The sequence below is a fragment of the Marinimicrobium locisalis genome, assembly GCF_039822625.1.
Lineage (GTDB): Bacteria > Pseudomonadota > Gammaproteobacteria > Pseudomonadales > Cellvibrionaceae > Marinimicrobium > Marinimicrobium locisalis.
Genome location: NZ_JBDLLG010000001.1, coordinates 1 through 57,671, shown reverse-complemented (window position 1 = coordinate 57,671; position 57,671 = coordinate 1). Strand labels below are relative to the sequence as shown.

Genomic DNA, 57,671 nt, shown 5'->3' with positions numbered 1-57,671 from the left:
GGGCTCATGATGTGGATTTCCAGGCCGCTTGTGTCGTGATCTTTCAGGTATTGCTCCACCTTCTTGGTGACCTGAGCGTCGTGAGCGCGCTTAGAGTCCAGCCAGAAAACCGCCGGGGCACCGCTTTCGCGAGCGCGGTTGACCGCCAACTTGACCCAGTCGCGAATCGGCGCGTCTTTCACTTGGCACATGCGGAAGACATCGCCCTCTTCCACTGACTGCTCGATCAGAACCTCGCCGTTGGTATCCACCACCTGCACCTTGCCAGCAGCCGGAACTTCAAAGGTTTTATCGTGAGAACCATACTCTTCGGCTTTTTGAGCCATCAAACCGACGTTGGGTACGCTGCCCATGGTGGTCGGATCAAACGCGCCATTGGCTTTACAGTCGTCAATGACGGCCTGGTAAATGGTGGCGTAGCAACGATCGGGAATGACCGCCTTGGCGTCGTGGCGAGCATCGTCGGCGCCCCACATTTTGCCGGAGTCACGCAGCATGGCGGGCATGGACGCGTCGATAATCACATCGCTCGGCACGTGTAGGTTGGTGATGCCTTTGTGAGAGTTCACCATGGCCAGCGGCGCACGCTCTTTATAAGTCGCCTCCACGTCCGCAATGATGGCCTTGCGCTGATCTTCCGGCAACTTTTCGACGCAAGAGTAGAGGTCGCCAATGCCATTGTTCGGATCAAAGCCCACTTCTTTCAGCGCGCCTTCGTGCTTTTTGAGGGCGTCTGCGTAAAAGACCGAGACGGTGTGACCAAACAGAATAGGATCGGACACCTTCATCATGGTGGCCTTCAAGTGCAGCGAAAACAGCACATCTTTCTCTTTAGCGTCCTTAATTTCCGCTTCCAGGAACTCGCGCAGGGCTTTCTTGCTCATGACCGCCGCGTCGATGATTTCGCCGTCGAGCAAGGGGGTCTTTTCCTTCAGCACCTGGGTATCGCCGGCGTCGGTCACCAGCTGGATTTTCACATCCCCGGCCTTCTCCACCAACACAGATTTTTCACTGCCATAAAAATCGCCGTGGGACATGTGGGCAACGTGGGACTTGGAATCCGCGCTCCACTCACCCATTTTGTGGGGGTTGCTGCGCACGTATTGCTTCACCGATGCCGGAGCGCGGCGGTCAGAGTTACCTTCGCGTAACACCGGGTTAACCGCACTGCCCTTGACCTTGTCATACTTGGCCCGAATGGCTTTCTCGTCATCGTTTTTGGGGTCTTCGGGATAGTCCGGCAGGTCGTAACCTTGCTGCTGCAATTCTTTGATGGCCGCCTTCAACTGCGGAATCGAGGCGCTGATGTTGGGCAGCTTAACGATATTCGCTTCCGGCGTTTTGGCCAGGTCCCCGAGTTCAGCCAGGTCGTCGTTGATGCGCTGGGCTTCGGTTAATCTCTCGGGAAACTGGGAAATAATACGGCCGGAAAGGGAAATGTCGCGAGTCTCGATGGCCACACCACAGGGCTCGGCGAACGCGCGAACAATGGGCAGCAGCGAGTAAGTCGCCAGGGCCGGAGCTTCGTCAGTTTCCGTGTAGATGATTTTGGATTCGGTCATGATAAGCTGTCACTCCATCTAGTCAGGGGGTGTGCCGGTTTCTGATCGGCCGCATTATATCAGTAATGGCCCGACCCGGCATGAATCGAGGTTGATCTGTGGCAAGTCTGCTGTTGTTTAACAAGCCTTTCGGAGTACTCTCTCAGTTTACGGACGCGGAGGGCCGCGAGACCTTGGCGCGCTATATTGATCGCCCCGGGGTCTACCCCGCCGGTCGTCTGGACCTGGATTCCGAGGGATTGCTGTTGCTGACCGGCGACGGGCAGCTTCAACACCAGATTGCCCACCCGCTTCACAAGCTTCCCAAGGTTTATTGGGTGCAGGTGGAGGGCGAGCCCGATAAGGCGGCTTTGCACGCGTTGCGGCATGGCGTCACCCTCAACGATGGCCGTACCCGGCCAGCCAAGGTAAAGGTGATTGCCGAGCCGGCGCTCTGGCCCCGCAAGCCGCCGGTGCGTCGTCGAAAGTCGGTTCCGACGACGTGGCTGGAGCTGACCATCACCGAGGGCCGCAACCGCCAGGTGCGACGGATGACGGCGGCGGTGGATCACCCTACCCTGCGTCTGGTGCGAGCCCGGATTGGTACCTGGGGCCTCGATCAGTTACAGCCCGGGGAGTATCGGGTTGAGCGGCTGCATCTTCCTAAAGCACCTGTTAAGGCTTCACCTCGTAAGCGCTAACTTCAACATCAACACTTCGCATTACAGCGCTGCGGGTGGGCATACCACTGCGAGACACGCCGTAAACCCATCCCTGGGGGCTCGATTACCTGCCGTCCAGGCAGGTAACGGTCTCGCAGTGGTATGCCCACCCTCCGCTGGTGCCAGCCGAACGTTGTTTTGAGATAGCACGCTCTGTGCTACGCAGCTTCGTAGGTCGGATTAGCGAAGCGTAATCCGACAAGCCCATTTTCGCCTCTCGTTGTCGGATTACGCTTCGCTAATCCGACCTACCATTACATAGCGGTCCCAGAGAATTCCGCACGCTAATGTTGGTGGGTGGCGGCGCTTCGCTTCTTACCCACCCTACGCCTCAACAAATTGCAGTTGGCACTGAGGCGTCGTGGAGGAATATCATGTGGAGACTCTCTGACGCCTACATGGATGTAGGTGTTAGGGCGACGCAGGAAGCCAAAGCCGAGGCATGGATGCCGATGAGAAGCCCCCATGGATGGGTTCACGGCGGGTCTCCAACCGGTATTCCCCTCCTCTGCCGGACTCAACTAATAATGCAAAAAGCCCGAAAGCAGCAAACACAAAAAAGGCGACCCGGAGGCCGCCTTTTTTGTGTGAAAGAATTACCAGCCAGTGGCTTCTTTCAATGCTTCGCCGATGTCGGCGAGGCTGCGGACCGTTTTAACGCCCGCATCCTCCAAGGCCGCGAACTTCTCATCCGCCGTACCCTTGCCGCCCGCAATAATCGCACCGGCGTGGCCCATGCGCTTACCCTTCGGCGCGGTCACGCCCGCGATGTAAGACACCACCGGTTTAGTGACATTCGCCTTGATATACGCCGCCGCTTCTTCCTCAGCGCTACCGCCAATCTCACCGATCATCACAATCGCTTCAGTCTTCGGATCATTCTGGAACAGCTCCAGAATATCGATAAAGCTCGAACCCGGGATTGGGTCCCCGCCAATACCGACACAAGTCGACTGACCGAAACCGTGATCCGTGGTCTGCTTCACCGCCTCATACGTCAACGTACCGGAACGGGACACAATACCCACGCGGCCGGCCTGGTGGATGTGGCCCGGCATAATGCCAATTTTGCACTCATCCGGCGTAATAACACCGGGGCAGTTCGGGCCGATCAGGCGCGCGCCCAGCTCGTCACACTTCACTTTGCAGTCGAGCATATCCAGCGTCGGGATACCTTCGGTAATGCAAACAATCAGCTTAATACCCGCATTGGCCGCTTCCAGGATTGAATCCTTACAGAACGGCGCCGGCACATAAATAACGGACGCTTCCGCACCGGTTTCTTCCACCGCTTCCGCCACGGTGTTAAACACCGGCAGACCCAAGTGAGTTTGGCCGCCTTTGCCCGGAGTCACACCGCCGACCATTTTCGTGCCGTAGGCGATGGCCTGCTCGGAGTGGAAGGTGCCCTGAGCACCGGTAAAACCCTGACAGATAACTTTGGTGTCTTTGTTGATCAAAATGCTCATTACTTACCCTCCGCTGCTTTAACCACTTGCTGAGCAGCGTCAGTCAAGCTGGTCGCGGCGATGATGTTCAAACCACTGTCCGCCAACGTCTTGGCACCCAGTTCGGCGTTGTTACCTTCCAGACGTACCACCACCGGCACTTTAACGCCCACTTCTTCCACCGCACCAATAACGCCCTCGGCGATCAGGTCACAACGAACAATGCCGCCGAAGATGTTAATCAGAACCGCTTTCACGTTCTCGTCGGACAGGATGATCTTAAACGCTTCGACCACGCGCTCTTTAGTGGCGCCGCCGCCCACGTCCAGGAAGTTGGCCGGCGCGCCGCCGTGCAGCTTCACGATGTCCATGGTGCCCATGGCCAGGCCGGCGCCGTTCACCATGCAGCCGATGTTGCCATCCAGCGCCACATAGTTCAGCTCCCACTGGGCGGCATGCGCTTCGCGCTCGTCTTCCTGGGAAGGGTCGTGCATTTCGTGCAGGTCCGGGTGGCGGAATAAAGCATTACCGTCAATACCGACTTTGGCATCCAGGCAATGCAGGTCGCCCTGCTTGGTAATCACCAGCGGGTTCACTTCAATCAGCGCCAGGTCTTTCTCCTTGAACAGTTTCGCCAGACCGACGAAGATCTGAACAAACTGTTTGACTTGTTTACCTTCCAGGCCCAATTTGAACGCAAGGTCCCGGCCCTGATAGGGCTGAGCGCCCACCAGCGGATCAATGGTGGCCTTGAGAATTTTCTCCGGGGTTTCCTCGGCGACCTTTTCGATTTCCACGCCGCCTTCGGTGGACGCCATGAAAACGATGCGACGGCTGGCACGGTCCACCACCGCGCCCAGGTACAGTTCCTGGTCGATGTCAGTGCAGGTTTCCACCAGAATGCGACTCACCGGCTGACCTTTTTCGTCAGTCTGATAAGTCACCAGGTTTTTGCCCAACCACTCTTTGGCAAAGGCTTCGATTTCCCCTTTGGTTTTGACCAGCTTGACGCCACCGGCCTTACCGCGACCACCCGCGTGAACCTGAGCCTTAACAACGAACTCACTGCCACCAATGGTATCGGCAGCGGCGACCGCTTCGGCGGGGGATTTGGCCGCCACGCCTTTGGAAACGGGCAGTCCGTACTGGGCGAACAGTTGCTTACCCTGATATTCATGCAAATTCATGGTGCAATTCCACATTGTCTGTTGCCGAACCGAAGTTTACGATTTCGGCAAAAATGACCTAACGACAAGCCGCCTTAGGGCGGCCTGTCCCCTGGGTTGAGTTGACTAACTCAGTGTCGGTTCTATTTATTATCTATCGCTTCTTCTTGTTGGCGATATGGATCGCATGTCCATGAATCGCCAAGGCTGCTTCATGCACAGCTTCGGACAGAGTCGGATGACCAAACACCATCAGACCCAGATCCTCGGAGCTGCTGCCGAACTCCATCGCAATCGCCACCTGTTGAATCAAGTCGGCAGCGCTGGGGCCGACGATGTGCGCCCCAAGAATACGATCGGTTTCCGCGTGCGCTATGATCTTAACCAGGCCATCGGTATCGTTGGCGGCCATGGCCCGACCACTGGCGGCGAAGGGGAAAGTACCCACCTTGTAGGGTTCGCCGTCGGCTTTGATTTGCTCTTCGGTTCGACCGACCGAGGCCACTTCGGGGTGGGTGTAAATCACGTTGGGAATAACGTCGTAATTCATCACAGTCTTTTGGCCGGCGATGCGTTCGGCCACCATGACGCCCTCTTCCGAGCCCTTGTGGGCCAGCATCGGGCCACGCACCACGTCACCGACGGCCCAGACGCCCGGGGCATCAGTGGCACAGAGGTCATTGACGTAAATGAACCCGCGCTCGTCCAGGTTGACGCCGCTGTCTTCCGCCAGAAGGCCTTCGGTGTAAGGGCGACGGCCGACGCAGACGATTAGTTTGTCGAATGTTTCTTTCTGCTCCTTGCCGTCTTTATCGGTGAAGGTCACCGTCACTTCCTTGCCCTTCACTTCCGAGCCGGTCACGCGACAGCTCAGGCGGATATCCAGACCTTGTTTGGTCAAAATCTTTTGGGTTTCCTTGGCGACCTGTTGGTCCATGATGGATAGAAACTTCTCCATCGCTTCCAACACCACCACTTCCGAGCCCAGGCGCTTCCAGACGCTACCGAGTTCCAACCCGATCACGCCGGCACCGATCACGCCCAAACGCTTGGGCACGGAGTCGAACTCCAGGGCACCGGTAGAGTCCACAATGACATCGTTATCGAGCTTGGCCACCGGAATGTCGATGGGACGGGAGCCGGAGGCGAGAATCACATTGTCCGCCTCCAGGGTTTTGGTTTTGCCGTCGCTGTCGGTCACTTCCACTTTATGGTTGGCGAGCAGCTTCCCGGTACCAAAGACCGAGGTAACGCCGTTCGCCTTGAACAAGGAGGAGATGCCGCCGGTGAGCTGTTTAACAATCTTGTCTTTACGCTCCAGCATGGCGGGTACGTCCATCTCCACGCCCTTGGTGGTGATGCCGTGAACCTTAAAGTCCTTCTGAGCTTCGTAGAACTTATGCGAGCTGTCCAGCAATGCTTTGGAGGGAATGCAGCCCACGTTCAGGCAGGTACCACCATTCACGCCCTTGCCTTCTTTGTTCTGCCACTTCTCGACACAAGCGGTTTTCAAACCCAACTGGGCGGCGCGAATGGCGGCCACGTAACCGGCGGGGCCGGAACCAATCACAACGACATCAAACTTATCAGACATATCATGTTTCCCGATGTTTCGGTGCAGCTTGACGAGCCACGTCGTCAAGCGCTCTATTCGATGAGAGAACCTTTACAATAAAGCGGGCCGAACGGCCCGCTGAACAGTGTTTAAATTTCCAGGAGAATCCGCGCTGGGTCTTCCAGCAGGTCCTTGATGGTAACGAGGAACTGAACCGCCTCTTTGCCATCCAGCAGGCGGTGGTCATAAGAGAGCGCCAGGTACATCACCGGCAAGATCTTCACCTCGCCGTTAACGGCCATGGGACGTTCTTGAATTTTGTGCATCCCCAGAATGGCGGACTGCGGCATATTCAGGATCGGAGTGGACAGCAGAGATCCAAACACCCCACCGTTGGTGATGGTAAAGGTGCCACCGGTCATCTCTTCAATGCCCAGCTTGCCGTCACGGGCGCGCAGGCCGAAATCGCGAACAGTACTCTCGATGTCTGCCAGCCCCATGTTTTCGGCATTACGCAGCACCGGTACAACCAAGCCCTTGTCGGTGGAAACCGCCACACCAATGTCTTGATAACCGTGGTAGACCACATCGTTGTTATCGATGGAAGCGTTCACCGCCGGGAAGCGACGCAGCGCTTCGGCCGCCGCTTTTACAAAGAAGCCCATGAAGCCCAGGCGAGTGCCGTCGTGAGCTTTCTCAAACTTGTCTTTATAGCGCGAGCGTAACTCCATGATCGGTGCCATATTCACTTCGTTGAAAGTGGTCAACATGGCTGTGGTGTTGGAGGCCTCCAACAGGCGCTCGGCGATGCGCTTGCGCAAACGAGTCATGGGAACACGTTTTTCCGCGCGCTCGCCCTGGGGAGTTTCCACTTCCGCCTGCTTTGAAGCGGAGCTGGTGCCACCACTCTTAGGCGCTTCGCTCTTCTCTCCCCCGGACTTGTCTTCTCCGGACTTGAGGAAGCTGACCACATCCTCTTTGGTTACGCGGCCGTCTTTGCCACTGCCGGGGATGCTGTTGGGGTCAATGTTGTTCTCGTCCGCCATTTTCCGAGCGGCGGGGCTCAGCAGCTTCTCTTCATCATCAGACTTCTTGTCGCCGCTGTCCTTTTCCTCGGCGCTCTTTTCTTCAGAGCCGCCAGACTTGGCTTCCGACTTTTTCTTGTCAGAATCATCCTCTTTCTTCTCTTCCTTCTGCTCGCTCTTGCCGCCAGCAGCACCCTCTTCAAACTTGGCGATCACCTCTTTGCTGAGTACCGTTTCGCCTTCGTCTTTGATAATTTCTGAGATGCTACCGTCAGCCGGCGCAACCACTTCCAGCACCACTTTATCGGTTTCAATATCGACGAGCAGCTCGTCGCGAGATACCGACTCGCCGGGCTTTTTGTGCCAAGTGGCGATACTGCCGTCCTGAACGGATTCGGGAAAGGTCGGGGCTTTGATCTCAATAGTCATTCTTTGTCCTTAGCAATCGCTGTGGATTCTTTGTCGAACACTGGCTCCGGCGTTAAACGCTCAGAGCCTCATTAATAAAACGCTTCTGCTCTTCCAGGTGCACAGAGGCATACCCCGCCGCCGGAGCGGCCGAGGGGTCGCGCCCCACGTAGCTAAGAGCGAGCTCCGGGTTGTGATCGTTGACCACGCGGCGCATGTGATGCTGGCTGCTGTACCACGCGCCCTGGTTCATCGGCTCTTCCTGGCACCAGACAATGTCCTTCAGGTTCTTGAAGGGGGCCAGAGCCTTTTTGAGTTCGTGCTCCGGGAAGGGGTAAAGCTGCTCGAGGCGGATGAGAGCCACATCATCCTGCTCTCGCTCCATTCGTTCTTCCAACAAGTGGTAATACACCTTGCCCGAACACAGCACGACACGTTTGGCCTTTTCCGGTTCGACTTGCTCTTCGGTAATCACATTGTGGAAGTGGCCGTTGGCCAAATCTTCCAGGCTGGAGGTCGCCAGTTTGTGACGCAAAATCCATTTGGGGCTCATGACCACCAGCGGACGACGCATCGGACGAATCACCTGACGGCGCAGCATGTGGAAGACCTGAGCGGGTGTAGTGGGCACGCATACCTGGATATTGTGCTCGGCGCACAACTGCATGAAGCGCTCCAAGCGAGCGGAGGAGTGCTCCGGCCCCTGCCCTTCGTAGCCATGGGGCAGCAGCATGGTCAAGCCGCACAGGCGACCCCATTTGTGCTCACCACTGGTAATAAACTGGTCGATCACAACCTGGGCGCCGTTGGCAAAGTCCCCAAACTGCGCTTCCCAGATAATCAGTCCGTGGGGCGTTGTTGTGGCGTAACCGTACTCGAACGCCAGCACCGCCTCTTCCGACAGAAGCGAGTCATACAGATCAAAGGCGGGCTGGTCATCCTTCAGGTGCCGCAGGGGAATATAGGTGGCCCCGTCCTTCTGGCTGTGGACCACCGCATGACGATGAGAGAAGGTCCCCCGGCCAACGTCCTGGCCCGTGAGACGAACGCCATAGCCCTGTTCCAGCAGGGTCGCGTAAGCCAAAGTCTCCGCCATGCCCCAGTTGATGGGCAAAGCACCGCCAGCCATTTTCCGACGGTCGTCGTAGATTTTACCAACCTGCTTTTGGACCACCACGCCATCGGGTATCTCGCACATCTTTTGCCCGAGCGCCTGCAGGCGTTTCAAGTCAAAGCTGGTGTCACCGGGGGTGTTCCAATCGTGGCCGATGTAGGGGGACCAATCGACAAACAAAGAGCTGTCCGGCTCGGACACCAACCCATTGGCAACACTGTCCCCTCGATCAAGCGCAGCGCGGTAGTCGTTCATCATTTCGTCGGCGTCTTCGGCCTTAACGATACCCGCTTCGATAAGCTTGTCGGCGTACAGCGCACGGGTGGTTTTTTGCTTTCGAATATTCTGGTACATCAGCGGTTGGGTGGCCGAGGGATCGTCCGCCTCGTTGTGCCCGCGCCGACGATAGCAAACCAGGTCAATCACCACGTCTTTCTTGAACTCGTAGCGGTAGTCCGCCGCCAGTTGGGCGACAAACAGGACCGCATCCGGGTCATCACCGTTGACGTGGAAAATGGGTGCCTCCACCATTTTCGCCACATCGGTACAGTATTCGGTGGAGCGCATGTCTTCGCGCTTACTGGTGGTAAAGCCCACCTGGTTGTTGATCACCAAATGAATGGTGCCCCCAGTGGAGTAAGCCCGGGTTTGTGACATCTGGAAGGTTTCCATGACCACACCCTGGCCGGCAAACGCCGCGTCGCCGTGGACACTGATAGGCAGAACCTTTGCACCAATCGGGTCTTCGCGACGATCCTGACGAGCGCGGACCGATCCCTCTACCACTGGCGAGACAATCTCCAGATGGGAGGGATTAAACGCCATGGCCATGTGTAGCTCGCCACCGGGCGTCATGATATTGGAGGAGAAGCCCTGGTGGTACTTCACATCGCCCGAGGTATCCACCAGTCGTTTTGTCCCTTCAAACTCACCAAACAGCTCCGAGGGGCTCTTGCCGAAAATATTAACCAGAGTGTTCAACCGACCGCGGTGGGCCATGCCCAACACGATTTCCTTGGCACCGTAGCCGCCGGCACGCTTGACGATTGCATCCACCAAGGGGATGAACGTTTCCCCGCCTTCAAGACCGAACCGCTTGGTGCCCGGGTACTTACTGTCCAGGTGACGTTCGAGGCCTTCGGCAGCAATAAGGCGGTCCAACACCGACAGCCGTTGCTCATCACTGAAGTCCGGCTTGGAGCGAACGCTTTCGAGACGCTGCTGAAGCCACTGCTTTTCGGCCAGGTTGGTAATATGCATGATCTCCGGGCCAACGTGCCCGCAGTAAGTCTGCTCCAACGCATCGACGATATACCGCAAAGACGCCTCTTCGCGGCCGATAAACAGGTTGCCGGTATTGAACTCAGTGTCGAGGTCGGCTTGGGTGAGCCCGTGAAAACCCAGTTCAAGGTCGGGCACCCGCTCGCGCTCCATAATACCCAGGGGATCCAGCTGGGCCTTCTGGTGGCCACGGAAGCGGTAAGAACTGATCAGTTGAAGAACCTTGACCTGCTTGCGCTCATGCTCAATGCTGACTGAGCCGGCTACGGTTGCGGAGGCATTAACGGAACGGGTTTTGGCGAGGCGCTGGAACTGCTCGCGAACGACGGAGTGAGGAACGTCCTGGGTAACCACGCCTTCTACGCGAGGCAACTGCTCAAAGTAGTTGCGCCACTGTTCGGGCACCGCATTGGGATCGTGTAAATATGTGTCGTAGAGCGATTCAACGTAGGCGGCATTCCCTCCGGAGATATGGGACGTGCGCCAGAAGTGCTCCATGATGCTGTCTTGCATTACACCCACCTTGTCATGGGGTCGTCACCCGCCGGGAACCCGGCCTGGCCGACGGTCGGATCGGGTGTTCCCCGATACTCCCCCCTGCTAGTCTCTAGCTATTAGCTACCATAACGCTCTCCGCTTGTGGCAGGGAGCGCCGCTCATTACTTTGGAAGCACGCCGGGGTGCTTCCGGGGCGGTGGGCAAAGTGACCACCGCTTTATAAAAGCGGCCGACAAAACGCCGGCCGCTCGTTAGACCACCCTTTTTAGGTCCCGCTCTGCAACAGCATGGTGCGGATGTGGCCGATGGCCCGCGTGGGATTCAAACCCTTGGGGCACACTGCCACGCAATTCTGGATGCCGTGGCAGCGGAAGACACTGAAGGGGTCCTCCAGGTTGGACAAGCGCTTTTTCGTCGCCTCGTCCCGACTATCTGCCAGGAAGCGATACGCCTGAAGCAGGCCCGCCGGACCGATAAACTTGTCCGGATTCCACCAGAATGAAGGACAAGCGGTGGAACAGCAGGCACAGAGAATACACTCGTAGAGCCCGTCCAGCTTGGCCCGGTCCTCCGGGGATTGTAACCGCTCAATGGCCGGAGCGGGGGTATCATTTTGCAAATAGGGCTCAATTTTCTTGTATTGGTCGTAAAACTGCGTCATATCGATGACCAGATCCCGAATCACCGGCAGACCGGGGAGCGGGCGCAAAACCAGCTTATTCTTCTTAACCACTTCAGACAGCGGCGTAATACAAGCCAGGCCGTTGACGCCGTTAATGTTCATCCCGTCCGAACCACACACACCCTCGCGGCAGGAGCGCCGGTAGGCCAGTGACTCGTCGTCCTCTTTGATTATACCCAGCACGTCCAGCACCATGAGGTCCCTACCCTGCGTGTCCACTTCGTAAGACTTCATGTAGGGTGCTTTGTCGGTTTCGGGGTTATAACGGTAGACTTCAACTTTCAACATAACTCACACCCCTTAGTAAACACGTGCTTTCGGTTCAAAAGCGTCCATGGAGCTGGGAGCAAAATTGACGACGCGCTTGCCGACCCGTTTGTCCGCAGGATAGTACATGGAGTGGCACAGCCAGTTTTTGTCGTCCCGCTCCTGATAGTCCTCGCGGGCGTGCGCACCGCGCGATTCGGTACGCTCGTTAGCCGCGATGGCGGTGGCCTCGGCCACTTCCAGCAAATTCTGCAACTCCAGCGCCTCGATACGAGCCGTGTTGAACGCATCGCTCTTGTCGTCAATGTACACATTTTCAATACGTTCACGCAGGGCGGCCAGCTTCTCAATGCCCTCGGCCATAAAGTCGCCTTTACGGAAAACGCCGAAGTGGTTCTGCATCACCGCCTGCAGCTCCTTGCGCAGCACCGCGCTGCTCTCACCACTGGTGGAACTGTTCAAGCGGTTCAAGCGAGCCAACGCCGCGTCGATGTCGCTGTCTCGCGGGGACTGTTGCTCTGCGCCTTCACGCAGGACTTTCTCGATATGCTTGCCCGCCGCGCGCCCAAAGACCACCAGATCCAGCAGCGAATTACCGCCCAGCCGGTTGGCGCCGTGCACCGATACACAGGCCGCCTCGCCACAGGCGAACAGGCCTTCAATCGGAACGTCGTTACCGTCGGCATCGACGGTCAACGCCTGGCCATTCACATTGGTCGGAATGCCGCCCATCATATAGTGACAGGTGGGCACCACCGGAATCGGCTCTTTGACCGGGTCCACGTGGGCAAATGTGCGGGACAGCTCACAGATGCCAGGCAGTCGGCTTTCCAGCACCTCTTCCCCCAGGTGATCCAGCTTCAGCAGCACGTGGTCCCCATCGGGCCCACAGCCACGTCCTTCCAGGATTTCCATCACCATCGAGCGCGCCACCACATCGCGGCCCGCCAAATCTTTGGCGTTGGGGGCGTATCGCTCCATAAAGCGCTCGCCATCCTTATTAATCAGGTAACCGCCCTCACCCCGGCACCCCTCGGTTACCAACGTACCAGCACCGTGAATACCCGTCGGGTGGAACTGCCACATTTCCATATCCTGAACCGGGAAGCCGGCGCGCAGCGCCATGCCGATACCGTCGCCGGTATTGATGTGAGCATTGGTCGTTGAAGCGTAGATACGGCCCGCGCCACCGGTGGCCATCACCGTGGCCTTGGAGCGCACAAAGACAATTTCGCCATCCTCAATATTGATGGCAATGACACCTACCACGGCGTTGTCGGCGTTCTTCACCAGGTCAACGGCATACCACTCGTTTAAAAAGACGGTATTGCTCTTGATATTGCCCTGATAGAGGGTGTGCAACAGGGCATGGCCGGTCCGGTCCGCCGCCGCGCAGGTGCGGGCGGCTTGACCGCCGCGGCCATAGTCTTTGGACTGGCCCCCAAAGGGCCGCTGGTAGATTCGCCCCTCTTCGGTTCGGGAGAAAGGCAACCCCATGTGCTCAAGCTCAAAGACCGCTTCCGGGCCCACGGAGCACATATATTCAATCGCGTCCTGGTCGCCAATGTAATCAGACCCTTTCACGGTGTCATACATATGCCAGCGCCAATCATCATTTGGGTCCGAGCTGGCAATGGCACAGGTGATCCCCCCCTGGGCGGACACAGTGTGGGAGCGGGTCGGGAATACCTTGGTGATCACCGCTGTTTTGTAGCCAGAGCTGGCCAGCTGTAGCGCGGCGCGCATGCCCGCGCCGCCGCCACCGACGACGATGCCGTCAAAAGAAATCGTGCGCATGGTTTAAAACCCCCAGATAATTTCGACACCCCAAAGGGTGTAAGTCACGGCGACTACGGCCAGCAGCATTTGAGCCAGCAACCGCATAACGGTGGCTTTAAAGCCCATGAGGCGCTCGGTGAGGTAGTCGGTCAGAACGGACCAGAGGCCGATCCAGGCGTGGGTCACGACGGACAATAGCGTCAACAAGGTAAAGACGCGCATCCACAACTGATCGAATAGCCCCTGCCACTGTTCGTATGACAAATCCGGGGTTAACAGAATATACGCCACTATAAAAACGGTGTAGGCCGCCAGCACCACGGCGCTCACGCGCTGGATCAACCAATCATAAAGGCCGCTCCGACCCAGGTTCGTTACCGCAGTTACCATACCCACACTCCTGCCAGAACAATCAGTACAAGGGACAATCCGATCACCAGCTGGGCACTCAGACGCCCCCCTTTCAGGCTTTCACCCAGACCGCAGTCCATAAAAAGATGGCGCACGCCCGCTACCAGGTGGTAGGCCAGAGCGGCCAGCACCGACCAGATAATCACTTGCCACACGGGGTTGGTGATTGTCTCCTGCAGAGCCACAAACTGCTCTTCCGAGGCCAGGCTGGCATCGAGCATCCAGAGCAGCACGGCTACCCCGGCAAAGAGGAATACGCCGGAAATTCGGTGGAGAATGGAGACAATAGCGGCGATGGGAAATTTAATGGTGGAGATATCGAGATTGACAGGTCTTTGGTTTTTCACGGTTGATAGTCACCCTCTAGCTCCCCGGCGGGAGCAGGTTAGCGAAATTGCGATTAGCGCATCTCTCCAAAGCAAACAGTGTGGCCGCCAGGTTGATTTGGTTTTTATGGCTCCATTCGGCCTCTGGGGACTGTTCCAGTCGCCCCGCCTGATGAAACCGATTGGCTCTCCAACTACTGCTTGCAAGTCGCGGCGTATTATAGAGAGTCAAACTATGAAACACAAACGAAAACCCGGCGCGCAAAAACGCGCTAGCGCCCAATTGGCGTGCACTTCAGAGCCCGCCCGCCCCATATTGAGGCAACGCCACCCTTGGGGCTGGCCTGCGAACTGAGGCGACGATCAAACTTTGTACAAGATTGAGGTACGCACCCGGAACACCCGGCGGATCAACCCCCGGAAAATCCATCTTCTTCATAAATAAAACGCATAAGCGAACCGATGTAGTGCAGCACATGACATATACGCCCCAATAAATCGCATGTCCGCCTTTTTTTCGCCATAACTTTCCCACACCTACCGGAATCGGCTCTTCTCCTCTATAATGCCGCCTCCCAATCCATCCGTGGGCGCGTTTGACAATCCCACGCCGGGGCTTATAGTGACGTCCCGATTTCAACCCGGACTGGCCATCCTGCCATTCCTGGAAGCCTTAAAAGTTTGTAAACCACAGGAGTCCGTAATGACTGACAGAAAAGCACGGTTAACGGTCGACGGCCTGGATGCGCCCATTGATCTGTCTGTATACCCGAGCACTGCCGGCCCCGACGTGATCGATGTTTCCGGTCTGACAAAACAGGGTTTTTTTACTTATGACCCGGGCTTTATGTCCACCGCGCCCTGCGAATCCAAAATCACCTATATCGACGGCGCCAAGGGCGTGCTATTGCACCGCGGCTACCCCATTGAGCAACTGGCGGATCACTCTGACTACCTCGAAACCTGTTACCTCCTCCTGAACGGCGAACTGCCCACCGACCAGCAAAAAAGCGCCTTCATTCAAGAAGTTAAACAGCACTCCAAGGTCGACGATTCCGTCGCCAAAATCATCAAAGGCTTCAACCAGGACGCCCACCCGATGGCCATTTTGGGCAGTGCCATCGGCGCTCTCGCGGCGGTCTATCACAACGAAACCGACATCACCAGCGAAGAGAGCCGCCGTATTACCGCCTACCGGTTGATCGGCCAAATGCCCACACTGGCGGCAATGGCCTACAAACACCGTCACGGAGAGGAATTCGTTGCTCCGAACGACGAGCTGGATTACGCCGAAAACTTCCTGAACATGACCTTTGGCAGTGCCGGGCAGGCCCCGAAAGTCAACCAGGTGCTCGCCAAGGCCATGGACCGCATTTTTCTGCTCCATGCCGACCACGAGCAGAATGCCTCTACTTCGACCGTGCGCCTGTCAGGATCTTCGGGCACCAACCCCTTTGCCGCCATTGGGGCGGGCATCGCCACCCTCTGGGGCCCCGCTCACGGCGGCGCCAATGAAGCGGTGCTTAACATGCTGGAAGAGATTGGCAGCGTAGACAACATTGACACCTACGTGGCCAAGGCAAAAGACAAAGAAGACCCCTTCCGCCTGATGGGCTTCGGACACCGGGTTTACAAAAACTTCGACCCCCGGGCCAAGGTTATGAAGCAGGCCGCGGACGAGGTACTGTCCGAGCTGGGGCTGGAAAACGATCCACTGCTGGCAATTGCCACACGCCTGGAAAAGATCGCCCTGGAAGACGACTACTTTATTCAGAAGAAGCTCTACCCGAACGTGGACTTCTACTCGGGTATCATTATGAAGGCCATTGGTATCCCAACCGAGGCCTTTACGGTGATCTTCGCCACGGGCCGCGCGGTGGGCTGGTACGCTCACTGGCAGGAAATGGTCGGCGCGCCGTACAAGATCGGTCGCCCGCGTCAGCTGTACACCGGCTACACCAAGCGGGACTACCCCGCCTAAGGGGTAATTGACGCCCATCCCGACGGGGGCCGCACAGCAGTGCGGCCCCCGTTGCGTTTTATGGGGGCCGATGCGGAACTTTACGCCAACTTTACCCTTCTAAACCCCCAGCTTTAGCCCTCGGTAGCGAATCACCCGGTGCTATAGTAGTATGAAACTTAGGCAACTTAGTCGCCTAAGCATCAGGCAATGAGGCTCATCAGGGCCGCCCGATAACGCATTAAGCCAATGCAGGATTGAAAATCTATGCTCAACGTTCCGAAGTTCCTGCGCAACAGCACCACCCTGCTCGCGCTACTGCTCTCCTCCTCGCTGCTTTGGGCCAGTACTCCCGACCCTCTCAAGATCAGCGACCAACATCAGGCCGTAACCGCCAGCGTGGTGCAACAACTGAGCAAGCACCACTACCGGGACCAGTCCTTCAATGACGCCCTCTCATCGGACTTTCTGGACAACTATCTGAAGACCCTGGATCCCAGTAAAAGCTACTTCTTCCAGGCGGATATCGATGGGTTTAACGAGCACCGCAAGGAATTTGACAATTGGCTGTCCAAGGGCAACCTGGAGCAGGCCTTTCACATATTTGACGTCTACCGCCAGCGCTTGGTCACCCGCCTGGAGTCGGTTATCGAACGCCTTGAAAGCGAAGACATCAGCTACGATTTCAGCAAAAATGAAAGTTTGGTGGTCGACTGGGAAAAAGCCGAATGGCCCAAAGACAAAAAAACCGCTGACGAGCTTTGGCACAAGCGCGTCAAGGCCGGCCTGCTGGACCTTAAACTGGCGGGCAAGGAGCTGAAAGAAAGCAAAGAGCTACTGAAAAAGCGCTACAGCAACCAGCTTCGTCGGGTTCAACAGCAGGAAAGCGAAGACGCCTTTGAGGTGATCGTCAATTCGCTGACCACGCTCTATGACCCTCATACCAACTACCTCTCGCCACGCACGCTGGAGAACTTCAATATTAATATGTCCCTGTCCCTGGAGGGCATTGGCGCGGTGCTGCAAACCGAAGATGAATACACCAAGGTCATGCGCCTGGTCCCCGCCGGACCGGCGGACAAGCAGGGAGAACTGCGCCCGGCGGATCGTATTATCGCTGTGGGCCAGGGCGAAGAAGGCGAAATGACGGATGTCGTGGGCTGGCGTCTGGATGAAGTGGTGGACCAGATTCGAGGCAAGAAAGACACCATTGTCCGCCTGGAAGTGTTGCCGGCTAAAGCACCGGCCGAAAGCACCACGAAGACCATCACCATCAAGCGCGACAAGGTCAAGCTTGAGGAGCAAGCCGCCAAGCACGAAGTGTTCGATTTAAACAGCGGCAAGTCGCGCTACAAAATCGGCGTCATAAACATTCCAACCTTCTACATGGACTTTGAGGCCTATCGCAAGCGCGACCCCAACTACAAAAGCACCACGCGCGATGTTCACAAAATTCTGAAAAAACTGGAAAAGGAAAACGTCGACGGCATTGTTCTCGACTTGCGAGGCAACGGTGGCGGTTCTCTGCAAGAGGCCACAACGCTAACGGACCTATTTATTGACCGGGGCCCGGTCGTTCAAATTCGTCAAACCAATGAGCTGATTTCGCGCAATTACCAGTCCCACTCCCGCGCGGCCTACCGTGGCCCCCTGGTGGTATTGATCGACCGGCTGAGCGCCTCCGCCTCGGAAATTTTTGCCGGCGCCATCCAGGACTACGGCCGGGGGATTATTGTCGGCAGCCAGAGCTTCGGTAAGGGCTCGGTTCAATCACTGGTGCCGGTAGACGCCGGGCAACTGAAGCTCACCGAGTCCAAGTTCTACCGGGTTTCCGGCGACAGCACCCAACATCGTGGCGTCATCCCCGATATGACGTTGCCGAGCCTCGTAGATGCCAGTGATGTGGGCGAAAGTGCCTACGACAATGCCCTCCCCTGGGATAAAATTCATGCTGTCCCGCATTCGAACTATTTCGATATCGGCGCCCTTTTGCCTCACCTGAATCCACTACATGAAAAGCGGGTCACTCAAAACCCCGACTTTATTTACCTAAAGGAGCAGATGGCGCTAACCTCCCGCAATGACGACAGAAAAGAAGTGTCGCTGAACGAGAAAGTGCGCCGAGCCGAGCAAGAGAAGCTCGAAGAGCAGCTCTTGGCCCTGGAGAACCAGCGGCGCAAAGCCAAGGGCCTTTCCCTGTACGAAAGCTACGAGGACATTGACCGCATTGCCGGCGACGATGAAACCGACACCCCCGAGGGCGATGACGAGACAAAAGACAAGACCGACGACGACGCAGCCAATGAGGACGATGAATCCGGCAAGACCGAGCAAGCGGCCAACGATGAAGAGGATGAGGACGACCTGGTCAACTTCTCCGCTCGCTCGCGCGATAAGATTGACCCAGAGAAGGACCCCTTCCTGAACGAAGCCGGCTTCATTTTGATCGACTTCATTGAACAGCTGGAAGCCATGAATGATAAGGAGCGGGACCGCGTCGCCAACTGGTAGGTCCAGGCTCCAAACCCCGGCCGTGCTTTTGTGACCAGAGAGCGCAGCCGGGGTATTTTTTTAAGTAATATTCGTAAACGAGAAATTCGCGCATGAAAGCAATCTCCTTTAACGTCAACAGCATTCGTACCCGCTTGCACCAGTTGCAAACGGTCATCGATAAACACCAGCCGGACTTTATCGGCCTTCAGGAAACCAAAGTGAACGACGAAGAGTTTCCCGAGCAGGCCATTCGGGACATGGGTTACGAAGTCGCCTTTTACGGCCAGAAAACCCACTACGGTGTGGCCCTGCTTTCGCGGGTGCCCTTTAAGGAAATCATCAAAGGCTTTCCCGGTGACCTGGATGAGTCACAGCGCCGCTTTATTGGTGGTGTGTTTGACTCTCCCTTTGGAGGGGAGATTACGGTGCTCAACGCTTACTTTCCCCAAGGAGAAAACCGGGACCACCCCGTCAAGTTTCCCAACAAACGAAAGTTTTACGCCGACTTAATGGAGTACCTCAACGCCCACTGCAAGTCATCCGAGCAGGTATTGCTAATGGGCGACATGAACGTCTCTCACACCGACGGGGACATCGGCATTGGAGAACAGAACCGGAAACGGTGGCTGCGGGAAGGAAAATGCAGCTTTCTGCCCGAAGAGAGGGAGTGGCTTGACCAGGTGCTGGAGTGGGGCCTGAAGGATACCTTCCGCCACCATCAACCCGACGAAGATAGTACTTTCAGCTGGTTTGACTACCGTAGCAAGGGCTTTGACCGCGACCCCAAACGGGGTTTGCGGATTGACTTAATACTGGCCACGGACGCCCTCCTAAAGCGCTGCGAAGACGCCGGCGTGGATTACGAGGTGCGCGCCATGGAGCGCCCCTCGGACCACTGCCCTATCTGGGCCTCCTTTTCATAACCTCGTCGCCGTCTACCCAAAAAGACGCCGACCCAAAGGTCGGCGTTAAGGGTATCAGTGGCCTCCCTGCCCAGGCTGGTCTCTACTAAAAATTGGCTCTTAGCGTCAGCGCATAGCGTGTATCATTGACGAAGTAGGAGGCATTGTGCCGCCCGGCCCCTTGAGCGCTTTGCTGCATAATGGTCCGGGTTTGTTCGTTCGTCAGGTTGTTCGCTTCCAGGCCAATCGACAAGCTGTCATTGATATCATAGAAGATTGAACCGTCAAGCTGGCCGGTCGCATCGCTGTAGACAGGCAACTTCCAGAAAATCGGGTCTCCGGAATCTCCCGCGCTACTGTCCACGCCACCATTATCCCCGTTAAAGCCATTGGCGCCGACAGACATCAGATATTCGTCTCGCCAGCTCCAAGCCAGGCGGATAGACAGCTTATCTTTCTCATACATACCGACCAGGTTATAGGCATTTTCCGATAGCCCTTCATACGGCAAATTCTCGGCGATGAGCGTGCCATCGGTGTCTACCGGCGCGATCAGCGCCCCGGTATCCGGGTCGATGCTGTTGGGAATATCCGTACTACTATCGATATACGTGTAGTTGGCCTGCATGCCCAGCCCGTCAAATGGCTCAGGAAGGAAGTCAAAGAACTGGTTATAACCGACTTCAAACCCTTGAATCTCGGCGCTGCCGGCGTTGACCGGCCGGGTCACGGTATAGTCCTGCATAGTGGCGTTCAGGTCGGGATACTGCTCAGTGACCGTCTGGCTCCGAACGATTCCCTCAATATCTTTATAGAAAAGATTCAAGTGCGCCATGCCGCCGGCATCGTCAAAGTAATACTCGAGCGACAAATCAAGCTGGTCAGACTCCAGCGGCTTGAGGTGGGGGTTATTCCAGGAGCCCGCGGACAAATCCACATTGCCTGTTTCCTCATCAATGGAGGCCTCGAGCATTTGATAAGCCTGCATTTCCGAGAAGCTGGGCCGAGACATTGCCTTTGAAGCGGCGAAACGGGCGATCAAGTCTTCGGTAATCGTCATTCGCAGGTTCAGACTGGGCAATACATTATCGTAGTCGTTGCTCACGCTGAGCGGCTCCATCTGGCCATTGCCGTAGGGCGCCAGATCAGGGTAGACCAGAAAGCCATCGGACTGAGCGCGGGTGTCGACATAACGCACACCGATATTACCGTCAATGGGCATTGGCAGCTCATCAAACCCAAAACGCACCAGGCCGTACGCCGCGTAAGTGTCTTCCGACTGAAGGTTACGCCACTGCGGGTCGTTCGGGTCGCGCAGCTGGTAATCGCCGTAAGTTTCGGAGTAGGGGTGCCCCAAAGAGTCGGCGTAATCGGCCGCCTCAGCGTATAAGTCGACGTAGCTGTCAGGGTAACCGAGCGCAATATCTTCTTTTGGAGCCCACACCACGCCGGTTAGGTCGGCGTCGCCCCGGAAAAAATCATCAAAGGTGTTCAGGGACATCTGGGAACTATCCTCCATGTAAGGCATGCCCAGATCGTTAATATTAAGGCCGCCGCCCCAATCCGTGGTCATCCAGGAGGCGAAGATAGCCTGCCAGTCGTAGCCGGTATTGATGTTATCGGCCTCTCGGTTGGTCACGCGCACACCGGCCTTGACCGATTTGATGACCGAGTCTTCCACAAAGAATTCGGTATCGCCACGCCAGGCAAACTGCTCGGCCTTGCTGTCTTCTATGTGGGGCATGGCAAACGCCCAGTAGTAATTGGTGGGCTCGGCCAGGTAACTCTCGTCGGTACTAATCTTCGGCGGCTCCGCGGCGGCATTGACCGTCAGGCTCTCCAGACTGATACCGGTCGCGACCGTACTGTCCAGAGTATCGGTCGTCGAATCGGTGTATTGAAACTCGGTGCTAAATTCCCAGCGGTTACTCGGGTTCCACTTCCAGCCCGCCGCATAATCAGTAGTCACTGAGTTTCGAGTAGAGACGCGGATGTCCGCGCCAAACGGAATGCCCGGTGTTTGCGGCGACCAGGCGGGGGGTTCGGAATTGCTTAGCGTACCGCTTTGAAATACCCCGTCCTCATTGAACTGCGAGTCCTCCGAGAGCTGAATCGCCCAGGGGTCGTTGTCAACGAAGATGGCATCTTCGTCCCACTGCATGTCGTATTCGCTGCGGAAAATCGTGAAGTAAAACTCCTGGTCCTCATTGGGACGCCACTGAAACGCACCGTAGCTGCCCAGCCGTTCACGGTTAAAGTCCATTCGCCGCCAGTCGGCCCCGCGGGGAATCCAGGCGGTTTGCTCATCCAGGATATCGGTTCGGGCAAAGAACGGACGCAGGAAGATGCCGTCGGTTCGGGTGGAGATTTCCGAGTACGCAAAATCCACCAGTGCGCCAAACTCACCCGCGCCGGTCTCCCAGCGATTGCTATACAGTATGGAGGCGGAAGGGTCGACCTCTTCGATAAAGTCACCGTAATTGGCACTGACCGACCCTGAAATCACTTGGCCGTCGCTATCGAAGGGCATACGAGTTCTCAGGTCCACGGTGCCCCCGATGCCGCCCTCAATCATATCGGCGGAAGGGTTTTTATAAACATCCACGCCCGCCATAAGCTCCGCCGGAACATCTTCAAAACTCAGGCTCCGTCCACCACTGGCGGAGAACGTATCGCGGCCATTGAGCTCACTGCGAACGTGTTTCATACCGCGCACGGCCACGCCGCTACCCTCGGCGGCGAAGTGCTCCGGGTCACCGATATCGATAAAACGCTCAATGGTTACCCCGGGAATACGCTGCAAGGTCTCGGTAACGGAGCGGTCGGGTAGCTTGCCGATGTCGTCAGCCACAATGGAGTCAACAATCTGCTCGGCGTTCTGCTTAATCAGTTGGGCGGACTGGATACTGCTGCGCTGGCCGGACACCACGATCTCTTCCAGCAAAGGTTCGTCGGGCACTTCCGATTGAGCGAAGGCTGACCCGTGCCACAGCAACGCGGCGGACACTAAGGTGGATGAGCCCAGGCGAACGGCGTCAGCCAGTCGGCGCTTGGGGAAAGTTGGCGTGAGTGTTGAGCGAGTCCTCAACGCCGGTGCTTGGTTCGTTATTGTCATAACAATTGTACTCCACGTTACCCAGTTATTAGTAGAATGATTGTTCCCCTGTTATTTCTCCTTGATAGCCTCACCATCAAAGCCTTCGTCCTTCAACCAAAAGCGATAGGTTTCCCCCTTGGAGGCGGTCCAGGTACGAACCTCGCCCTGGCCTTCTAGCTTTAGCCGTTTACTTTCATTGGAGGAGCTCACGGCGAAGGAGTGCTTGAACAGTGCGCTTCGCAGGCTCAGCTCGCCATCGTGACCGGGCGTTAGCTCGGCCCATTGAAGCACTCCGTCCTGCCATTTCATCGCCACCGTCACATCGCCCCGGGCCCTCAAACCGCTGATCTGCCCATCGGACCATTCGCTGGGGAGCGCGGGTAGAAGATGAATCGCATCGCCATGGCTTTGCAGCAGCATTTCCGCAATGGCCGCCGTTGCCCCGAAATTGCCGTCAATTTGAAAGGGGGGATGGGTATCCCACAGGTTCGGCAGGGTGCTCTCCTGGAGTTGGGCGGACAGCACGTTATAAGCCCTGTCGCCCTCTTTCAGGCGTGCCCAAAGGTTCACTTTCCAGGCCTGGGCCCAACCCGTCCCGCCGTCACCTCGGGCGTTGAGCGTGGTCTTGGCGGCCTCAAGCAGCGCCTCTTGCTCGGCGGTAATCTGGCGACCCGGGTGTAGCGCGAAGAGGTGCGAGACATGGCGATGGGTGTTTTCCGGGTCGTCCAGGTCCGCCCGCCACTCTTGAAGCTGTCCCCAACGCCCCACTTTCAATCCGGGGCTCAAACGCTCCAGAACACCTTGCAGCTTCCTTGCATAGGCGTTTTCGCCCAGTTCCAACGCGGCGGCTTGGGTGTTACTCAACAGGTCCCATACCAGTTGCTGGGACATGGCCGCCCCTTCGGTAAAATCGCCGTGTTCCGGGGAGTAACTGGGGGAAACCAGCAGCTCCCGCCCCTCCGGGCCTTCCACCAGCGCGTCCAACCAAAATTCAGTAGCACCGCGCATGACCGGATAGGCCCGCGTTTTGAGGAAATCTCGATCCCGATTGAACAGGTAATGCTCGTAATAGTGCTGAGCCAGCCAAGCGCCCGCTTCCGGTTGCCAGAACGCCGTGGGCCAATCAATGACGCCGACGAAGCCCCAAATATTGGTATTAAGAAACAAGGTCCAGCCATCGGCGCCATAGAACTGCCGAGCCGAGCGCTGCCCGGGTTCAACCAGCGCATCGACAAAATCAAATAAAGGCGCTGTGGTTTCAGAGAGGTTGGTGACCTCCGCCGGCCAGTAGTTCATCTGTAAGTTGATGTTGACGTGATAGTCGGCGTTCCAGGGTGGAGTTTTGGAGTGATTCCAAACCCCTTGCAGGTTGGCGGGCAAGGAGCCGTCCCGGGAGGAGGCAATCAACAGATACCGTCCGAACTGGAAATAGAGCGCTTCGAGCAAGCGATTTTCGGCCGGGGTATTCTTCGACGGGTAGTCCGTCAACAGCTGAGGCGTCGGCTTATCCGAAGGCCCCTGCCCCAGATCGATCGAGACGCGCTCGAACAGATTCCGGTGATCGGAGCGATGACGTTCCAGCAACGTCTCGTAATCTTTCTCTATTGCTTGAGCGAGAACCGCTTCCACTTTGGGAGCCGGAAGCTCGCCCCGGTAATCTGGATACTGCAGGCGATAGCCGGTCGCCGCGCTCAAACGAATAACGACAGAATCAGCCCCCTCGACCGTCCAGCGTCCCTTTCCTTCGCCGCGCTCAAGCTCGCCCCCGGAGTGTTCGATGTGAAACTCCGACGCATAAGCCAGCTGATTGTCTTCCAACTCGCCCCACACCCGAGTGCCGGCTTCACGCCATTGTCGCTCTACGGAGCGATTATCGGGCACATCCAATGCGGCCTGGAGGCTGATCTTCCCGGGTTGATCCGCGCTCAGGCGCATCACGATAACCTTGTCCGGGTAGCTGACAAAGTAATCTCGGCGGTATTTCACGTCGCCTTTTCGGAAAGTCACCGAAGCGATGCCCGCCTGCAGGTCGAGGGAGCGGCGGTAGTTCTCAACCGAGCCCTCCAGTTCTGGATAGCGCAAACTCAGCGCCCCAAAACTCTGGTAATGGCCATAGTGCTCGGCCTTGCGCCCGAGACTCTTCACAACAGTCTCGGGTGACAGTGAACCCTTCTCTCGCAGTTGCTTCCGAACGCTGGCCAGGCGATCAGTGTAGGAGCCTTCTGGCAGCCCGTAATCGTAGGCCTCCCCCGCGCCGGGCCCACCCGTCCACAAGGTTTTTTCGTTGTACTGCAGATGCTCTCGTGCCACGCCACCGCTCACGGCGGCCCCCATCGCGCCATTTCCGATGGGCAACACTTCCCCCTCCCATTGCTGGGCCGGATGCTCAAACCAAATGTGCCGGCCCGAATCCGACCAGGCGGACAGAGACCCTATGAGTGACAGGAGCGCAATGAGGGGGCGGGTCCACCCAAGCTTCCGCCCTGACCGAGCTATGAAGGTTGCCAAATGAGTACCCATGATCTGTTATCTTTATAGTGTGCTACGCAAACGTAACGGCCTGCGTCAGACTATGTATGAGGAATAGCCTGCTCGTCGGAGTGGCTATTTATAGCTCGTTTTTTTCATTAGCACAAGTTTTTTCTTATATGATAAACGAATGCCCGTAACAAACACTTATTACCACGTTGAGTTCTGATGAAGACTGAATCCGATACCCAAAGTCAGTTCCGCCTCTTAGAAGGACCCCAGGGGTTCCGCGAGTCCCTCATCGAAGCCGCCCGACACACTCGGCGAGATTTTCTGATCTTCAGCCCATCGCTGGATCCGTTGGTTTATGACAACACCGAACTCGTTGAAGCCCTGTCGGCGCTGGCGCGATCCCATCGGGGGGCGAGGTTGCAATTTCTGGTGCAAGACACCCGCCCCCTTGCAGCCCAGGGCCATGGGCTTGTCCGACTCTGCCAACGCCTGCCCAGCAAAGCCACAATACGTCGCCTGACCAATGAGATTGAGACCAAGGCCGTCGCCTTCGCCCTCGGGGACCGGGATCAATTGGTCTACCAAAACGATCCCGACGCCTACCGCGGCTTCTGGGATTGGCGAGCTGCTGCCCAGGTAAAGACCCTGCGCGAAATCTTCGATAGAGCCTGGGAAACCGCCGAAGACGACCCACAATTACGACAACTGACTCTATAGCGCTAAAAAAGCGGCTTTTTGGGTTGCTGATCGAGGTTTTATCCTTTATATATAGTCCCAGCTGCATTTGATGTGGCTTTTACCCTACGTTTACAGGCTTTTTGGCCTGTGGCGTTTGAAAAAGGCATTAATACCAAACTCTGCAACCAATAAGGATCACACTATGGCTGCTCGCAAAGCTACCGCCAAAAAGGCGACTGCAAAGAAAGCCACTGCCAAGAAAGCTGCCGCCAAGCAGCCGGCTGCTCGCAAAGTGAAAGCGATTTCTGAGCGCTACAACAAGACCCAGATTCTCAATCAAATCGCCGATAACACCGAGCTGAGCAAGAAGCAGGTACAGTCGGTGCTGGACGAGTTGTCTGACATTATCGAAGGTCACGTGAAGAAGCGCGCCTGTGGCGAGTTCGTTCTTCCCGGCCTTTTGAAAGTCACGACCGTGAAAAAGCCGGCCACCAAGGCTCGCAAGGGCATCAACCCCTTTACCGGCGAAGAGACCGTCTTCAAGGCGAAACCGGCTTCTACCGCCATCAAGGTTCGCCCCCTGAAGAAACTGAAAGAAATGGCGAAGTAAGCGCTATTCGATTGCCTGGGCCTCGTTGAGGCCCAGGTGCCTCCCTCATCCAGCCCTACTGGATTGAAACCCTAGGGACCTACGTAAGAATCTGGAAGTCCTCCCCCACCAGAGCGGCCCGCAGGTGCTCCAGGCGGTCTTCCAACTGGGCTTCCGTATACTGAGTCGCGGGCTTTTGCCCCCAGATTGGCTGCGGCCAGGCCGGATCGTCCTCGAAACGGACGATGTGATGCACGTGCAGCTGGCGAACCACGTTTCCTAACGCCGCCACATTCATGGTGTGGGCATCAAACACACTGGTCATTACCTCCGCCAACCGGCACGACTCCCGTGTGAGCTGCTGCTGATCCTCTTCGCTGAGATGATGGAGCTCGAACACATCTTCCCGCTGGGGGACGAGAATACACCAGGGGTAGTTCGCATCCTTACTGAGCAGAAGCAGGGAAAGCGGGAAACGGCCTACCGGAACCGTGTCGGCCGCCAAACGTGGATGCAGTTCAAACATGGTTTTCTCCTTCATCACCTTCAAATGCGGCGCCAGCACTCAGGCCCCAGTTCTCAAACTAGGCAACGGGAACTCCCCCAAGTCTGTACCCGGGCCCGCAAGCACCGTAGAATAAGCGTTTATCTTGACTCACAGTATAGCCATTAAGAAGCCCTTTTTATGCGAGCCAGTCGTTTTCTAATCGCCACTTTAAAAGAAACCCCCTCCGATGCCGAGGTTATCAGCCACCAGTTGATGCTCCGTGCCGGCATGATCCGCAAGCTGGCCTCCGGTCTCTATACCTGGATGCCCATGGGTCTGCGCGTGCTGCGCAAGGTCGAGCGCATCATCCGCGAAGAAATGGACAATTCCGGCGCCCAGGAAGTGCTGATGCCGGTGGTTCAACCCTCGGAGTTGTGGGAAGAATCCGGCCGTTGGCAGGAATACGGCCCCGAGTTGCTGCGAATTCATGACCGTCACGAGCGGCCTTTTTGTCTCGGCCCGACCCATGAGGAGGTCATCACCGACCTGATCCGGGGCGAGGTCAGCAGCTACAAGCAGCTGCCCGCGAATTTTTACCAGATTCAGACCAAGTTTCGGGATGAAATTCGCCCGCGGTTTGGGGTAATGCGGGCCCGGGAGTTCACCATGAAGGACGCCTACTCCTTCCACTTGACCCAGGCCTCCCTTCAGGAAACCTACGAGGTCATGCATCGGACCTACTGCGCCATTTTCGATCGCATCGGCTTGGCTTACCGCCCCGTGTTGGCAGACACCGGCTCCATCGGCGGGGCCTTCTCCCACGAATTCCACGTCCTGGCTGACAGCGGTGAAGACGACATCGTCTTCAGTGACCAAGGCTCCTACGCGGCCAATATTGAAAAGGCCGAAGCGCTTGCGCCCGCCGGCGACCGCCCTGCGGCGTCACAGTCAATGACGGAGGTGGCCACCCCCGGGCAGGAGAGCATTGCTCAAGTCGCCGAATACCTTGACGTCTCACCGGCACAAACGGTGAAGACGCTCATCGTTTTGGGAGAAGCACCCGAGGAAGACTCGGAAGAAGACAAGGCCCCGCTGATCGCTCTGGTCTTGCGCGGTGACCACGAGCTGAACGACATTAAAGCCGAGAAATTGCCGGGCATCGCCTCCCCTCTAACCTTCGCACCGGAGGAGCGGATACAGGCGGAACTGGGCGTAGGTACCGGCTCCATCGGGCCGGTCAAACTGGACATACCCGTCCTCGTGGACCGCGCTGCGGTTCACCTGGCCGACTTCGTTTGCGGCGCCAACCGCGACGGCTATCACCTGACCGGCGTCAACTGGGAGCGCGACCTGCCCGTGCCGGACGTCGTGGACCTTCGCAATGTCGTGCCCGGAGATCCGAGCCCCGACGGCGAAGGCCAGTTGGAAATCAAGCGAGGGATCGAAGTAGGTCACATTTTCCAGCTCGGCACCAAATACAGTGAAGCCATGAATGCCCGCGTGCTGGATGAGAACGGCAAAGAGAAGCCCATGATCATGGGTTGCTACGGCATCGGGGTCTCCCGCGTGGTGGCCGCCGCCATTGAGCAAAACCACGACGAACAAGGCATTATCTGGCCCGAAAGCATCGCGCCGTTTCAACTGGCGCTGGTACCCATTAACCCTCACAAGTCACCGGCCGTGGCGGAAAAATGCGAGGCGCTTTATGAGGCGCTGACCCAGATGGGCATCGACGTTCTCTACATGGACGAAGCCAAAGCCCGCCTAGGGGTCATGCTGGCCAACACCGACCTGATGGGTATACCCCATCGCCTGGTGGTGGGCGATCGCGGACTCGAAAAGGGGACTCTGGAATACAAGGGGCGTCGCGACAGCGAAGCGCGAGACATTCCGGCCGACCAAGTGCTCGAGTTTGTCCGCGAGCAACTTTTTAACCGAGGCTGACCCGTGTACCGCTCGCTCCGGCTCCCCTACCACGCCCTGCTCAGTTTGCTGATCGGGCTGGGGAGCCTGTTGCCAGGCCAGGGCTGGGCTCAGGGCGAGACGCTCGCCTATGCCGAGCCGGCGGTTGAGGTCGAGGACAGTCTGCGGAAAAAGCTGATTGAGAACATTGAGGCTGCGGACAGTTTTGACGATCACTACCACGCCGAGGCTTGGCTGCTGCTTATGTCCGGGCGCATGGAGCGCTATGTCAAAGACCCGGACCACCGGCTTCGGCTGCTGCGTAAAATCCACTCGGCAGCCCGCCAAACCGAGCTGCAGCCCGAACTGGTGTTGGCGGTGATTGAGGTGGAAAGCCACTTTAACCACTACGCGGTCTCACCCGTGGGAGCCCAAGGCATTATGCAGGTGATGCCTTTTTGGAAGAATGAAATCGGTCGCCCGGAAGACAACCTGATCGACCTGGATACCAACCTGCGCTACGGCTGTACCATCTTGAAACACTATCTGGAACGTTCGGATGGACGCTTGGCGGAGGCGCTGGCGCGCTATAACGGCAGCTATGGCAGCTATCGTTATGCCGCTAAGGTGATGGATGCCTGGGAACGCTGGCGATAGCCCGCCGGACCTGCTCGTGGGAAAAGCCGCGATATTGCAAAAAGCGCATTTGCCGCGCCTTCTCTTTGGGGGTCTGTATGGGCTCATCCCCAAAACGTTTCGAGCGAACCTCTTGGGCCAAGTGCGCCCAACAGTCATCGGACTCGTCCAAGTACTGCGCCACTAAGTCATCCGAGACGCCCTTTTGGCGCAACTCCTGCGCAATCCGCAAGGGGCCCTTACCTTGGCGCTCTCTCGCCGTAATAAACGCTTCGGTAAACCGCTCGTCGCTTTGAAGGCCCTGCTCGGCCAGCCGGTTGAGCACAGCGTCGATGTCGGGGCTTTTTCCTTTGGTCCCTCTGGCACCGCTGGCACCATCAACCCCATCGTCCCTCTCAACTTCCCCAAACCGTTTCAGCAGTTTTTCCCGAAGCTCCAGGGCGGAGTGTTCCCGTCTGGCCAGCAAATTCATCGCCGCCAGGCGAACATCGCTCTCGGACGAGCCAGAGGCACGGTCAACAGCCAAGGCTCCCCTCCTATTTGACCGGAGGGAAGTTGGAGAGTACGTCGGTCACCGCCGCCGACAAACGAGCCCGCTGCTCTTGGGGGGTCAATCCGTCATACAGTCTTTGCTCGGAAACCCCACGCCACAACGGTTGGTTATCTTCGCCTCCCGATGCGATATCAATAATCAAGGTTCCTTGACGGTAGACCCGGGGGCTCGGACTATGAGCGTAGGGGTAGCGGTATACGGGCCCAAAGCCGTAATAGCCAAAACCGTAGCGTTGGTCATAGCTGCGAACATCGATGCGGTCTTCCACCACGATGTGGTAGCGCACCACAAAATCGGCGGTTTCACCCTCCTCGGCCTGATCGTAACGGGCGTCGAGCTGGTCTCGAATGACGGTCTGCAGGTGGTTGAGGGTGAAGGGGGAGATCAGAATGTTTTTCTCGTTGTCTTCCTGGGTTTTCTCCACCCGGAAGGTTTCCAGTTGCCCAAAGGCAAAGTCGGGATCGTAATCGGTCACCACCGAAGGGGTGCTGCTACAACCCGCGAGCCCAAGCAGCGTCAGACCCAACAGCCAAAAGCCCACTGGAAAGCGGTGTGCGCTCAGTGACCATATGCTTCGAACCATAAGTATCCTCGCTGTGCTCGCCAAATAGGTGGTAACCGGTACACGGCAACCAGGAGTAAGTCATTGTACCTTAGACTACAAAGTCGGCGCCGCGTTTCCCACGGCGCCGACCTTCGGGCATCAATCCATTCAGAAACCGTCTTAGGCTTCGCTTTCCTCTTCGGACTTCCCTTCCTCTTTGTCTTCGGTTTTGGTGGGGATATCGAGCATTTCGGCCCGGACCCGCTTTTCCATTTCTTCGGCAATCTTGGGGTTTTCCTTCAGGAATTTCACCACATTGTTCTTACCCTGGCCGATCTTGTCGCCCTGGTAGCTATACCAGGCACCGGCCTTGTCGACAATTCCCAGCTTGACGCCGTAATCGATCACCTCCCCCAGCCGGTTAATGCCAGTGCCGTAAAGAATCTGGAACTCGGTTTGTTTGAAGGGCGGTGCCACCTTGTTCTTCACCACCTTGACGCGGGTCTCGTTGCCGGTCACCTCGTCCCCTTCCTTCACCGAGCCGATGCGGCGAATATCCAAGCGCACGGAGGAGTAGAACTTCAGCGCGTTACCCCCGGTGGTGGTTTCGGGGCTGCCAAACATGACGCCAATTTTCATGCGAATCTGGTTAATGAAAATCACCAGACAGTTGGCGTTCTTAATGTTGCCGGTAATTTTACGCAGTGCCTGGGACATCAAACGAGCCTGCAGGCCCACGTGCTGATCGCCCATTTCACCTTCAATCTCGGCCCGCGGGGTCAAGGCGGCGACCGAGTCGATCACCAGCACATCCACCGCACCGGAGCGCACCAGCATGTCACTGACTTCCAATGCCTGCTCCCCCGTATCGGGCTGGGAGATAATCAAGTCGTCGACATTGACCCCGAGCTTCTCGGCATAAATGGGGTCGAGGGCGTGCTCGGCGTCGATAAACGCACAGGTGCCGCCCTCGCGCTGGGCTTCGGCCACCACCTGCAGAGTCAAAGTGGTTTTACCCGAGGATTCCGGGCCATAAATTTCCACCACCCGGCCCTTGGGCAGCCCGCCAATGCCGAGGGCGGCGTCCAGCCCGAGCGAGCCGGTAGAGATGGCGGGCATTGCGACCCGTTCGCGGTCGCCCATACGCATGACTGTGCCTTTGCCAAACTGTCTTTCAATTTGGCCCAACGCGGCCTGTAGCGCCTTCTCTTTATTCGCGTCCATCCGACACCTCGATCAATATGCTAAAAATGTAACGGTTTGGCGGCTTCGCCGCCCTGATTAACTGCCCACAGCATACACGAAAAACCTGTATGCGCAAACAGTACCCTCGATGTTTATACAGTGGTTTTTCAGGGACCGGCCAACCCTGACAGAATTTCCAGAGCAGCGATCACCGTCTGCTCGCGCACCTGGGCACGGTCACCCTCAAACCGGTAGCAGCGAGCCCCGGTTACTGGCGCCTCCCCGCCCTGGGCCCAGCCCAGCCAAACGGTACCGACGGGCTTCTCCGGCGTGCCCCCGCCCGGGCCGGCGACGCCGCTGACGGCGATCGCAAGCTCGGCGCCCGACAGGTGCAGCGCGCCTTCGGCCATTTCCCGGACCACCGCTTCACTGACGGCCCCCTCTTGCGCCAGACTCTGCTCGGAGACCCCGAGTAACTGTTGCTTGGCGCGGTTGGCGTAGGTCACCAGGCCATATTCAAACCAGGCGGAGCTGCCGGCCACCTCGGTCAGCGCGGCGGCAATCCCACCGCCGGTGCAAGACTCCGCCGTCGCCACGCGCCAGCCTCTGTTCTGCAACTGCTCCCCCAGCCGTTCCGCCAGGCGGCGGGTCGCGTCCGGTGGCCGAGGTGCTTCAGCGCCCTTAGTAGAGAGAGTGGAGTTGCCGGAAGTGGTCGCAGTCATGGCAACAAGGTATGCCAGCCTTCAATCGAGTGCAAGCCCCCTACGATTTCCGTAGAATAGCCCCGCTTCATTCACCCCCACGAATCGCGAAAAACAATCCTATGCCCAATACCTCGGATGTCCAAAGCCCGCATACCCCCATGATGCAGCAGTACCTGCGCATCAAGGCGGAACACCCGCAGGAGCTGGTGTTTTACCGAATGGGCGATTTCTACGAGCTATTCTACGACGACGCCAAGCGCGCCGCCGAGCTGCTCGATGTCACCCTCACCGCCCGAGGCAAGTCCAACGGCGAGCCCATTCCCATGGCCGGCATTCCCTTTCACGCCGCCGATGGCTACCTGGCCAAGCTCGTGCGCGCGGGGGTCTCGGTCGCCATCTGCGAGCAGATCGGGGATCCGGCGGCAGCCAAGGGACCCGTAGAACGGAAGGTAGTCCGGATTGTGACCCCAGGGACGGTCAGTGACGAGGCGCTGCTGGATTCCGGCCGGGATAACTTGCTCGTGGCCCTTCACAGCAGCGGCGACACCTATGGTCTGGCCTCGCTGGACATCGCCAGCGGCCGGTTTCAAGTGCTCGAAGTGGAAGGGTTGGATGCGGCCCTGGGCGAACTACAGCGGTTACGCCCGGCGGAGCTGCTGGTCAGCGATGACTTGACCAACCCGGAACTGGTAGAGAACCGCCGGGGGCTGCGCCGCCGCGGGCCCTGGGAATTCGAGCTGGACACGGCCCGGCGCCTGCTGACCCAGCAGTTCGGCACTCAGGACTTGGCGGGCTTCGGCTGCGACCACCTGCATACCGCGATCGCCGCCGCCGGCTGCCTGTTGGGCTATGCTCGGGAAACCCAGCGCGCCGCCCTGCCCCACGTGCGGGGCCTGAGCCACGAGAACCGCGAGCAAGCGGTCACTATGGACGCGGCCACCCGGCGCAACCTGGAGCTGGACATTAATTTGGGCGGCAGTGAAGAAAACACCCTGTTCAGCGTGCTTAACCGCTGCGCCACTGCCATGGGCTCGCGCCTGTTGCGCCGCTGGTTGAACCGTCCGCTGCGCGACCTGCCCGTGCTTACCGCCCGGCAAGCCGCCGTGGCGGAACTGAAGAACAACTACACCTTTGAGGTAATCCACCGAATATTGAAACGGGTGGGCGATATGGAGCGGATTCTTGGCCGCCTGGCCCTGCGCTCCGCTCGCCCTCGGGACTTGGCGCGTCTGCATGCGTCCCTGGCTTGCTACCCCGAACTCCAAGGGGAACTCGCCCGCCTGGAGGCTCCGCACCTCGGCGAACTGGCACAGCAGTTGGGCGAATTCCCGGAAGCGGTGGCGCTATTGGGACGGGCGCTGGTGGAAAACCCGCCCGTGGTCATCCGCGACGGCGGCGTTATTGCCGAAGGGTTCGATCAGGAACTGGATGAGCTGCGCAACATTAGCAACAACGCAGGGCAGTACCTGGTGGACCTGGAAACACGGGAGCGTGAGCGCACCGGCATTGCCAACCTCAAAGTGGGTTACAACCGCGTCCATGGTTACTTCATCGAGCTGACCCGAGCCCAGGCGGCACAGGCCCCAGCGGATTATATTCGGCGCCAGACCCTCAAGAACGCCGAGCGATTCATTACCCCGGAACTGAAAGAATTCGAGGACAAAGCGCTGTCCGCCAAGAGCCGGGCTCTGGCCCGGGAAAAACTGCTGTATGAACAACTGATCGACCAACTGAATGACCACCTAATTCCGCTACAGCAGTCCGCCGCGGCCGTCTCCGAGCTGGATTTGCTGACCAACCTATCGGAACGGGCCGACAGTCTGGGCTGGAGCCGCCCGGAACTGAGCCCCGAGCCGGGTATTAGCATCCAGGCCGGTCGACACCCGGTAGTGGAACAGGTCAGCGACGCGCCGTTTGTGCCCAACGACCTTAACTTTGGGGAACAGCGACATATGTTGGTGGTGACCGGTCCGAATATGGGCGGTAAATCCACCTATATGCGCCAGGCCGCCTTGATTGTGTTGCTGGCACACATCGGCAGCTTTGTGCCAGCCGAGAACGCCCGCGTGGGTATGTTGGACCGCATTTTCACCCGCATCGGCTCCTCCGACGACCTGGCCGGAGGGCGCTCCACCTTTATGGTGGAAATGACCGAAACCGCCAACATTCTGCACAACGCCACGCCGCGCAGCCTGGTGCTGATGGACGAAATCGGCCGCGGCACCAGCACCTTCGACGGTTTGGCGTTGGCCTGGGCCTGCGCCCGCCATTTGGCGGAACAGGTGAAGGCTTATACGCTTTTTGCCACACACTACTTCGAACTCACCCGCCTGCCCGATGAGCTACCGGGTATCGCTAATGTCCACCTGGACGCCACCGAGCATCACGACAGCATCGTCTTCCTGCACAAAGTCCAGGAAGGGCCCGCGAGTAAGAGCTACGGTTTACAAGTCGCCCGGCTTGCCGGCATTCCCGAAGGCGTGCTGAGCCAGGCGCAAACCCAACTGACCCAGTTGGAAGGCGACGCCGAGCGGCAAGTACCCACCAAGGCAACCGGAGCGCTCTCAAGGGCGCCGGAGACTGAACCCCGCTCGAGCAACGAGCCGCCGGAGGCTCCAGTGCAGGGAGCGCTGTTTGATAGCGGCCCTCACCCGGTGGTGGACGCCCTAAGCGACGTTCAGCCCGACGACCTGTCCCCTCGGCAGGCCCTAGAGCAGCTCTACGCCTTAAAAGCGCTCATGGCTGGTAAAAAATAGGAATACTGCTAGAATAAGCGCCCAAATCAGAACCGTGTTAGTTGGAGTCCACTATGACCTTTGTTGTTGGGGAAAACTGCATTAAATGCAAACACACAGACTGTGTTGAAGTCTGCCCCGTTGACTGCTTTTATGAAGGCCCCAATTTTCTCGTAATTCACCCGGACGAGTGCATCGACTGCGCGCTGTGTGAACCCGAGTGTCCAGTGGATGCCATTTTCTCCGAAGACGAGTTGCCCGAGGGCCAAGATGTCTTCCTGGAGCTAAACGCCGAGCTCTCCGAGGTGTGGCCCAATATTACCGAAAAGAAAGACGCTCCGGCGGACGCCGAAGAGTGGGACGGGGTCGAGGGCAAGCTGCAATACCTGGAGCGGTAAGCACCCTGCCTAAAAAGGCTCACATGAAAAAAGCCGAGCGGTTTCCCGCCCGGCTTTTTTCGTTCGTGCGTTTTGTCGAGGCTGGCAGCGTCTAGACGCTGAACAACGCCTCGCTGTTAAGGCCCTGCTTTTCAATGATTTCCCGCAGGCGCTTTAAGGCTTCCACCTGTATTTGGCGAACCCGTTCACGCGTCAGGCCGATTTCGTGCCCCACCTCTTCCAAGGTGCAGACTTCGTGACCGCGCAAGCCAAACCTTCTGGCCAGCACTTCACGCTGCTTTTCACTTAAATCGTCCAACCAGCGGTCCAAGCTGGCATTCAAGTCCCCATCCTGCATCAGAGCGGCGGGATCTGAATTGTTAATGTCAGGAATGGTATCCACCACCGAGCGATCCGAGGCGTTGCCAATCGGACTATCGACGGAAGTGACTCGCTCATTGAGCCCCAGCATCCGCTCCACATCCGCCACCGGTTTTTGCAGTAAGGTGGCAATCTCATCGGAAGAAGGCTCGTGATCAAGCTTCTGGGTCAACTCCCGTGCGGCTCTGAGGTAAATATTAAGCTCTTTCACCACATGAATGGGCAGGCGAATGGTGCGCGTCTGGTTCATGATCGCCCGTTCAATGGTCTGGCGAATCCACCAAGTGGCGTAAGTGGAGAAACGGAACCCGCGTTCCGGGTCAAACTTTTCAACCGCTCGAATCAGGCCCAGATTACCCTCCTCGATCAAATCGAGCAGCGCCAGGCCGCGGTTGACGTAGCGGCGGGAAATCTTGACCACCAGCCGCAGGTTGCTTTCAATCATGCGACGCCGGGCAGCGTCCTCGCCCCGCAGCGCACGGCGCGCAAAGTAGACTTCTTCTTCGGCGCTGAGCAGCGGAGAGAAACCAATTTCGTTAAGGTAGAGCTGAGTCGCATCGAGACTCTTGGAGAAATGATCATCACCCGTTCGGTCGACACTGGCCCGTTCGCGCCGGGCGGTAATGGTGGGGGCGGCGACAGGTTCGTCCTCAGACAATGTCACCGCTTCATCGTTAAAGTCAATCTCGTGAACCGATACCGTTGATTCACGCTCCGATTTTGCGTGCCGTTCTTGCAGTGCCATAGATCACCCCTCTCTTTGTCTTGGCCAACTTAAGCCGCCCCTAGGCTTTTATCGGCCTTACCCAAATTATCTTTATACTACGAACTTCCAAAGCGCGGTGTAGTTCACCGCTTGGGTAAATACCCGATTGGGTCAACGGGTTTTCCATCGCGCCGAATTTCAAAGTGCAAACGCACACTATCGGCTCCAGTGGCTCCCATTTCGGCAATGACTTCGCCAGCTTTGACCGAGTCGCCCTCAGACACTGTCAGGCGTCGGTTGTGGGCGTAAGCGCTTAGAAAGGTATCATTATGTTTTATGATCACCAGATTGCCGTACCCACGCAGCCCGTTTCCGGCGTAAACCACTTGCCCAGCGGCGGCTGCAAGTACAGAGTCTCCCAATTTTCCATCGATATCAATACCCTGGTTCAAGCCCGTGGATGCACCGAAGGCACTGAGCACGCGGCCTTTCACCGGCCAGCGCCATTGGGGGGCGCCGGTAACCAAAGGGGGACTGGTAGGAGCGGGTTTACTCGTTGTTTGATTTTTCGAACGGGGGGTTGCTTTCTCAGTGGACGGGGACTCCTTTGCGATGGCGGGGGGCGGGGCGGCTGACTCGACAGGCCCACTACCAACGTCCAACTGAAGCATTTGCCCCGGGTATATCGTGAAAGGTGGGCGGATACCGTTATGCTTGGCGAGCCGGCGATGATCAACGTCGTACCGCCAAGCAATGGAATACAGGGTTTCGCCGGGGCTTACTCGATGATGTTGAATTTTGCGACTAGGGGGTTGTTCCCGGTTCACCACCTGTGCGGGCTGGGAGGAACAGGCGGATATCAGCAACAGAGCGATCAAAATATAGATCACTGTACTGACTTTGCAAGTTCGAAAGGTTGGCTTGTCCGAAATAGTCACTTTCACATCAAGTTGCCCGCGACTCCACAAGCTTTATTTGAATTGGCGATTAACCTCCTCTCCTTATTAGAAAATACTCTAAAATGAGAGTTGTAACACCGCGCATTCACTGTACCAATTGTAACAACAGCGTCGCAAAACCCACTATTAGTGGGCCTAACGACTTTCATTGACTTAGGTTTTCATCGTTTTTCGAGGCCCAGTACTCCAACCCCAAAACCAGAAACAAACCCAGTGCCATCAATACCAAAACCATGGCGGTGTGGGGATCATTTCCAGTGACGGAGCCGTAAGCCATTGGCCAGAGGTTGTCTTGCACCAGTGGAACTTCCTCTCCGTGGCGGTCTACATACGTCTGGACGGTATGCTTCCAGGGCCAGATAATATTGAGTGAACCAATCAAAAAACCGGTCAATACCGCCAATGTTTGCTCTCGGAACCGATGCAGCAGCCAACTCAGAAAATGGGAAAACACCAGGAGTCCGGTCACACAGCCGGCCAGAAAACAACCGAGAATCCACCAATTCAGATCCGCCACCGCTTGAATGAAGACCGGGTACATCCCCATTAACAACAGCAAGAAGCTTCCGGAAACCCCCGGTAAAATCATGGCGCAAATGGCAATGCTGCCGGCTAAAAACACCATCCACCACTCATCGGGCAGTTGCATCGGCTTACCGAAAGAGATCAAAAGCGCGACCAATGTGCCCGCTGCCAGCCCGAGCCATACTTGAGGGTTGCGCAGGGCTAGGCCGCGACCGATATACACCACCGAGGCCACCACCAAGCCGAAAAAGAAGCCCCACACCAACAACGGGTGATACTCCAAGGCGTAGCTCACAACATTGGCCAGGGAAAAAATACTCAGCAGCACCCCACCGAACACGGTTAGCAAAAAGTTGCCGTTGGTGTGCTCCCAGAAGGCTAGAAAACCTTCGCGGTACCAAACGCCCAGGGCCGCCGGCGTCCAGCGGCGCAAGGAGTCGAGCAGCTCGTCATAAATGCCGGAAATAAAAGCAATAGTGCCACCGGAGACACCGGGCACCACATCGGCGGCGCCCATGGCCATCCCTTTGAGGCCCAGCATGAGTGTCGCTTGCACGGAGCGAGTGCGTGTTTTACGGGGGGTAACGTCTGACACGGGCAAATCAGCCGCTTTTTCCGGATAGAAGCGGAACAAACTTGACCGGTTCGAGCACCTGGGTGACAAACTTTTCTGAGTCACCCTCGCGCATCACCAAATTAAGGGATTGGGTCTGGTCTCCCACGGGGATTACCAGAACACCATTGGGACCGAGCTGGTCCAGCAGCCCCTGGGGCACAAAGCGAGGAGCGGCGGTACTCAAAATTCCATCGAAAGGACCGGCCTCCGGCCAGCCGAAGCCGCCATCGGCGTGCTTGAGGTGGACATTGCGCAGGCCCAGCTCCCGCAAACGCGCACGGGCCTTGTCCTGAAGGGGTTTGATGCGCTCGACGCTGTACACTTCCCCCACCAGTTGGGCGAGGACGCTGGTTTGGTAGCCCGACCCGGTGCCCACTTCAAGCACCTTGTTCAGCTTGCCACCGGCGGCACCGAGCAGGATTTCGGTCATACGGGCGACAACATAGGGTTGGGAGAGGGTTTGGCCATAACCAATTGGCAGCGCGGTATCCTCATAGGCACGATGAGACAGGGCCTCGTCCAGAAACCAGTGACGCGGCGTATTGCGCAGGGTGTCTAGCACCTGCAAGTTACTCACCCCTTTGTCCGCAAGCCGTTGCACCAACCGTTCCCGCGTACGCTGGGAAGTCATTCCCACACCTTCCAAAGTCAGACTTGTCACTGCGTGTATCCCCAGAACTCTAGCTGTCAATATCGCACGTTTTCAAAGCGCTCACTATAGCACAGAGGCGCCTGTCGTCGCCTCCGTGGAGGCGGTATCCAAATCGGCCAGTTCAGCGAGCACGGCGGTGGCGAAGGTGCCCGGCGGCAGAGCGAACGCCAGGACCAGGTCGCCCTCTTCCCGGTGCCAGCTCAACCCCTCCGGCCGCAGGCCTAGGGCACGGCGCTCCTGGTTCAGCCCCACGTGCTCCAGCTTCGCAAGCCAGTCACCCCACTGTGCCAGGGCCTCGGTTTCAAACTCCAGGGCCTGCCCCTGCACCAGCGGTCGCCCCCTGCCCCACAAGGGGCCGGTGGCTTCGGCGAGCGGTTCACCCGGCAACGTAGTGCGCCAGCTCCCCCCTCGAACCCGCGCTTCGAGAACGCGGTTGAATAGCCAGGAGCGGGCGGCGGAGAGCGCCATGGACCGCTGCTGTCTCTGCCGGATGGCACGACCGTGCACCAACCAGTCCCGAGCACGAACGAGGTTGCCCCCGTCCCAGCCGAAACGCTGAGGGCCAAAGTAGTTGGGCACGCCGTTTGCCGCTATTTGTTGTAGGTGTTCGTCTAGGTGCTCCCCCGCTCCCGGCTTAAGGGGGGCAATATCGCGCAACCGAATGACAAAGCGGTTGCTCTCATGCTGCCCACGGCGCAATTTGCGACCGTGGCGCCCCCAGCGCAGCGGCATAATGCCCTGGGCTTCCAGCTCCGCCCACCGGGGCTCATCGCCCCGTGGCTGGTAAATGCTAAACCACTGGGTGGTTACGGCGTGGCGGTCCTTCAGGCCACAGTAGCCCACGTCTTTAACTCCCACACCGGCGCAACGGGCGAGCTGCCCGGCCACCCAGGCGGTGTTATCGCCGCGCTTGCGAACCTGAACCAACCAGTGCTCGCCCACACCATCGGGCTCAAAACCCAGGGACTCGTCCACCTGAAAGTCTTCCGGTACCGCGCGAAAGCCACCCCGTATCAGCGGGCCGCCCCAGGCGCGAGTGTTCTCAAGATCAAACTCTGTTGTGCTCATGTAGGAACCCCGTTCAGGTGCCGAATCAAACGCCGCTCGAGCCACCAGGCGCCGGGCCCCTGCCAAAACCCCACATGACCTCCGGTCTCCGGCACCTCCAATGTAAAGTGCGGCAGGCGCTGGGCCTCTTCCTCCGGAAAGCATGACTCGTCGAAAAAAGGGTCATTGCGCGCGGTCACCAGCAGGGTCGGCACCCGAATACCGGAGAGAAAAAAGCGGCCACTGCAACGGGCGTAGTAATCCGCCGCATCGCGAAAACCGTTGAGCGGCGCGGTGTAGTGTTCGTCCAACTGCCAGAGCGTGTTCATGCCCTTCAGCCGGGCGAGATCAAAGTGCTCGGGAAATTGCGCCGCCTTGGCCAGCAAGCGTTGCTTCATGGAACGCACGAAATGCTTGTGATACACCCAGTTCGTCGGGCACTCAAGCGTGCGCACGCAGGCGAGAAGATCAAGAGGCACCGAGGCCGCCACGGCGCTCTCAACCCCTCGGGTCAAGGCCCGTTCGCCCTGCTCTCCCAGCCATTTGAGCGTCACGTTGCCCCCGAGGGAAAATCCGGCCAGGCGAATTCGCCGGAACCCTTCGTGCTCCGCCCAACGGATCACCTGGTCCAAATCATCGCTGCAGCCGGAGTGGTAAATTCGCGGGGTACGGTTCAATCGCTCACCGCAGCTGCGCAGGTTCCAAGCCAGCACGGACCAACCTTCGGCCAACGCCGCTCGAGCCGCCCCCAGCATGTAACCACTGCGGGCGCTGCCTTCGAGCCCGTGAGAGAGAATCAGAAGCGGCGCCTCGGGGTCCGTGCCGCGGTGCAGCTCGCCATAGAGCACATCGTCATCATTGAGCTCAATTTCAACCAACTCCCCGGTAAGCGCCAAGCGACGAAGATAACGGGGCACCAGGGTCTGTAAATGCCCGCCCGGAAGCCACCAGGGGGCGCGGTAATCACTGGGGCTCAGAGGCATGGCGGTTTCTCTAACAAAAAGTCAGGCTCTAATAGCCGGTCAAGCTCACGCATGAGCTGGCTGCAACAAAACGACGGCCTGAGCGGCAATGCCTTCTTTCCGGCCGGTAAAACCGAGGCGTTCGGTGGTGGTCGCTTTTATATTAATCTGGCCGCGCTCACTTTCCAGATCATCGGCGATGCGATCCACCATGTGGCGAACATGCCCGGAAAGCCGGGGCGCCTGGGCGATAACGGTCATATCGGCATTCGCCAACACCCAACCTTCGGCCTTGACCTTGGCGTAGACCATGCGCAGCAGAGCGCGACTGTCCGCATTTTTGTAGCCGGGGTCGGTATCGGGAAAATGACGGCCGATGTCCCCGAGCCCCGCCGCGCCCAGCAGCGCATCACACAGCGCGTGCAACAGGACATCACCATCGGAATGGGCTACCAAGCCGCGTTCGTGGGGAATAATGACGCCGCCGATGACCACCTTGTCACCGGGGCCGAACGCATGCACGTCAAAGCCCTGACCTACTCGCATTTACAGTTGCTCCTGTTGTTGAACAATGGCCTCGGCCAGAGCCAAGTCCTCGGGCCGGGTCACTTTAATATTGTCGGAACGCCCCTCGACAATCAGCGGTTGGTAGCCAGCCACTTCCAGTGCCGAAGCTTCGTCGGTAACGGTCTCGCCGTTGGCCAGCGCCCGGGTCAGGCATTGGTGCAGCAGCTGGTAGCGAAACAGCTGAGGGGTTTGCGCCTGCCATAGGCCGCGTCGATCACAAGTATCCAGAATGGCATGACCGGAACCCACTCGTTTTAACGTATCGCCCACGGGCACCCCGAGAATACCGCCCACGGGATGCTTCGCCGTATGTCGGCACAGGCCGGCAATCGCGCTTTGGGTAATACAAGGGCGGGCCGCATCATGCACCATGACCCAATCATCGGCCCGCGCCTGGAGCGTCAGGTAATTCAGAGCATTCAATACCGAACGGCTACGCTCGCTGCCCCCGTCCACCACCGCCACTCGGGGGTTGGCCGCCAGGGGCAGCTGCTCCCAATACGGATCCTTAGGGTTCAGGGCTAGCACCAGCCCAGCCAGAGCGGGAATCTCAAGCAGCCTCTCGACGGTGTGCTCTAATAGAGTTCTGCCGCGTAGCGGCAGATATTGCTTGGGCCGATCCGAGCGCATGCGGGTACCGATACCCGCGGCTGGGACAACCACCCAGTAACGGCCCTTCAAAGCTGGCCCGGTGTGTTTTTCCATACTGTTTATCGATGCCTGTGCGGTCAGTCGGCGCTTTGGTTATTGGGGGTCTACCATCATGTAGAACGTCTCGCCCTCGCGAATCATTCCAAGGTCTTCCCGCGCTCTTTCCTCGATGCTGTCCATCCCGTTCTTGAGCGCTTGCACCTCGGTGGACAAGCGACGGTTTCGTTCTTTGAGCCGCTCGTTTTCGCTGCTTTGCTTCTCAATTTTACGCTCCAGGCGAGCGACATCCGCCCAACTGCCCTCGGCAATCCAAAGGCGGTATTGCAGGCCGGTCAGCAAAATAAGAAGTACAGCCAATAGTGCTTTCATGACGGTCATATCCGGGACTCTTTAATCGGATGTGCCACGGAGCGGCATCCGACCCCAAGCGTGTGAGGAGAGTTTACACCAAAGCGTGGCGCTTGTTCAGTCGCGACGCTTCATTGGGGGAGCGGGGAGAGGGCTCAGATAAGAGCAGAGGAAGGCTAAAACGAAAGAGGCGCCAATCGGCGCCTCTTTCGAACCGGCTTAGGCCTTAAATTCGGCCCGGCCGCGGTACGGAGCGGATCCGTTCAGCTCCGCCTCAATGCGCAGCAGACGATTGTACTTGGAGACACGGTCCGAGCGACACAGGGAACCGGTCTTGATTTGACCGGCGGCGGTGGCCACGGCCAGATCCGCAATAGTGGTGTCTTCGGTCTCGCCGGAGCGATGGGAAATCACCGCGGTGTAGCCAGCGTCCTGAGCCATCTTGATGGCATTCAAGGTCTCGGTCAGAGAGCCGATCTGGTTGAACTTGATCAGAATGGAGTTGCCGATCTTCTTGTCGATGCCTTCTTGCAGAATCTTGGTGTTGGTGACGAACAGGTCGTCACCCACCAGCTGAACTTTGTCGCCCAGCTTCTTGGTCAAGTACGCCCAACCATCCCAATCGCTTTCATCCAGCCCATCTTCGATGGAGATGATCGGGTACTTGGAGGACAGGTCCGCCAGGTAGTCGGAGAACTCTTCCGCGCTGAAGGTTTTGCCTTCGCCAGACAGATCGTACTTGCCGTCTTTGTAGAACTCAGAGGCCGCGCAGTCCAGCGCCAGGGTCACGTCCTCACCCAGCTTGTAGCCGGCCTTGTCGACCGCCTGGCCGATCACTTGCAACGCTTCTTCGTTGGAGGGCAGGTTCGGCGCAAAACCACCTTCATCACCCACGGCCGTGCTCAGGCCTTTTTCGCTCAGCACTTTTTTCAGGGCGTGGAAGATTTCCGCACCGGTGCGCAGCGCTTCGGAGAAGTTCTTGGCACCCACGGGCTGGATCATGAACTCTTGAATGTCCACGTTGTTATCAGCGTGCTCGCCACCGTTGAGGATGTTCATCATCGGCACGGGCATGGAGTACTTACCGGCGGTACCGTTGATTTCGGCAATGTGCTGATACAGGGGCACGTTCTTGGCAATCGCCGCCGCCTTGGCCGCCGCCAGGGACACCGCCAGAATGGCGTTGGCGCCGAGCTTGGTTTTGTTCTCGGTACCGTCGGCGTCCAGCATCGCCTGGTCCAGCGCGCGCTGGTCGGTGGCGTCTTTGCCCAGCAGCAGATCGCGGATGGTAGTGTTGATGTTCTCTACCGCCTTCAACACGCCTTTGCCCAAGTAGCGGGACTTGTCGCCATCGCGAAGTTCCAGCGCTTCGCGCGAACCGGTGGAGGCACCGGAGGGGGCGCAGGCGGAACCCACCGCGCCGCTTTCCAGAATCACTTCCGCGCTGACGGTCGGGTTGCCCCGGCTGTCCAGAACTTCAAAAGCTTTGATATCGACAATTTTGCTCATGCGTAGATTGCTCCGTTTGCGAATAAAAGGTTATTGAATATCCAGAGGCGGCAGGGATTTCACCACCTCATCAATGGCATTGATCTGGGCCAGAAACGGCTCCAGCTTATCTAGCGGCAAGGCGCTCGGCCCGTCGCACTTGGCGTTGTCCGGGTCGGGGTGTGCTTCCAGGAACAGGCCCGCGAGGCCCACGGCCATACCCGCTCGGGCCAGCTCCGCCACTTGGTGGCGCCGTCCGCCCGAGGCCTCGCCTAGCGGGTCGCGGCACTGCAGGGCGTGGGTGGCATCAAAAATAATAGGGGCGTCACCACTGACATCGCGCATGGTCCGAAAACCCAGCATATCCACCACCAGGTTGTCGTACCCGAAGTTGCTGCCGCGCTCACACAGGATAATTCTGTCATTGCCACACTCGCGAAATTTCTCCACGATGTTTTTCATCTGGCCGGGACTCAAAAACTGCGGCTTCTTGATGTTAATCACCGCCCCGGTCTCGGCCATGGCTTTTACCAGGTCGGTCTGGCGGGCGAGAAACGCGGGCAACTGAATCACGTCGCACACGTCGGCCACCGGCTGGCACTGCCAGGTTTCATGCACGTCGGTAATGACCGGGACGCCGAAGGTCTCTTTGATATCGCTGAAGATTTTCAGCCCTTCTTCCATTCCCGGGCCGCGAAAGGAGTGGATCGACGAGCGGTTGGCCTTATCGAACGAGGCTTTGAACACGTAGGGAATACCCAGCTTCGTGGTCGCTTCCACGTACGCTTCCGCCACGCGCAGCGCCTGGTCCCGGGACTCAAGCACGTTCATGCCGCCGAAGAGCGTAAACGGACGATGGTTGCCCACCGTCAAGTCGGCAATGGCAATATCTCGTTTAGTCACTACAGTCTCACTTTGTCCGAGGAGCGGGACGGGCCCGCTCGAAAATTCAAACCGTTTGCTGGCGGGTCAGAGCCGCCTTCACAAAACTGGTAAACAGCGGGTGCCCATCGCGCGGGGTGGAGGTAAACTCCGGGTGAAACTGGCAGGCCACAAACCAGGGGTGATCCGGCAGCTCCACCACTTCCACCAGGGTATCGTCGGAGGACCAGCCACCGATGCGAAGCCCGGCGGTTTGCAGCCGGTCCACGTAGTTGTTGTTGACTTCGTAGCGGTGACGGTGGCGCTCGAGAATCACATCCTTGCCGTAAATCTCGCGGGTTTTGGAACCGGCCACCAGACGGCTTTCCTGCCCGCCCAAGCGCATGGTGCCTCCCAAGTCCGAGCTGTCATCGCGCTTTTCCCGGCGCCCGCTGGTGTCCACCCACTCAGTGATCAAGCCAACCACCGGGTCTGGGGTATGCTTGTCAAACTCGGTGCTGTTGGCATGTTTAAGGCCGGCGACGTTGCGGGCAAACTCAATCACCGCAGACTGCATGCCCAGGCAAATGCCCAGGTACGGCACTTTGTTTTCCCGCGCATAGCGCACGGCCATTAACTTGCCTTCCACACCGCGATTGCCGAAACCGCCGGGCACGAGCACGGCATCCGCCTCGCGCAGGAGCTCTTCGCCCTGCTCTTCCAGTTGCTCGGCGTCGATGTAAATCATATTGACCTTGGTGCGGGCGTGAATGCCGGCATGGGTCAACGATTCAATCAGGGATTTGTAGGCATCCAGCAACTCCATGTACTTGCCCACCATGGCGATGGTGACTTCATGCTCCGGATGCAGCTTGCCATCCACGACACGGTCCCACTCGCTCAGGTCGGCTGGGCCGCATTCCAGTTCAAACTGCTCGACGATAATGTCGTCCAGGCCAAACTCGTGCAGCATGCGCGGAATGGCGTAGATGGTACCGGCATCCGGCAGCGGCACCACCGCGCGCTCATCCACGTTGGTGAACAGCGCAATTTTGCGGCGGGAGTCTTCATCCACTTCCCGCTCGGAGCGGCACAACAGAATATTGGGCTGCAAGCCAATGGAGCGCAGCTCTTTAACCGAGTGTTGAGTGGGCTTGGTTTTGGTCTCGCCGGCGGTGGCGATGTAGGGCACCAGCGTCAGGTGCATCAAAATGGAATTCTTCGGCCCCAGCTCGACTTTGAGCTGGCGCACCGCTTCGAGAAACGGTTGGGATTCAATATCGCCCACCGTCCCGCCGATTTCCACCAACGCCACATCGGCGTCGCGGCCACCTTCGAGGATTCGGCGTTTGATTTCATCGGTGATATGGGGAATAACCTGCACGGTACCACCAAGGTAGTCGCCACGGCGCTCCTTGCGCAGAACCGTTTCATACACCCGGCCCGTGGTGAAGTTGTTGCGCCGGGTCATTTTGGTACGGATGAAACGCTCGTAATGGCCCAGGTCCAAGTCCGTTTCCGCACCATCCTCGGTGACGAACACCTCGCCGTGCTGAAAGGGGCTCATGGTGCCGGGATCGACATTAATGTAGGGGTCGAGCTTGAGGATGGTGACCTTAAGGCCACGGGATTCCAGGATGGCCGCCAAGGAGGCGGAGGCAATCCCCTTACCCAAAGACGAAACCACACCACCGGTTACGAAAATATATCGCGTCATGTAAAACCTTGTTCAATACGATAAGAGGAACAGACAAATACCGGGGGGCGAAGCGCAGCGGACAAACGCTCAGGTATTTCTCTTCAGGACGGGGCGCCAGAGTACCAGAAAGGCCTAATCGCCTCAATCAAAACTTGCCCGCAGCAGGCTGCCAGGCCTGCTCGAAGACAACCTCCGGAAACCAGCGCAAGCGGTAGCCAGACTCGCCCTCAGCGGCCTGAAAACCCTCACACACCCAGAGCGAAGGCACCGCCACCAGCGTCTCTCCCGAGTAAACCAGAGGAATGCGCTCCCGCCACCAGGGCGGCAGCTCGTATTCCAGCAGCAACTTCTTCAGGGTCTGGGAGTGAGCGCGCCCCACCGGCTGACAGCGCTCCCCACCTCGACGCCAGCGGAGCGTCAGTGGCCCCAAATGGGCACTCAGCCGAACATCGGCTTCGCCGCCCCACTCCACCTGAAGCGCCCCTCCACCCGGCAAATCCACAGAGGCGTATTTTCCTTCCAACGACAGAGGCACCGGCCCCTCGGGCGACTCCCCTCCGGTAAGGGCGGGAACCAGATAGAGGCCACCCCGAAACCGCCGAACCGACCGGTCTCCCACGGCAACCAATGCCTGGGCATCCTCCCGCCCCTGAATCAACTGCGCCTCGATCTGCGCCAACGCCTCCCGCGTGGGCAGCCCCGCCCCGCTGGTTTCACACCAACAGCGAAGCACCCACTGGCGCCGACTGGCAGAAAGCGCCCGAAGCCCGTTCAGCGACAACACCGGGGAGGGCTCCGGCACGACACCCGGGGCGTCGACCGTCAACCGCTCAAGGTCATCCCGAGCGTACTCCCGAAGCAGCTGATCGGCCTCACCGCACAGCGCGGCGCTCGCCCCCCATTGCTCCCCGAGTTCCGGCCAGCGCCGGCGTAGCGGTGGCAACACCTGATGGCGCAGGTAGTTCCGGTCAAAGCGCGGGTCCTCGTTGCTTTCGTCGTCGATCCATTGCAGCTCATGCTCCCGGCCATAGGCCAGCAATGTTTCCCGGGACACGGGCAGCAAAGGCCGCCAGAGCTCGCCCTGCCCGAGCGGACGAGCGGAAGCCATTCCCGCAAGCCCTCGGGGGCCGGATCCGCGCGCGAGACGAAGCAGGAGGGTTTCGACCTGGTCATCGCTGTGGTGGGCGGTGAGGAGTATGTCACCGGGTTTGAGGTGTTGTTCGAATGCGTGGTACCGGGCCTGGCGCGCGGCGTCTTCGAGGCCTTTGCCGTCGGTCTGGACGTTGACCCGAACGGTGGTGAGCGGAACGTTCCATTGGGCGCAGGTGGTTTCGCAGTGCTGTTGCCACTGGTCGGCATTGGGGGAGAGGCCGTGGTGGATATGAATGGCCCTCACCTGTCCTTTTGGCAGCGCTTCCACCACGGCATGCAATAACACGGTGGAGTCCAGCCCACCACTGAACGCAACACAGTAATGGTTATCTCGCGGCAACTGGCTCAGCAGCTGAGAAATGGCATTCATTATCGGGTGGCTTCACTGGTTCATGTTTAGTGGGGCATAAAGCCCGGCGAAGGAGGGGAATAGCCATTGGAGACCCGCCGTGAACCCATCCATGGGGGCTTCTCATCGGCATCCATGCCTCAGAGAGTCTCCAATGGCTATTCCCCTCCTTCGCCTCAGTGCCAATATCAACTGTAGCGGTTACGCTTTCACTTGGAAGTTCACTCCCAAGGGGCTAACTGGCACTGAGGTGGGTGCGGTGTAGACTGGTTGAAAACTCTCTGAGGCATGGATGCCGATGAGAAGCCCCCATGGATGTATTCACGGTGGGTTTTCAACCAGTCTACACCGCATCCACCGGACTCAATGCTATCTCAGGGGTCTTTCAAAGCAATTCATCAGACCCGTTGATTCGTGCTTACTATTGACTGACAATTGAAGCATTGTCACCGTTCGGTTATCGCTTGTCCATGACCGTTGGCCGGACGCCACAGACGACAGACAGCCAAACCACCAAACAAAAGGACCCCCATGGCTACCACCGCCCCCTACGGCAGCTGGAAATCCCCCATCAAAGCACACACCCTCACACAGGGAACCGTACGCCTGAGCGAACCCCACATCGACGGCGACGACACCTACTGGCTCGAATCGCGCCCCAGCGAAAAAGGCCGCTCCGTCCTCGTCAAACTCGACGCCCAAGGCCTGCGCTCCGATCGCACCCCCGCGCCCCACAGCGTCCGCACCCATGAATATGGCGGCGGCAGCTACTGCGTCGAAGACAGCGTGGTCTACCTGGTGCTCGACAGCGACCAGCGCATCTACCGCCTTCTGGGCGACGACCTCAAAGCGGTCACTCCCGAGGGGCCTTACCGCTACGCCGACCTGAGCGTCGACACGGAGCGCCAACGGCTGATCTGTGTGCGGGAAGACCACTCCGAAGAAGGCAAAGAGGAGCGCAGCGAGATAGTGGCCATTTCGCTTCAGGGCGACAATGACGTCGAGGTACTGGCCAGCGGCGCGGACTTTTACTGCACGCCCCGTCTCAGCCCTCACGGTCAAGAGTTGAGCTACCTGTGCTGGAACCACCCCAACATGCCCTGGGACGGCACCGAGTGCCACTTGGCGGCATTGGACGAAGCCGGCTCAGTCACTGACGACCGGGTGATCGCCGGGGGCAAGGAAGAGTCTATTTTCCAGCCCCAGTGGTCGCCGGACGGCACGTTGTATTTTGTGTCCGATCGCACCAACTGGTGGAACCTGTATCGCTGGAACGGCGAGGAGGCGGAAGAGCTCTGCCACCTGGAAGCGGAGTTCGCCACGCCCCAGTGGGTGTTTGGCATGTCCACTTACGACTTCCTCGGCGCCAACACGGTGTTGTGCACCTATACCCAGGAAGGCCACTGGCAACTCGCCCGTTTGGACCTGACCCACGGCAGCCTCACCCCGATCGACACCGGGCTCACGGAAATCAACAGCGTGCGGTGCGGCAACGGCAAAGGGTTGTTCCTCGGCGCCAACGCCCAACACAGCCCTTTCCTCTGGGCCTTCCGCCCAGAGGAAGCCGAAGCGCTGATGCCCCTGGCCCGCTCGGCCCAGTCCGACCCGGACCCGCATTATCTGTCCTCGCCGGAAGCGACCATTTTTGAAACCACCGATGGGGAAACCGCCCACGGCTTTTACTACCCATCCCACAATCCGGACTTCGAAGGCCCCGAACAGGAGCGCCCGCCGCTGCTGGTCATGTGCCACGGCGGGCCCACCGGCGCGACGCAAACCGCGCTCAATCTCAAAATCCAGTTCTGGACCAGCCGAGGCTTCGCCGTACTCGATGTGAACTACCGGGGCAGCACCGGTTACGGCCGCCGCTACCGGGACCGGCTCAAGGGCAACTGGGGCGTGACCGACGTGATCGACGTCTGCAGCGGCGCCACCTATCTCGCCGACAAAGGCTGGGTCGATGCCCAGCGCTGCGCCATTCGCGGCAGCAGCGCCGGCGGCTACACGGTATTGGCCGCCCTCACCTTCAGCGACACTTTCCAGGCCGGTGCCAGCCTCTACGGTATTGGCGACCTGGAAGCGCTGGCGAAAGACACCCACAAATTCGAGTCCCGCTACCTGGATACCCTCGTAGGCCCCTACCCGGAGGCACAAGCCACCTACCGTGAGCGTTCCCCGATTCGCCACGTCGAACAGCTGCAGTGCCCGGTCATTTTCCTGCAAGGCGAGGAAGACAAAATCGTGCCCCCGAATCAGGCCGAGGCCATGGTGAAGGCACTGACGGAAAAAGGCATCGCCAACGCGATGGTGCTGTTCCCCGAAGAGGGCCACGGCTTCCGCCAGGGACCGAACATTGAGCGGGCCCTGGAGGCCGAACTCTACTTCTACGGCCGGGTGTTCAACTTTATCCCCGCGGACCCGATTGAACCCCTGGACATCGCCAACCTGCCGGAGGGCAGCTAAGCATGGGTCGCTGGCGTCCGCCCCGCCCCAAAGGCTCCGCCTACATCACCCCAGCCGGCGCCCGCCGGCTGAAGGAAGAGCTGGTGCAACTGTGGAAAGTGGAGCGCCCACAGGTGACCAACGTGGTGCACGAAGCGGCCAAGAACGGCGACCGCTCGGAAAACGGGGACTACATTTACGGCAAGAAACGCCTGCGGGAAATCGACAGCCGGGTTCGCTTTCTGACCAAACGACTGGAAGAAGTGACGATTGTCGACCGCCTACCGGATGATCGCAGCAAAGTGTTCTTCGGAGCCTGGGTCACCGTAGAAAACGAAGACGGTGACGAGACGACGTATCAGATTGTGGGGCCCGATGAGTTTGATGTAAGCCGAGGCCAACTGAGCGTGGATGCACCTTTGGCTCGTCTGTTGTTGGGTAAGCAAGTGGATGACGAGGTCGTTCTACACACCCCCGAGGACGGCAAGAAATGCTATTGGATAACGGCGATTGAGTACAAGCCTTACGAGGACCCGTACCTTACAGCATAATTGTTTAGCGGAGGTTTTAATCGTTATGCCGCACGCCCTTTTAGCTTGAATGCCGAAACGCGAGACGAGTCCCGTTGATCACGTGCAAGCACCGAGGCAAGATCCGGCAGACTATCCTTCAGCCACTCAATCAATGGAGACGGATGCCGCCTGCTCCGCGTAGCCCTGGGTTCCCGAAATCATGCTGTTGCTCCGATATTCACCCGCTAATCCCGTACCACCGGCCCAACAACCTCAATCTTATCCGTCCATACGTAGCCGGAAAAACCCTTCGGCACCATTGCCAACTGCTCCAGCGTATCGATAGACGGAGTACCAACGTCATCCATTGGGCCAATCAGGGCAACCTCGCTCCCCACGTCGCGCAGGCGTTGACTCAGCAGGTTCGGCCAACCCCAGAGCCAAGGGGCTATATCGATGGGCACCATGACAACGGTATTGTGGCAAGACGCGGGCATATGGCCTGTCCAGCCAAGAGCTATATAGCGTTTGAGGCAGTCTTTAACGCTGGCACGGGAAAAACCGAGTAGATCATCACCCAATAGCGCCGTCGCTCGCCAGGTCGGTTCGTCACCGCCGTATACACCCCATACCGCTTGCCGCCACTCTGGATGTTCAGCCAACAATGCGGCGAGCATGTCACCTTCCCTTGCCTCTTGGCTTTTGAAGTTTATGAGAAAGCGTTTGTCCGGAAATTCGGCGAAGACTTCCCCAAGTTCGGGCATCATACCAATACCTTTGTCGCGCAAGGGGAAGGTTTTGCCTGCGTCGGCGGTATAACCGTAGCCTAAGTCCAACGTTTTCAAGTACGCGAGATCGTGACTGCGAGTCACACCCTGCCCTTCGGTGCGGCAATCCAGTGTCCAGTCATGCATCACGGCGAAATAGCCGTCGGTCGTGGGATGCACATCCAGCTCGACAACGTCCGCTCCTGCGTCAAAGGCGGCGCGCATAGAAGGAATGGTGTTTTCGATGTGATCGTGCTTGGGCGACTCGATGCGTTGGGCAGTACAGGTGTTGTTCGTCAGCCCTTCACGGTGAAACGTTTGGTGCACACCACGGTGGGAAAGAAGTTTCAGCCCACCGGATTCAGGTGCAACCCGCCAGGAGGCGTTAAAGCCGTATACGCTCGCGGCGAAAACCGCGACTACGGCCAAGGTTATTGTTCTTTTCTTCAAAGTACCGTCCCTCGTAAGGCCAAGTTTCGTCACAACCGAGTTCAGACATCCACAACAATCTCCAAGGCAAGGGAGGCCTCAGTCGACTGGCTCCGTTAAATGATGATTGCGCTAGTAAATACCAGCCGGTTACCAAATGGGTCGGAAATCGCCATGTCCTTGCTGCTCCACGGCATCTCTTGTACCCCAGGCCTGGCGTATTTATAGTTCTTGCCAAGCAGAAGCTCATGATACGGCTCGACATCATCGACTTGAATTCGAAGGGCCGCGCCGGGGCTACCGCATCAGTGATTCCGTGGGACTTTACTGAATGGCGGAGTACTCCGTGGCGGTCATAAAAACAGAGTCAATGTGTTTAACGATAGCGCCGTCTTCTCTCGATTCTTTATAAACTTTCTGCCAGCCGGGGTCCGCTCCAAAGGCCTTCCAACTCTGGGCGGCGGCTTCGCGACTATCGTGTTCAAGAATATAAATGAGTGTGTTATCGGCTCTCTCCGGATCGCTGGGTACCCAGTAGCCGATATTGCGCATGCCGTGTTTCTCAAAGAATCCGGTGGTGTGGTTCTTGAAGCGTTCATGCAAGGCAGGGAGTCGACCTTCATGAGTCGTATAAGTTCTCAGTTCGAAGACCTTTGTCGGTTCCGCTTGCACAGACAGCGCCAAGGAGAAAAGCAGGCAGGCCGAAAAGGCCCGAGTGACGGTTAGAATGTTCATTGTTGTTATTCCTCGCGTGGTAAAACCTGAAAACACCCGATGTGAGGGTGGACGTCTTGCCGAGCCCCCAGAAAGGCCAATTCAACCGGTGATGGGCCATGGAGCGCATGCGCTAAGAGTCTTGGAAACAAAGTGTGCACGATTTTGGCGTTACTGCCAACATACGGCATAAACAGGTCGCGACTGGCGCGGCGCGGGGCGCTTTGTTTTACCCTCAGCGCTCTGCTAAGCTGCTTTCCATTCTCGAGCGCAAGGAATACCCCATGTCTTTTGCCCCCTTCACCCGTGCCGGTGAGTACAACGAATTCCGTGAGCACGAGCTGCGCAAGCGCCAGATCGTGCTGGTCGACGGCAACCTGATGGCCAACAACAGCTCGCACGCCAGCGGCCAGTCCGCCCGCGCCTACCAGAGCGGCTACTGGGGCTTCGCCTCCACGACCCAGCCCACCGGTGCCGACACGCTCGGCAATATCGCCCTGGCCAACGCCAAAGCCATGCAGCTGTTCGGCGGCGAAAGCCGGCCCCTGCCTCAGGAAGGCTACCAGGGCGAACATGGCATCGCCTGCCAACCGAACTGGTCATCACAGCAGTTGATTGAGTGGCTGCAGGCGGTGACGGACCTGGTTCGCCGCCGCTACGAAAAGGTGGTCTCGGTCACGACAGTGGCTCTGGATGAATACCACGACAAGCACATTCAGAACAGTGTAGGCGCCCGAGAGTTCAACAACATTTCCCGAGCCATGGCCTACCTGAAGCTGACCGTCACGGATAAGGATGGCAAACCGGTTGAACTGGGTCATGTCATCAGCGGCAAAGGCAGCTTCGGCAACCTGGACCTGTCGATGGCGTCAGTGGAGTCCCAACTCGACGGGCTCTACGAGCACCTGTTGGCCAAGCGCGAAGCCGTGCACGCCAAAGGCGGCCTGCAGACCGTCGTGCTGGCGCCCGACCTGGCCGGCATTCTCGCTCATGAAGCCATGGGCCACCCCTGCGAAGCCGACCTGGTGCTCGGTGGTGCCGTGACCGGCGACCTGCGCGGCCAACGGATCGCCAGCGACCTGGTGAGCATGGTCGACTTTGCCCACAGCTACAACGGTGAAGAGCTGGCCGTTCCCGTCTATGCCGACGACGAAGGCACGCCAGCGCAGGACGTGCCCCTGATTAAGGACGGCATACTCACGGACTTTATGCACAACCGGGAAACCACCTCGCGTTTTGGCAACGCGGCCACCGGCAACGCCCGGGCCTACGCGCCCGACGATGAGCCGCTGATCCCTATAGGTCAGCATAGTTGTCGCCTCAATTGAAGCGAGGACGACAACGAAACATTACTCTCATGAGCGCAAGGCCGCCATTTTCTGGAGGATGGCGCCACCCCAAAGCCTGACCGTGGCCGAGGTGGCCCGACAGGAAGGCATCAGCACTGGGACCCTGTACAATTGGCGTAAAGCCGCCAGAGAACGAGGTGCCGTTTTGCCATCCAGATCCGCCGCTCCAGGACAGTGGAGCAGCGAAGAAGAATTCCGGGTTGTCCTGGAGACCGCCAGTCTCAGCGAGACTGAGTTTGGCGAGTATTGCCGATCCAAGGGGGGTTACAGCCCGTGTGGGTCGAAGACTGGCGCAAGGCCTGCATAGGCGCAAACGCCTCCACTGAAGAGCAGCAGCGCCAGACTCGCCAGGGCGTCAAAGCCGAGCGCCAGCAGGTTAAAAAGCTGCAGCGCGAGCTCAAGTACAAAGACAAAGCGCTGACCGAAACCGCTGCGCTGCTGACGCTCTCAAAAAAAGCCAAGGCGATCTGGGGCCCCAAAGACGAGGACGAATGACCAGCCTCCCGGATCGCCAGCACACTGTTGAACGTAAGCGCCAAACCAACCACCCACTACCCGATCTGAACCTGGCCAAGTAACCTCCCAGTTTTCAACCATGGGGGGGTTCACATGAAAAAGTACCGCACCAAATCCGACTGGCTGGCTCTGATCGACGTAAGCGCCTAACCAACCACCCGGTTAAGGCAATCTGGGATTGGTGCTAACGTTCCAAGGCAGCAGCGTCTCGATGGCCTCAACGCTCTGCGCGTTGGGTAGCTCTTTAAAAACCGTCTTCAGGTAATCGTACGGATTCAGCCCATTGGCTTTGGCCGTTTCGATCAGGCTGTACAGGTTGGCGCTGGCTTTGGCGCCCGTCTGGCTGTTGGCGAAGAGCCAGTTCTTCCGGCCCACCGTGAACGGCCGGATGGCGTTCTCCGCCCGGTTATTGTCGATCGGATAAGCGCCGTCGTCCAGGTAACGCGCCAAGCGGTGCGACTGGGTGTGCAGATAATGCAGCGCCTTGCCGACCGCCGTTTGCGGCGGCACTTGGGGCAGGCTTTTCTCAAGCCAGGCCCTGAGTTTGTCGATGACCGGTTTGGCTTCTTGTTGCCGCCTTCGGTAACGCTCATCCGGTGGCTGTTCCTTGATGGCCTTCTCCAAGGCGTATAGCTTTTGGATAAACGCCAACCCCTGGTCGGCTTTACCGGTTTTGCCTTTCTTCTGGACCGCTTTAGCGTCCATCAGCTTGCGCCGGGCGTGGGCCCAGCAACCGATTCGGGTAATATGGTACTGCTGGCAGGCTTTTTCATAGCCCTCGTAGCCATCGACCATAATTGCCCCGACGCTCTCATCGAGCAGCTCCAGCGGCACCGATTGGCGTCGCGAATCGGCGTAGTGGAACAAGACGGCCGGGCTGGCGGAGAAGCCTCCCATGACCCACATGTAACTTTGGCTTTCAGCGCTCTTACCCGGCTCGTTGAGTACCTGAACCGTGGTCTCATCCAGGTGGATAACCGGTTGCTCCAGTAGTTGCTCGTGAAGCAGGTTAATGAGCGGTTGCACCAGCTCGCCACAGCGGATCATCCAGTTAGCGAGGTTGGTTCGATCCAACTCTAATCCGACGCGCTTGAAGATTTCGCTCTGGCGGTACAGTGGCAAGGCGTCGCAGTATTTCTGGGTCGCCACGTAGGCCAGCATGCCCGGGGCGGCGATGCTTTTCTCGATCGGTTGCTTGGGCTTGGGAGCCGTCGCGTGGTGTTGCTCGCAGCAAGGACAGACGTACTTCTGTCGGCGGTGCACGATGACCTTGGCCTGAGCCGGGATGATTTCCAGCTGCTCGTGATCTTCGGTGCCGATGGCTTTGAGTTCAGTGCCATCGTGAGGGCACACACGCTCCGACTCCGACAGCTCATACAGCACGTCTTCGCGCGGTAGATGGGAAGGTAGGCTGACACGCGGCTTCTTGCGACGCTGGTGCCCGGGTACCTCTACGGTGTTTTCGGGCTCTGAGTCAGTGGACCCTGTGTCAGCATCGTCATCCATATGGGTGGATTCGGCTTCGTTGAACAGGCCGAGGTCGAGCTGATCTTTGGAGAGCTTTTCACTGCTGGCGGAGAACTGCTTGCGGTTGAACTGTTTGATCAACTCTTCCAGAGTTTGGATATGCCGCTCGCGCGATTGTAGAAGCGCCTCTTTCTCTTGAAGCTGCGCTTGAAGTCGAGCATTTTCTGCTTGGAGTGTGGCGGCATCGGTCATACCGCCATTTTACCAAAACTGATTAAGCAACGTCTCGATAAAATAGGGTTTTATGGGGCTTTAATTGCGTGATGTCGAAGCCACGCAGCAGCCATTGCCACTGTTCGTGATCCAGCACTACCGGATCATCCGGCCACCGCCTGGGCCACTTGAATTTGTCGCGCTCCAGGCGCTTTTGCCAGAGCGCGAAGCCGGTTTCGTCCCAGTACAGCACTTTGAGCTGGGTGCGCTTCTTGTTGCAGAAGACGAACAACGCGGCGTCGAAGGGCGAGAGCGCCATTTCATCTTGGACGATGACGCTCAGCCCATTGATCGCCTTGCGAAAGTCCACCGGCTCCCGGTGCAGGTAGACCTTGATGTCCTCGGGCCAATGGATCATGCGGCTAAGGCCTTGACCAGCTGTGCGATGGTTTGTGCATTGCTTGCGGGCAGCTTTACAGTGACGGGGCCGTAGTGCAAAGTGACTTGATCGGCGGCAAGGGGCTTGCTGACCATCGCCTGTGTAAAGCCACTAGACTGTAACCGTTCATTCAGAGGCGTGGTTGACGGCCCTGTAGAGGTCTGATCGGAGCGGCTGATCGGCGAAGGTGTCTTTCCACGCCCGGGGCGTCAGCTCTTCCACCCGGCTGGCCGGGTGCTCACTGATGCGAAGCAGCACATCGGTCAAGTAGGTGTAGGTATTGATCCCATGCAGCTTACAGGTGCTGATCAAGC

Annotated in this window: 50 protein-coding genes and 1 pseudogene (1 of these 51 running past the window's edge); 15 read left to right on the top strand and 36 right to left on the bottom strand. The window is 58.2% G+C overall.

What is annotated here, in order from left to right:
- On the bottom strand, positions 1–1,562 hold the 5' portion of the coding sequence (locus AAE514_RS00250) for an NADP-dependent isocitrate dehydrogenase (protein WP_347329477.1). 670 nt of this gene lie to the left of the window's left edge; only the first 1,562 of its 2,232 coding nucleotides appear in the window; the start codon lies at positions 1,560–1,562; its stop codon lies off the left edge, out of view.
- Positions 1,563–1,660: 98 nt separating this feature from the next.
- Between AAE514_RS00250 and AAE514_RS00245 the strand changes: the two genes are divergently transcribed.
- A complete protein-coding gene (locus tag AAE514_RS00245) occupies positions 1,661–2,242 on the top strand; it encodes a pseudouridine synthase (RefSeq protein WP_347329476.1) in 582 nt (193 codons plus the stop codon).
- Positions 2,243–2,859: 617 nt separating this feature from the next.
- Here AAE514_RS00245 and sucD read toward each other — a convergent pair.
- From sucD to sdhC, 9 genes are all read right to left on the bottom strand, one after another.
- The gene (gene sucD, locus AAE514_RS00240) at positions 2,860–3,732 is read right to left on the bottom strand and encodes a succinate--CoA ligase subunit alpha (protein WP_347329475.1); all 873 of its coding nucleotides are present in this window, start codon (positions 3,730–3,732) and stop codon (positions 2,860–2,862) included.
- Positions 3,732–4,898, bottom strand: a complete 1,167-nt coding sequence (gene sucC / locus AAE514_RS00235; RefSeq protein WP_347329474.1) for an ADP-forming succinate--CoA ligase subunit beta — start codon at positions 4,896–4,898, stop codon at positions 3,732–3,734. The genes sucD and sucC overlap by 1 nt, the downstream gene beginning before the upstream one ends.
- Before the next feature lie 133 nt (positions 4,899–5,031).
- Positions 5,032–6,471: a dihydrolipoyl dehydrogenase gene (gene lpdA, locus AAE514_RS00230; protein ID WP_347329473.1), complete on the bottom strand. Its 1,440-nt coding sequence runs from the start codon at positions 6,469–6,471 to the stop codon at positions 5,032–5,034.
- A gap of 110 nt (positions 6,472–6,581) precedes the next feature.
- Positions 6,582–7,886 carry a 2-oxoglutarate dehydrogenase complex dihydrolipoyllysine-residue succinyltransferase gene (odhB, locus tag AAE514_RS00225; protein ID WP_347329472.1) on the bottom strand — a complete coding sequence of 435 codons (1,305 nt, stop codon included), beginning with the start codon at positions 7,884–7,886 and terminating at the stop codon, positions 6,582–6,584.
- A gap of 52 nt (positions 7,887–7,938) precedes the next feature.
- Positions 7,939–10,773: a 2-oxoglutarate dehydrogenase E1 component gene (locus AAE514_RS00220; RefSeq protein WP_347329471.1), complete on the bottom strand. Its 2,835-nt coding sequence runs from the start codon at positions 10,771–10,773 to the stop codon at positions 7,939–7,941.
- Between the two features lie 250 nt (positions 10,774–11,023).
- Positions 11,024–11,728, bottom strand: coding sequence for a succinate dehydrogenase iron-sulfur subunit (locus AAE514_RS00215; RefSeq protein ID WP_347329470.1), 705 nt, complete (start codon positions 11,726–11,728; stop codon positions 11,024–11,026).
- Between the two features lie 12 nt (positions 11,729–11,740).
- Entirely contained in the window at positions 11,741–13,504 is a 1,764-nt protein-coding gene (gene sdhA / locus AAE514_RS00210; protein WP_347329469.1) for a succinate dehydrogenase flavoprotein subunit, read from the bottom strand.
- Positions 13,505–13,507: 3 nt separating this feature from the next.
- Positions 13,508–13,876: a succinate dehydrogenase, hydrophobic membrane anchor protein gene (sdhD, locus tag AAE514_RS00205; RefSeq protein ID WP_347329468.1), complete on the bottom strand. Its 369-nt coding sequence runs from the start codon at positions 13,874–13,876 to the stop codon at positions 13,508–13,510.
- A complete protein-coding gene (gene sdhC, locus AAE514_RS00200) occupies positions 13,870–14,244 on the bottom strand; it encodes a succinate dehydrogenase, cytochrome b556 subunit (protein ID WP_347329467.1) in 375 nt (124 codons plus the stop codon). The genes sdhD and sdhC overlap by 7 nt, the downstream gene beginning before the upstream one ends.
- Positions 14,245–14,926: 682 nt before the next feature.
- On the opposite strand from sdhC, the gene AAE514_RS00195 reads away from it, so the two are divergent.
- The 3 genes from AAE514_RS00195 to xthA all read left to right on the top strand — a co-directional run bounded on the left by AAE514_RS00195 (position 14,927) and on the right by xthA (position 19,599).
- Positions 14,927–16,204: a citrate synthase gene (locus AAE514_RS00195; RefSeq protein ID WP_347329466.1), complete on the top strand. Its 1,278-nt coding sequence runs from the start codon at positions 14,927–14,929 to the stop codon at positions 16,202–16,204.
- Positions 16,205–16,450: 246 nt separating this feature from the next.
- Complete coding sequence (locus AAE514_RS00190; protein ID WP_347329465.1) at positions 16,451–18,694, top strand: carboxy terminal-processing peptidase; 2,244 nt, start codon at positions 16,451–16,453, stop codon at positions 18,692–18,694.
- A 92-nt stretch (positions 18,695–18,786) separates the two neighbouring features.
- Positions 18,787–19,599, top strand: coding sequence for an exodeoxyribonuclease III (xthA, locus tag AAE514_RS00185; RefSeq protein WP_347329464.1), 813 nt, complete (start codon positions 18,787–18,789; stop codon positions 19,597–19,599).
- A gap of 85 nt (positions 19,600–19,684) precedes the next feature.
- Here the strand turns inward: xthA and AAE514_RS00180 are convergent, their stop codons facing one another.
- On the bottom strand, positions 19,685–22,693 hold the full coding sequence (locus tag AAE514_RS00180; protein ID WP_347329463.1) for a TonB-dependent receptor: 3,009 nt from the start codon (positions 22,691–22,693) through the stop codon (positions 19,685–19,687).
- Positions 22,694–22,744: 51 nt separating this feature from the next.
- Entirely contained in the window at positions 22,745–25,183 is a 2,439-nt protein-coding gene (locus AAE514_RS00175) for a glycoside hydrolase family 95 protein (RefSeq protein WP_430623865.1), read from the bottom strand.
- A 189-nt stretch (positions 25,184–25,372) separates the two neighbouring features.
- Here AAE514_RS00175 and AAE514_RS00170 point away from each other — a divergent pair, with 189 nt between their 5' ends.
- Positions 25,373–25,873, top strand: coding sequence for a DUF7931 domain-containing protein (locus tag AAE514_RS00170; protein WP_347329461.1), 501 nt, complete (start codon positions 25,373–25,375; stop codon positions 25,871–25,873).
- Between the two features lie 163 nt (positions 25,874–26,036).
- Positions 26,037–26,444 (top strand): HU family DNA-binding protein, encoded by a 408-nt coding sequence (locus AAE514_RS00165; RefSeq protein ID WP_347329460.1) that lies wholly within the window; start codon positions 26,037–26,039, stop codon positions 26,442–26,444.
- A gap of 79 nt (positions 26,445–26,523) precedes the next feature.
- On the opposite strand, the gene AAE514_RS00160 is transcribed toward AAE514_RS00165, so the two are convergent.
- Positions 26,524–26,949: an HIT domain-containing protein gene (locus tag AAE514_RS00160; protein ID WP_347329459.1), complete on the bottom strand. Its 426-nt coding sequence runs from the start codon at positions 26,947–26,949 to the stop codon at positions 26,524–26,526.
- Positions 26,950–27,108: 159 nt separating this feature from the next.
- Between AAE514_RS00160 and AAE514_RS00155 the strand changes: the two genes are divergently transcribed.
- Together AAE514_RS00155 and AAE514_RS00150 are read left to right on the top strand one after the other, a co-directional pair.
- The gene (locus tag AAE514_RS00155) at positions 27,109–28,854 is read left to right on the top strand and encodes a proline--tRNA ligase (protein WP_347329458.1); all 1,746 of its coding nucleotides are present in this window, start codon (positions 27,109–27,111) and stop codon (positions 28,852–28,854) included.
- A 3-nt stretch (positions 28,855–28,857) separates the two neighbouring features.
- Positions 28,858–29,469 carry a lytic transglycosylase domain-containing protein gene (locus AAE514_RS00150; protein ID WP_430623864.1) on the top strand — a complete coding sequence of 204 codons (612 nt, stop codon included), beginning with the start codon at positions 28,858–28,860 and terminating at the stop codon, positions 29,467–29,469.
- Here AAE514_RS00150 and AAE514_RS00145 read toward each other — a convergent pair.
- The 4 genes from AAE514_RS00145 to AAE514_RS00130 form a co-directional block, all read right to left on the bottom strand.
- Positions 29,435–29,974: a regulatory protein RecX gene (locus AAE514_RS00145; protein WP_347329457.1), complete on the bottom strand. Its 540-nt coding sequence runs from the start codon at positions 29,972–29,974 to the stop codon at positions 29,435–29,437. The genes AAE514_RS00150 and AAE514_RS00145 overlap by 35 nt on opposite strands.
- A gap of 10 nt (positions 29,975–29,984) precedes the next feature.
- Positions 29,985–30,584 carry a DUF4136 domain-containing protein gene (locus AAE514_RS00140; protein ID WP_347329456.1) on the bottom strand — a complete coding sequence of 200 codons (600 nt, stop codon included), beginning with the start codon at positions 30,582–30,584 and terminating at the stop codon, positions 29,985–29,987.
- A 141-nt stretch (positions 30,585–30,725) separates the two neighbouring features.
- Positions 30,726–31,769 (bottom strand): recombinase RecA, encoded by a 1,044-nt coding sequence (gene recA / locus AAE514_RS00135; protein WP_347329455.1) that lies wholly within the window; start codon positions 31,767–31,769, stop codon positions 30,726–30,728.
- Positions 31,770–31,897: 128 nt separating this feature from the next.
- Positions 31,898–32,452 (bottom strand): CinA family protein, encoded by a 555-nt coding sequence (locus AAE514_RS00130; RefSeq protein ID WP_347329454.1) that lies wholly within the window; start codon positions 32,450–32,452, stop codon positions 31,898–31,900.
- Between the two features lie 101 nt (positions 32,453–32,553).
- Here AAE514_RS00130 and mutS point away from each other — a divergent pair, with 101 nt between their 5' ends.
- Positions 32,554–35,190 carry a DNA mismatch repair protein MutS gene (gene mutS, locus AAE514_RS00125; protein WP_347329453.1) on the top strand — a complete coding sequence of 879 codons (2,637 nt, stop codon included), beginning with the start codon at positions 32,554–32,556 and terminating at the stop codon, positions 35,188–35,190.
- 53 nt (positions 35,191–35,243) lie between these two features.
- Positions 35,244–35,567 (top strand): ferredoxin FdxA, encoded by a 324-nt coding sequence (gene fdxA, locus AAE514_RS00120; protein ID WP_027330792.1) that lies wholly within the window; start codon positions 35,244–35,246, stop codon positions 35,565–35,567.
- A gap of 91 nt (positions 35,568–35,658) precedes the next feature.
- On the opposite strand, the gene rpoS is transcribed toward fdxA, so the two are convergent.
- The 13 genes from rpoS to tilS form a co-directional block, all read right to left on the bottom strand.
- Complete coding sequence (gene rpoS / locus AAE514_RS00115) at positions 35,659–36,672, bottom strand: RNA polymerase sigma factor RpoS (RefSeq protein WP_347329452.1); 1,014 nt, start codon at positions 36,670–36,672, stop codon at positions 35,659–35,661.
- A gap of 104 nt (positions 36,673–36,776) precedes the next feature.
- Positions 36,777–37,127, bottom strand: a complete 351-nt coding sequence (locus tag AAE514_RS00110) for a peptidoglycan DD-metalloendopeptidase family protein (protein ID WP_347329774.1) — start codon at positions 37,125–37,127, stop codon at positions 36,777–36,779.
- A gap of 610 nt (positions 37,128–37,737) precedes the next feature.
- Complete coding sequence (locus AAE514_RS00100; RefSeq protein ID WP_347329451.1) at positions 37,738–38,658, bottom strand: DUF368 domain-containing protein; 921 nt, start codon at positions 38,656–38,658, stop codon at positions 37,738–37,740.
- 61 nt (positions 38,659–38,719) lie between these two features.
- Complete coding sequence (locus AAE514_RS00095; RefSeq protein ID WP_347329450.1) at positions 38,720–39,364, bottom strand: protein-L-isoaspartate(D-aspartate) O-methyltransferase; 645 nt, start codon at positions 39,362–39,364, stop codon at positions 38,720–38,722.
- Positions 39,365–39,448: 84 nt separating this feature from the next.
- The gene (gene truD, locus AAE514_RS00090) at positions 39,449–40,453 is read right to left on the bottom strand and encodes a tRNA pseudouridine(13) synthase TruD (RefSeq protein ID WP_347329449.1); all 1,005 of its coding nucleotides are present in this window, start codon (positions 40,451–40,453) and stop codon (positions 39,449–39,451) included.
- Positions 40,450–41,415: a YheT family hydrolase gene (locus tag AAE514_RS00085; RefSeq protein ID WP_347329448.1), complete on the bottom strand. Its 966-nt coding sequence runs from the start codon at positions 41,413–41,415 to the stop codon at positions 40,450–40,452. The genes truD and AAE514_RS00085 overlap by 4 nt, the downstream gene beginning before the upstream one ends.
- A 45-nt stretch (positions 41,416–41,460) precedes the next feature.
- On the bottom strand, positions 41,461–41,940 hold the full coding sequence (gene ispF / locus AAE514_RS00080) for a 2-C-methyl-D-erythritol 2,4-cyclodiphosphate synthase (RefSeq protein WP_347329447.1): 480 nt from the start codon (positions 41,938–41,940) through the stop codon (positions 41,461–41,463).
- Positions 41,941–42,666, bottom strand: coding sequence for a 2-C-methyl-D-erythritol 4-phosphate cytidylyltransferase (gene ispD, locus AAE514_RS00075; RefSeq protein ID WP_347329446.1), 726 nt, complete (start codon positions 42,664–42,666; stop codon positions 41,941–41,943).
- A gap of 39 nt (positions 42,667–42,705) precedes the next feature.
- Positions 42,706–42,981, bottom strand: a complete 276-nt coding sequence (ftsB, locus tag AAE514_RS00070; protein ID WP_347329773.1) for a cell division protein FtsB — start codon at positions 42,979–42,981, stop codon at positions 42,706–42,708.
- A 198-nt stretch (positions 42,982–43,179) separates the two neighbouring features.
- Positions 43,180–44,469: a phosphopyruvate hydratase gene (eno, locus tag AAE514_RS00065; protein ID WP_347329445.1), complete on the bottom strand. Its 1,290-nt coding sequence runs from the start codon at positions 44,467–44,469 to the stop codon at positions 43,180–43,182.
- A 30-nt stretch (positions 44,470–44,499) separates the two neighbouring features.
- Complete coding sequence (gene kdsA / locus AAE514_RS00060; protein WP_347329444.1) at positions 44,500–45,351, bottom strand: 3-deoxy-8-phosphooctulonate synthase; 852 nt, start codon at positions 45,349–45,351, stop codon at positions 44,500–44,502.
- A 46-nt stretch (positions 45,352–45,397) separates the two neighbouring features.
- Entirely contained in the window at positions 45,398–47,026 is a 1,629-nt protein-coding gene (pyrG, locus tag AAE514_RS00055; protein ID WP_347329443.1) for a CTP synthase, read from the bottom strand.
- 127 nt (positions 47,027–47,153) lie between these two features.
- Positions 47,154–48,530 carry a tRNA lysidine(34) synthetase TilS gene (gene tilS, locus AAE514_RS00050; protein ID WP_347329442.1) on the bottom strand — a complete coding sequence of 459 codons (1,377 nt, stop codon included), beginning with the start codon at positions 48,528–48,530 and terminating at the stop codon, positions 47,154–47,156.
- Between the two features lie 510 nt (positions 48,531–49,040).
- Here tilS and AAE514_RS00045 point away from each other — a divergent pair.
- Together AAE514_RS00045 and greB are read left to right on the top strand one after the other, a co-directional pair.
- Positions 49,041–50,972 (top strand): S9 family peptidase, encoded by a 1,932-nt coding sequence (locus tag AAE514_RS00045; RefSeq protein ID WP_347329441.1) that lies wholly within the window; start codon positions 49,041–49,043, stop codon positions 50,970–50,972.
- 2 nt (positions 50,973–50,974) lie between these two features.
- On the top strand, positions 50,975–51,502 hold the full coding sequence (gene greB, locus AAE514_RS00040; protein WP_347329440.1) for a transcription elongation factor GreB: 528 nt from the start codon (positions 50,975–50,977) through the stop codon (positions 51,500–51,502).
- A 206-nt stretch (positions 51,503–51,708) separates the two neighbouring features.
- Here greB and AAE514_RS00035 read toward each other — a convergent pair whose 3' ends face one another.
- From AAE514_RS00035 to AAE514_RS00030, 3 genes and pseudogenes are all read right to left on the bottom strand, one after another.
- A complete protein-coding gene (locus tag AAE514_RS00035) occupies positions 51,709–52,680 on the bottom strand; it encodes a glycerophosphodiester phosphodiesterase family protein (RefSeq protein ID WP_347329439.1) in 972 nt (323 codons plus the stop codon).
- 95 nt (positions 52,681–52,775) lie between these two features.
- A pseudogene (locus AAE514_RS18540) lies at positions 52,776–52,946 on the bottom strand (glyoxalase superfamily protein); the annotation flags it as partial.
- A gap of 37 nt (positions 52,947–52,983) precedes the next feature.
- Positions 52,984–53,394: an NIPSNAP family protein gene (locus tag AAE514_RS00030; protein ID WP_347329438.1), complete on the bottom strand. Its 411-nt coding sequence runs from the start codon at positions 53,392–53,394 to the stop codon at positions 52,984–52,986.
- A gap of 263 nt (positions 53,395–53,657) precedes the next feature.
- Between AAE514_RS00030 and AAE514_RS00025 the strand changes: the two genes are divergently transcribed.
- The 3 genes from AAE514_RS00025 to AAE514_RS00020 are packed head-to-tail and all read left to right on the top strand — an operon-like array spanning position 53,658 to position 55,217.
- Positions 53,658–54,701, top strand: coding sequence for a TldD/PmbA family protein (locus AAE514_RS00025; RefSeq protein WP_347329437.1), 1,044 nt, complete (start codon positions 53,658–53,660; stop codon positions 54,699–54,701).
- Complete coding sequence (locus tag AAE514_RS18535; protein WP_430623869.1) at positions 54,682–55,029, top strand: transposase; 348 nt, start codon at positions 54,682–54,684, stop codon at positions 55,027–55,029. Before AAE514_RS00025 ends, AAE514_RS18535 begins: the two co-directional genes overlap by 20 nt.
- The gene (locus tag AAE514_RS00020) at positions 54,996–55,217 is read left to right on the top strand and encodes a hypothetical protein (RefSeq protein ID WP_347329436.1); all 222 of its coding nucleotides are present in this window, start codon (positions 54,996–54,998) and stop codon (positions 55,215–55,217) included. Before AAE514_RS18535 ends, AAE514_RS00020 begins: the two co-directional genes overlap by 34 nt.
- A 183-nt stretch (positions 55,218–55,400) precedes the next feature.
- On the opposite strand, the gene tnpC is transcribed toward AAE514_RS00020, so the two are convergent.
- From tnpC to AAE514_RS00005, 3 genes are all read right to left on the bottom strand, one after another.
- Positions 55,401–56,957 (bottom strand): IS66 family transposase, encoded by a 1,557-nt coding sequence (tnpC, locus tag AAE514_RS00015; RefSeq protein WP_347329435.1) that lies wholly within the window; start codon positions 56,955–56,957, stop codon positions 55,401–55,403.
- 22 nt (positions 56,958–56,979) lie between these two features.
- Positions 56,980–57,336, bottom strand: a complete 357-nt coding sequence (gene tnpB / locus AAE514_RS00010; RefSeq protein WP_347329434.1) for an IS66 family insertion sequence element accessory protein TnpB — start codon at positions 57,334–57,336, stop codon at positions 56,980–56,982.
- Positions 57,337–57,483: 147 nt separating this feature from the next.
- Positions 57,484–57,671, bottom strand: a 188-nt coding sequence (locus AAE514_RS00005) for a transposase domain-containing protein (protein ID WP_347329433.1), incomplete at its 5' end; no start/stop codon positions are given.

Bases quoted from the DNA above. Each gene is read 5' to 3' on its own strand.
- sucD (WP_347329475.1), bottom strand. From the start codon at position 3,732: ATGAGCATTTTGATCAACAAAGACACCAAAGTTATCTGTCAGGGTTTT.
- sucC (WP_347329474.1), bottom strand. From the start codon at position 4,898: ATGAATTTGCATGAATATCAGGGTAAGCAACTGTTCGCCCAGTACGGA.
- lpdA (WP_347329473.1), bottom strand. From the start codon at position 6,471: ATGTCTGATAAGTTTGATGTCGTTGTGATTGGTTCCGGCCCCGCCGGT.
- odhB (WP_347329472.1), bottom strand. From the start codon at position 7,886: ATGACTATTGAGATCAAAGCCCCGACCTTTCCCGAATCCGTTCAGGAC.
- AAE514_RS00220 (WP_347329471.1), bottom strand. From the start codon at position 10,773: ATGCAAGACAGCATCATGGAGCACTTCTGGCGCACGTCCCATATCTCC.
- AAE514_RS00215 (WP_347329470.1), bottom strand. From the start codon at position 11,728: ATGTTGAAAGTTGAAGTCTACCGTTATAACCCCGAAACCGACAAAGCA.
- sdhA (WP_347329469.1), bottom strand. From the start codon at position 13,504: ATGCGCACGATTTCTTTTGACGGCATCGTCGTCGGTGGCGGCGGCGCG.
- sdhD (WP_347329468.1), bottom strand. From the start codon at position 13,876: ATGGTAACTGCGGTAACGAACCTGGGTCGGAGCGGCCTTTATGATTGG.
- AAE514_RS00195 (WP_347329466.1), top strand. From the start codon at position 14,927: ATGACTGACAGAAAAGCACGGTTAACGGTCGACGGCCTGGATGCGCCC.
- AAE514_RS00190 (WP_347329465.1), top strand. From the start codon at position 16,451: ATGCTCAACGTTCCGAAGTTCCTGCGCAACAGCACCACCCTGCTCGCG.
- xthA (WP_347329464.1), top strand. From the start codon at position 18,787: ATGAAAGCAATCTCCTTTAACGTCAACAGCATTCGTACCCGCTTGCAC.
- AAE514_RS00180 (WP_347329463.1), bottom strand. From the start codon at position 22,693: ATGACAATAACGAACCAAGCACCGGCGTTGAGGACTCGCTCAACACTC.
- AAE514_RS00170 (WP_347329461.1), top strand. From the start codon at position 25,373: ATGAAGACTGAATCCGATACCCAAAGTCAGTTCCGCCTCTTAGAAGGA.
- AAE514_RS00165 (WP_347329460.1), top strand. From the start codon at position 26,037: ATGGCTGCTCGCAAAGCTACCGCCAAAAAGGCGACTGCAAAGAAAGCC.
- AAE514_RS00160 (WP_347329459.1), bottom strand. From the start codon at position 26,949: ATGTTTGAACTGCATCCACGTTTGGCGGCCGACACGGTTCCGGTAGGC.
- AAE514_RS00155 (WP_347329458.1), top strand. From the start codon at position 27,109: ATGCGAGCCAGTCGTTTTCTAATCGCCACTTTAAAAGAAACCCCCTCC.
- AAE514_RS00140 (WP_347329456.1), bottom strand. From the start codon at position 30,584: ATGGTTCGAAGCATATGGTCACTGAGCGCACACCGCTTTCCAGTGGGC.
- recA (WP_347329455.1), bottom strand. From the start codon at position 31,769: ATGGACGCGAATAAAGAGAAGGCGCTACAGGCCGCGTTGGGCCAAATT.
- AAE514_RS00130 (WP_347329454.1), bottom strand. From the start codon at position 32,452: ATGACTGCGACCACTTCCGGCAACTCCACTCTCTCTACTAAGGGCGCT.
- mutS (WP_347329453.1), top strand. From the start codon at position 32,554: ATGCCCAATACCTCGGATGTCCAAAGCCCGCATACCCCCATGATGCAG.
- fdxA (WP_027330792.1), top strand. From the start codon at position 35,244: ATGACCTTTGTTGTTGGGGAAAACTGCATTAAATGCAAACACACAGAC.
- rpoS (WP_347329452.1), bottom strand. From the start codon at position 36,672: ATGGCACTGCAAGAACGGCACGCAAAATCGGAGCGTGAATCAACGGTA.
- AAE514_RS00100 (WP_347329451.1), bottom strand. From the start codon at position 38,658: ATGCTGGGCCTCAAAGGGATGGCCATGGGCGCCGCCGATGTGGTGCCC.
- AAE514_RS00095 (WP_347329450.1), bottom strand. From the start codon at position 39,364: ATGACTTCCCAGCGTACGCGGGAACGGTTGGTGCAACGGCTTGCGGAC.
- truD (WP_347329449.1), bottom strand. From the start codon at position 40,453: ATGAGCACAACAGAGTTTGATCTTGAGAACACTCGCGCCTGGGGCGGC.
- AAE514_RS00085 (WP_347329448.1), bottom strand. From the start codon at position 41,415: ATGCCTCTGAGCCCCAGTGATTACCGCGCCCCCTGGTGGCTTCCGGGC.
- ispF (WP_347329447.1), bottom strand. From the start codon at position 41,940: ATGCGAGTAGGTCAGGGCTTTGACGTGCATGCGTTCGGCCCCGGTGAC.
- ispD (WP_347329446.1), bottom strand. From the start codon at position 42,666: ATGGAAAAACACACCGGGCCAGCTTTGAAGGGCCGTTACTGGGTGGTT.
- ftsB (WP_347329773.1), bottom strand. From the start codon at position 42,981: ATGAAAGCACTATTGGCTGTACTTCTTATTTTGCTGACCGGCCTGCAA.
- eno (WP_347329445.1), bottom strand. From the start codon at position 44,469: ATGAGCAAAATTGTCGATATCAAAGCTTTTGAAGTTCTGGACAGCCGG.
- pyrG (WP_347329443.1), bottom strand. From the start codon at position 47,026: ATGACGCGATATATTTTCGTAACCGGTGGTGTGGTTTCGTCTTTGGGT.
- tilS (WP_347329442.1), bottom strand. From the start codon at position 48,530: ATGAATGCCATTTCTCAGCTGCTGAGCCAGTTGCCGCGAGATAACCAT.
- AAE514_RS00045 (WP_347329441.1), top strand. From the start codon at position 49,041: ATGGCTACCACCGCCCCCTACGGCAGCTGGAAATCCCCCATCAAAGCA.
- greB (WP_347329440.1), top strand. From the start codon at position 50,975: ATGGGTCGCTGGCGTCCGCCCCGCCCCAAAGGCTCCGCCTACATCACC.
- AAE514_RS00030 (WP_347329438.1), bottom strand. From the start codon at position 53,394: ATGAACATTCTAACCGTCACTCGGGCCTTTTCGGCCTGCCTGCTTTTC.
- AAE514_RS00025 (WP_347329437.1), top strand. From the start codon at position 53,658: ATGTCTTTTGCCCCCTTCACCCGTGCCGGTGAGTACAACGAATTCCGT.
- tnpC (WP_347329435.1), bottom strand. From the start codon at position 56,957: ATGACCGATGCCGCCACACTCCAAGCAGAAAATGCTCGACTTCAAGCG.
- tnpB (WP_347329434.1), bottom strand. From the start codon at position 57,336: ATGATCCATTGGCCCGAGGACATCAAGGTCTACCTGCACCGGGAGCCG.